At 71.0% G+C, this 55,389-nt stretch carries 54 protein-coding genes, 2 tRNA genes and 1 other RNA gene (2 of these 57 only partly in view); 26 read left to right on the forward strand and 31 right to left on the reverse strand.

Going from position 1 to position 55,389, the window contains the following annotated elements:
* The 3 genes in view from HHX40_RS24560 to HHX40_RS24570 are tightly spaced (at most 30 nt apart) and all read left to right on the forward strand, a layout consistent with a single transcriptional unit that may run on beyond the window.
* On the forward strand, nt 1-454 hold the 3' portion of the coding sequence (locus HHX40_RS24560) for an ABC transporter ATP-binding protein (RefSeq protein WP_182882488.1). 476 nt of this gene lie to the left of the window's left edge; the window shows 454 of its 930 coding nt (coding positions 477-930); the start codon falls outside the window, past its left edge; the stop codon is at nt 452-454.
* Nucleotides 451-1,233, forward strand: coding sequence for an ABC transporter permease subunit (locus HHX40_RS24565; protein ID WP_182882489.1), 783 nt, complete (start codon nt 451-453; stop codon nt 1,231-1,233). The genes HHX40_RS24560 and HHX40_RS24565 overlap by 4 nt, the downstream gene beginning before the upstream one ends.
* Before the next feature lie 30 nt (nt 1,234-1,263).
* Nucleotides 1,264-1,980, forward strand: a complete 717-nt coding sequence (locus tag HHX40_RS24570; protein ID WP_182882490.1) for a maleylpyruvate isomerase family mycothiol-dependent enzyme — start codon at nt 1,264-1,266, stop codon at nt 1,978-1,980.
* 546 nt (nt 1,981-2,526) lie between these two features.
* Here the strand turns inward: HHX40_RS24570 and HHX40_RS24575 are convergent.
* From HHX40_RS24575 to HHX40_RS24615, 9 genes are all read right to left on the reverse strand, one after another.
* A complete protein-coding gene (locus tag HHX40_RS24575) occupies nt 2,527-3,366 on the reverse strand; it encodes a CPBP family intramembrane glutamic endopeptidase (protein ID WP_111697639.1) in 840 nt (279 codons plus the stop codon).
* Nucleotides 3,367-3,426: 60 nt separating this feature from the next.
* Entirely contained in the window at nt 3,427-4,497 is a 1,071-nt protein-coding gene (locus HHX40_RS24580) for a polysaccharide deacetylase family protein (RefSeq protein ID WP_182882491.1), read from the reverse strand.
* A gap of 88 nt (nt 4,498-4,585) precedes the next feature.
* The gene (manA, locus tag HHX40_RS24585; protein WP_182882492.1) at nt 4,586-5,716 is read right to left on the reverse strand and encodes a mannose-6-phosphate isomerase, class I; all 1,131 of its coding nucleotides are present in this window, start codon (nt 5,714-5,716) and stop codon (nt 4,586-4,588) included.
* A gap of 47 nt (nt 5,717-5,763) precedes the next feature.
* The gene (locus HHX40_RS24590) at nt 5,764-8,172 is read right to left on the reverse strand and encodes a glycoside hydrolase family 2 protein (protein WP_182882493.1); all 2,409 of its coding nucleotides are present in this window, start codon (nt 8,170-8,172) and stop codon (nt 5,764-5,766) included.
* A complete protein-coding gene (locus HHX40_RS24595; protein WP_182882494.1) occupies nt 8,169-9,113 on the reverse strand; it encodes an ABC transporter ATP-binding protein in 945 nt (314 codons plus the stop codon). The genes HHX40_RS24590 and HHX40_RS24595 overlap by 4 nt, the downstream gene beginning before the upstream one ends.
* Nucleotides 9,114-10,058 (reverse strand): ABC transporter ATP-binding protein, encoded by a 945-nt coding sequence (locus HHX40_RS24600; protein WP_138459846.1) that lies wholly within the window; start codon nt 10,056-10,058, stop codon nt 9,114-9,116. It abuts the gene before it with no gap.
* Nucleotide 10,059: 1 nt separating this feature from the next.
* The gene (locus tag HHX40_RS24605; protein WP_111697633.1) at nt 10,060-10,902 is read right to left on the reverse strand and encodes an ABC transporter permease; all 843 of its coding nucleotides are present in this window, start codon (nt 10,900-10,902) and stop codon (nt 10,060-10,062) included.
* Nucleotides 10,899-11,891 (reverse strand): ABC transporter permease, encoded by a 993-nt coding sequence (locus tag HHX40_RS24610; protein ID WP_182882495.1) that lies wholly within the window; start codon nt 11,889-11,891, stop codon nt 10,899-10,901. The genes HHX40_RS24605 and HHX40_RS24610 overlap by 4 nt, the downstream gene beginning before the upstream one ends.
* Nucleotides 11,892-11,952: 61 nt before the next feature.
* On the reverse strand, nt 11,953-13,725 hold the full coding sequence (locus HHX40_RS24615; RefSeq protein WP_182882496.1) for an ABC transporter substrate-binding protein: 1,773 nt from the start codon (nt 13,723-13,725) through the stop codon (nt 11,953-11,955).
* A 198-nt stretch (nt 13,726-13,923) separates the two neighbouring features.
* On the opposite strand from HHX40_RS24615, the gene HHX40_RS24620 reads away from it, so the two are divergent.
* Nucleotides 13,924-14,937, forward strand: coding sequence for a LacI family DNA-binding transcriptional regulator (locus tag HHX40_RS24620; RefSeq protein WP_182882497.1), 1,014 nt, complete (start codon nt 13,924-13,926; stop codon nt 14,935-14,937).
* Between the two features lie 115 nt (nt 14,938-15,052).
* Nucleotides 15,053-16,468: an LCP family protein gene (locus HHX40_RS24625; protein WP_182882498.1), complete on the forward strand. Its 1,416-nt coding sequence runs from the start codon at nt 15,053-15,055 to the stop codon at nt 16,466-16,468.
* A gap of 17 nt (nt 16,469-16,485) precedes the next feature.
* Here the strand turns inward: HHX40_RS24625 and HHX40_RS24630 are convergent, their stop codons facing one another.
* Nucleotides 16,486-17,433, reverse strand: coding sequence for a hypothetical protein (locus tag HHX40_RS24630; protein ID WP_220499508.1), 948 nt, complete (start codon nt 17,431-17,433; stop codon nt 16,486-16,488).
* A gap of 230 nt (nt 17,434-17,663) precedes the next feature.
* On the opposite strand from HHX40_RS24630, the gene HHX40_RS24635 reads away from it, so the two are divergent.
* The 8 genes from HHX40_RS24635 (at nt 17,664) to HHX40_RS24670 (ending at nt 24,734) form a co-directional block, all read left to right on the forward strand.
* Entirely contained in the window at nt 17,664-18,692 is a 1,029-nt protein-coding gene (locus HHX40_RS24635; RefSeq protein WP_182873179.1) for a sulfate ABC transporter substrate-binding protein, read from the forward strand.
* Between the two features lie 10 nt (nt 18,693-18,702).
* The gene (gene cysT / locus HHX40_RS24640) at nt 18,703-19,524 is read left to right on the forward strand and encodes a sulfate ABC transporter permease subunit CysT (protein WP_111697626.1); all 822 of its coding nucleotides are present in this window, start codon (nt 18,703-18,705) and stop codon (nt 19,522-19,524) included.
* A complete protein-coding gene (locus HHX40_RS24645) occupies nt 19,517-20,314 on the forward strand; it encodes a sulfate ABC transporter permease (RefSeq protein WP_182882500.1) in 798 nt (265 codons plus the stop codon). The genes cysT and HHX40_RS24645 overlap by 8 nt, the downstream gene beginning before the upstream one ends.
* Nucleotides 20,304-21,269, forward strand: a complete 966-nt coding sequence (locus tag HHX40_RS24650) for a sulfate/molybdate ABC transporter ATP-binding protein (RefSeq protein ID WP_182873180.1) — start codon at nt 20,304-20,306, stop codon at nt 21,267-21,269. Before HHX40_RS24645 ends, HHX40_RS24650 begins: the two co-directional genes overlap by 11 nt.
* A gap of 3 nt (nt 21,270-21,272) precedes the next feature.
* On the forward strand, nt 21,273-21,665 hold the full coding sequence (locus HHX40_RS24655; RefSeq protein WP_111697623.1) for an RrF2 family transcriptional regulator: 393 nt from the start codon (nt 21,273-21,275) through the stop codon (nt 21,663-21,665).
* Between the two features lie 77 nt (nt 21,666-21,742).
* Nucleotides 21,743-23,269 (forward strand): serine/threonine-protein kinase, encoded by a 1,527-nt coding sequence (locus HHX40_RS24660; RefSeq protein ID WP_182882501.1) that lies wholly within the window; start codon nt 21,743-21,745, stop codon nt 23,267-23,269.
* 101 nt (nt 23,270-23,370) lie between these two features.
* A complete protein-coding gene (locus HHX40_RS24665) occupies nt 23,371-24,303 on the forward strand; it encodes an ATP-binding protein (protein WP_182882502.1) in 933 nt (310 codons plus the stop codon).
* A 44-nt stretch (nt 24,304-24,347) separates the two neighbouring features.
* Nucleotides 24,348-24,734, forward strand: a complete 387-nt coding sequence (locus tag HHX40_RS24670; RefSeq protein ID WP_182882503.1) for an SCO5389 family protein — start codon at nt 24,348-24,350, stop codon at nt 24,732-24,734.
* 7 nt (nt 24,735-24,741) lie between these two features.
* Here the strand turns inward: HHX40_RS24670 and fabG are convergent, their stop codons facing one another.
* The gene (gene fabG / locus HHX40_RS24675) at nt 24,742-25,500 is read right to left on the reverse strand and encodes a 3-oxoacyl-ACP reductase FabG (RefSeq protein ID WP_182882504.1); all 759 of its coding nucleotides are present in this window, start codon (nt 25,498-25,500) and stop codon (nt 24,742-24,744) included.
* Nucleotides 25,501-25,666: 166 nt separating this feature from the next.
* Nucleotides 25,667-27,115, reverse strand: a complete 1,449-nt coding sequence (locus tag HHX40_RS24680) for an HNH endonuclease signature motif containing protein (RefSeq protein ID WP_182882505.1) — start codon at nt 27,113-27,115, stop codon at nt 25,667-25,669.
* A 1,213-nt stretch (nt 27,116-28,328) separates the two neighbouring features.
* Here HHX40_RS24680 and HHX40_RS24685 point away from each other — a divergent pair.
* Complete coding sequence (locus HHX40_RS24685; protein ID WP_182882506.1) at nt 28,329-28,985, forward strand: GNAT family N-acetyltransferase; 657 nt, start codon at nt 28,329-28,331, stop codon at nt 28,983-28,985.
* 85 nt (nt 28,986-29,070) lie between these two features.
* Here HHX40_RS24685 and HHX40_RS24690 read toward each other — a convergent pair whose 3' ends face one another.
* The gene (locus HHX40_RS24690) at nt 29,071-29,607 is read right to left on the reverse strand and encodes a hypothetical protein (RefSeq protein ID WP_182882507.1); all 537 of its coding nucleotides are present in this window, start codon (nt 29,605-29,607) and stop codon (nt 29,071-29,073) included.
* A gap of 238 nt (nt 29,608-29,845) precedes the next feature.
* Between HHX40_RS24690 and HHX40_RS24695 the strand changes: the two genes are divergently transcribed.
* Nucleotides 29,846-32,869 carry an AfsR/SARP family transcriptional regulator gene (locus tag HHX40_RS24695; RefSeq protein WP_182882508.1) on the forward strand — a complete coding sequence of 1,008 codons (3,024 nt, stop codon included), beginning with the start codon at nt 29,846-29,848 and terminating at the stop codon, nt 32,867-32,869.
* 242 nt (nt 32,870-33,111) lie between these two features.
* Here HHX40_RS24695 and HHX40_RS24700 read toward each other — a convergent pair whose 3' ends face one another.
* Entirely contained in the window at nt 33,112-34,602 is a 1,491-nt protein-coding gene (locus HHX40_RS24700) for a methyltransferase (protein ID WP_396788271.1), read from the reverse strand.
* A 110-nt stretch (nt 34,603-34,712) separates the two neighbouring features.
* Here HHX40_RS24700 and HHX40_RS24705 point away from each other — a divergent pair, with 110 nt between their 5' ends.
* Entirely contained in the window at nt 34,713-35,036 is a 324-nt protein-coding gene (locus HHX40_RS24705; RefSeq protein ID WP_111697614.1) for a hypothetical protein, read from the forward strand.
* Here the strand turns inward: HHX40_RS24705 and HHX40_RS24710 are convergent.
* Entirely contained in the window at nt 35,023-35,613 is a 591-nt protein-coding gene (locus HHX40_RS24710; protein ID WP_111697613.1) for a TetR/AcrR family transcriptional regulator, read from the reverse strand. The genes HHX40_RS24705 and HHX40_RS24710 overlap by 14 nt on opposite strands.
* Before the next feature lie 100 nt (nt 35,614-35,713).
* On the opposite strand from HHX40_RS24710, the gene HHX40_RS24715 reads away from it, so the two are divergent.
* The 3 genes from HHX40_RS24715 to HHX40_RS24725 all read left to right on the forward strand — a co-directional run bounded on the left by HHX40_RS24715 (nt 35,714) and on the right by HHX40_RS24725 (nt 38,345).
* On the forward strand, nt 35,714-36,184 hold the full coding sequence (locus tag HHX40_RS24715; protein ID WP_220499510.1) for a winged helix-turn-helix transcriptional regulator: 471 nt from the start codon (nt 35,714-35,716) through the stop codon (nt 36,182-36,184).
* Between the two features lie 79 nt (nt 36,185-36,263).
* Nucleotides 36,264-37,079, forward strand: a complete 816-nt coding sequence (locus tag HHX40_RS24720) for an SURF1 family protein (RefSeq protein ID WP_182882510.1) — start codon at nt 36,264-36,266, stop codon at nt 37,077-37,079.
* A 69-nt stretch (nt 37,080-37,148) separates the two neighbouring features.
* Nucleotides 37,149-38,345, forward strand: coding sequence for an amidohydrolase family protein (locus HHX40_RS24725; RefSeq protein WP_182873198.1), 1,197 nt, complete (start codon nt 37,149-37,151; stop codon nt 38,343-38,345).
* Here the strand turns inward: HHX40_RS24725 and HHX40_RS24730 are convergent.
* The 9 genes from HHX40_RS24730 to ffs all read right to left on the reverse strand — a co-directional run bounded on the left by HHX40_RS24730 (nt 38,342) and on the right by ffs (nt 45,910).
* The gene (locus tag HHX40_RS24730; RefSeq protein ID WP_182873199.1) at nt 38,342-38,710 is read right to left on the reverse strand and encodes a YkvA family protein; all 369 of its coding nucleotides are present in this window, start codon (nt 38,708-38,710) and stop codon (nt 38,342-38,344) included. The two genes, HHX40_RS24725 and HHX40_RS24730, sit on opposite strands and share 4 nt — an antisense overlap.
* A 75-nt stretch (nt 38,711-38,785) precedes the next feature.
* Nucleotides 38,786-39,433 carry a TetR/AcrR family transcriptional regulator gene (locus HHX40_RS24735; protein ID WP_244301701.1) on the reverse strand — a complete coding sequence of 216 codons (648 nt, stop codon included), beginning with the start codon at nt 39,431-39,433 and terminating at the stop codon, nt 38,786-38,788.
* A 59-nt stretch (nt 39,434-39,492) separates the two neighbouring features.
* Nucleotides 39,493-40,560, reverse strand: a complete 1,068-nt coding sequence (locus tag HHX40_RS24740; RefSeq protein ID WP_111697607.1) for an aspartate-semialdehyde dehydrogenase — start codon at nt 40,558-40,560, stop codon at nt 39,493-39,495.
* Nucleotides 40,557-41,831, reverse strand: a complete 1,275-nt coding sequence (locus HHX40_RS24745; RefSeq protein ID WP_182882511.1) for an aspartate kinase — start codon at nt 41,829-41,831, stop codon at nt 40,557-40,559. The genes HHX40_RS24740 and HHX40_RS24745 overlap by 4 nt, the downstream gene beginning before the upstream one ends.
* A gap of 130 nt (nt 41,832-41,961) precedes the next feature.
* Nucleotides 41,962-42,492, reverse strand: coding sequence for a DUF5063 domain-containing protein (locus HHX40_RS24750; RefSeq protein ID WP_111697605.1), 531 nt, complete (start codon nt 42,490-42,492; stop codon nt 41,962-41,964).
* Nucleotides 42,485-43,084 (reverse strand): recombination mediator RecR, encoded by a 600-nt coding sequence (gene recR / locus HHX40_RS24755; protein ID WP_111697604.1) that lies wholly within the window; start codon nt 43,082-43,084, stop codon nt 42,485-42,487. The genes HHX40_RS24750 and recR overlap by 8 nt, the downstream gene beginning before the upstream one ends.
* A 3-nt stretch (nt 43,085-43,087) precedes the next feature.
* Nucleotides 43,088-43,441: a YbaB/EbfC family nucleoid-associated protein gene (locus tag HHX40_RS24760; RefSeq protein WP_111697668.1), complete on the reverse strand. Its 354-nt coding sequence runs from the start codon at nt 43,439-43,441 to the stop codon at nt 43,088-43,090.
* 177 nt (nt 43,442-43,618) lie between these two features.
* Nucleotides 43,619-45,772, reverse strand: coding sequence for a DNA polymerase III subunit gamma and tau (locus tag HHX40_RS24765; RefSeq protein ID WP_182882512.1), 2,154 nt, complete (start codon nt 45,770-45,772; stop codon nt 43,619-43,621).
* 42 nt (nt 45,773-45,814) lie between these two features.
* An RNA gene (gene ffs / locus HHX40_RS24770) (signal recognition particle sRNA small type) lies at nt 45,815-45,910 on the reverse strand.
* A 97-nt stretch (nt 45,911-46,007) separates the two neighbouring features.
* Here ffs and HHX40_RS24775 point away from each other — a divergent pair.
* Nucleotides 46,008-46,093 (forward strand) — tRNA-Ser (locus HHX40_RS24775).
* 68 nt (nt 46,094-46,161) lie between these two features.
* Here the strand turns inward: HHX40_RS24775 and HHX40_RS24780 are convergent.
* On the reverse strand, nt 46,162-46,320 hold the full coding sequence (locus HHX40_RS24780) for a hypothetical protein (RefSeq protein WP_182882513.1): 159 nt from the start codon (nt 46,318-46,320) through the stop codon (nt 46,162-46,164).
* Between the two features lie 251 nt (nt 46,321-46,571).
* Nucleotides 46,572-47,402, reverse strand: coding sequence for a PHP domain-containing protein (locus tag HHX40_RS24785; protein ID WP_182882590.1), 831 nt, complete (start codon nt 47,400-47,402; stop codon nt 46,572-46,574).
* A gap of 206 nt (nt 47,403-47,608) precedes the next feature.
* Between HHX40_RS24785 and HHX40_RS24790 the strand changes: the two genes are divergently transcribed.
* The 3 genes from HHX40_RS24790 to HHX40_RS24800 all read left to right on the forward strand — a co-directional run bounded on the left by HHX40_RS24790 (nt 47,609) and on the right by HHX40_RS24800 (nt 50,050).
* The gene (locus HHX40_RS24790) at nt 47,609-47,806 is read left to right on the forward strand and encodes a hypothetical protein (protein WP_182882514.1); all 198 of its coding nucleotides are present in this window, start codon (nt 47,609-47,611) and stop codon (nt 47,804-47,806) included.
* A 71-nt stretch (nt 47,807-47,877) separates the two neighbouring features.
* Nucleotides 47,878-48,780: an MBL fold metallo-hydrolase gene (locus tag HHX40_RS24795; protein ID WP_220499514.1), complete on the forward strand. Its 903-nt coding sequence runs from the start codon at nt 47,878-47,880 to the stop codon at nt 48,778-48,780.
* Between the two features lie 148 nt (nt 48,781-48,928).
* Nucleotides 48,929-50,050, forward strand: coding sequence for a lipase family protein (locus HHX40_RS24800; protein ID WP_182882515.1), 1,122 nt, complete (start codon nt 48,929-48,931; stop codon nt 50,048-50,050).
* A gap of 7 nt (nt 50,051-50,057) precedes the next feature.
* Here the strand turns inward: HHX40_RS24800 and HHX40_RS24805 are convergent, their stop codons facing one another.
* Nucleotides 50,058-51,596, reverse strand: coding sequence for a dolichyl-phosphate-mannose--protein mannosyltransferase (locus HHX40_RS24805; RefSeq protein WP_310738262.1), 1,539 nt, complete (start codon nt 51,594-51,596; stop codon nt 50,058-50,060).
* 120 nt (nt 51,597-51,716) lie between these two features.
* On the opposite strand from HHX40_RS24805, the gene HHX40_RS24810 reads away from it, so the two are divergent.
* Both HHX40_RS24810 and HHX40_RS24815 read left to right on the forward strand, forming a co-directional pair.
* Nucleotides 51,717-52,577, forward strand: coding sequence for a neutral zinc metallopeptidase (locus HHX40_RS24810; protein ID WP_182882516.1), 861 nt, complete (start codon nt 51,717-51,719; stop codon nt 52,575-52,577).
* 78 nt (nt 52,578-52,655) lie between these two features.
* Complete coding sequence (locus HHX40_RS24815; protein ID WP_182873208.1) at nt 52,656-52,952, forward strand: type II toxin-antitoxin system VapB family antitoxin; 297 nt, start codon at nt 52,656-52,658, stop codon at nt 52,950-52,952.
* Nucleotides 52,953-53,012: 60 nt separating this feature from the next.
* On the opposite strand, the gene HHX40_RS24820 is transcribed toward HHX40_RS24815, so the two are convergent.
* The 4 genes from HHX40_RS24820 to HHX40_RS24835 form a co-directional block, all read right to left on the reverse strand.
* Nucleotides 53,013-53,100 (reverse strand) — tRNA-Ser (locus HHX40_RS24820).
* A 63-nt stretch (nt 53,101-53,163) separates the two neighbouring features.
* A complete protein-coding gene (locus tag HHX40_RS24825) occupies nt 53,164-53,634 on the reverse strand; it encodes a nucleoside deaminase (protein ID WP_182882593.1) in 471 nt (156 codons plus the stop codon).
* A gap of 32 nt (nt 53,635-53,666) precedes the next feature.
* Nucleotides 53,667-54,149, reverse strand: coding sequence for a tRNA adenosine deaminase-associated protein (locus tag HHX40_RS24830; RefSeq protein WP_117408388.1), 483 nt, complete (start codon nt 54,147-54,149; stop codon nt 53,667-53,669).
* Between the two features lie 15 nt (nt 54,150-54,164).
* A complete protein-coding gene (locus tag HHX40_RS24835; protein WP_117408420.1) occupies nt 54,165-54,653 on the reverse strand; it encodes a tRNA adenosine deaminase-associated protein in 489 nt (162 codons plus the stop codon).
* 138 nt (nt 54,654-54,791) lie between these two features.
* Between HHX40_RS24835 and upp the strand changes: the two genes are divergently transcribed.
* Nucleotides 54,792-55,389, forward strand: the 5' portion of a protein-coding gene (gene upp / locus HHX40_RS24840) for a uracil phosphoribosyltransferase (RefSeq protein ID WP_182882517.1). 41 nt of this gene lie beyond the right edge of the window; only the first 598 of its 639 coding nucleotides appear in the window; it begins with the start codon at nt 54,792-54,794; its stop codon lies off the right edge, out of view.

Below are 55,389 nucleotides of genomic sequence, written 5' to 3' on the forward strand. Positions count from 1 at the left end.
CCCGGACGGCGTGCGCTGGATCCGCGAGCTGATGCGCGGTCTCGCCGCCGAGGGGCGCACGGTGCTGCTGTCGAGCCACCTGATGAGCGAGATGGAGCTCACCGCCGACCACCTGGTGATCATCGGCCGCGGACGGCTCCTCGCCGACACCGCCATGCGCGACCTGACGGGCGTACGGGACGTGTTCGTCCGCAGCACGCGCGCCGCGGATCTCGCCGCCGCGCTGTCGGCCGCGGTGCCGGCCGTGGGCGGGACGGTCGCCCCGGAGGGGGAGGGCCTGTCGGTGCGCGGGCTCGACCCGGTCGAGATCGGCGACCTCGCCGCCCGGCACGCGATCCCGGTGCACGAGATCACGCCGCGCGCCACCTCGCTGGAGGAGACCTACCTGCGGCTCACCGAAGCCGTGACGGACCACGTGAGCGCCAATCCCCTGAGTGAGAGGACGGACCGGTGATCGACGCGCTCGCCGCCGAGTGGCTCAAGCTCCGCACCCTAAGGTCCACCTCCGTCGTCCTCGGGGTGGTGGTGGTCGTCGTCGGCCTCACGGCCCTGCTGGCGTGGTACGCCGCGGGCCTCTGGGACGGCCTGCCACCCGACCAGCGGGACCACCTCGCCGTGTCGTCGCTGCCGGACATGACCGGCATGGTCGGCTCACTGTGCCTGGCCGTGCTGGGCGTGCTCGCCGTCTCCGGGGAGTACGCCACCGGCATGATCAGGAGCACGTTCACCGTCATGCCGTCGCGTGGGCGGGTGCTGGCCGCCAAGGCGGCCGTCCTCGCGGTCGTGGCGTTCTGCGCCGGGCTCGCGGCCATCCTCGCGACACACGCGCTGGGGCGGCTGATCATCGGGGACCGTGCCATCCGAGGGCAGTCGGCCGAGCCGCTCGCCCGGCAGCTCCCGTTCTTCCTCGCGATGAGCCTGGCCATCGTGATGTTCGCGCTGCTCGGGCTGGGCTTGGCCACGATCACGCGGTCCGCCGTCGCCGCCATCGCCGTCCTGGTGGCCGTCTGGTACGTCGTTCCCCTCGTGGCCTTCAACCTCCCGGCCCCGTGGGGCGACCGCCTCGGCTCCGTGCTCCCCGGCGCCCTGGCGGGCGAGCTGGCCGGCACCGGCAACCCCGGCTCGGTCGCCGGGTCGCTGCTCTCTCCCGCCGCCGCGCTCGTGGTCATGATCGCCTGGGTGGCCGTGCCGTACGGGGTGGCCGCCGTCCTGCTGACCCGCAGGGACGCGTGATGCCGGGCGAGCGCCGGGTACGGCTTCCCCATGACGACCTCAGCACGGGACGAACTGACGGGGCTCGACCCCTTCGACATCTTCGACACCGAGGCCGCCCGGCTCGACGGCTACTTCTCCTCGCTCGACGACGACGGCTGGAACCGCCCGTCCAGATGCGAGGGCTGGACGACCCGCGACGTGCTGGCCCACCTCGCGGGTGAGGAGCTGTACAACCACGCGTGCCTCGACGGCGACATCGACGGGTTCTTCGAGATGCTCGAACACGAGGGCGTGCGCGGCGGCTTCGACGGTTTCAACGAATGGTGCGTGCGCAGGCGCCGCGGGCTGCCGGTGGAGCAGGTGCTCGACGAGTGGCGGACGAAGAACGCGGAGACGCGCCGGCGGATGCGGGCCCTGGGCCGCGACGGCACCCTGCACACGTCGGCCGGGCCGTACCCGGTGGGCCTGCAGACCTTCCACTACGACTCGGAGTACGCCACGCACGCCGACGACGTGGGGGCGCCGGTGACGCCCGACGAGGCCGGGGACCGCCTCGGGTGGCGGGTCCCCGTCGGCCTGTTCGCGCTGGCGGAGCACGGGTCGAAGGCGCAGGTCGTACCCGTCTGCGGCCGGATCGAGGTGCAGGTGGACGGCCTCACCGCCGATCTCGCCCCCGAGGAGTTCGTGGAGGCGACGGTCGGCCGCCTCCCCGCCGACCACCTGCTCGACCCCCGCGTCCGCAGCTCACTGCGTTGCCTCGCGTAACAGCGCTGCCTGGCGTAACGGGTCCGACCGCGGCCTCGGCACCGGCGGTAATAAGACCCGCGTGGTCCGCCGGGCCGGTGTCCGCGCGGGCCGCGGTCCCGTACGCCTGAGTGCCCGGCACGGACGGCCGGCAGGGCGGACAGCGGGGCGTACAGCGGAACCCGCGGCGGGAGACCCGGCGCTGCCCGTGACAGGCCCGGACGCCCTGCCAGACGGACCGCCGCAGGGAGCGCCGTGCGCGCGGAGCCGGCGCCGCCGCGGTGGGTGGACGGGACGTACGCGGCCGGGCGGCCGGGTCAGGCCGCCCGGCCTGCGCGTAGCGCGACATGAACTAGATGTCGGATATGTGATGTCAGCCGTTGAACGTCTCAATGCGAAGTCCCCGAAAGAAGATGCGGCCAGGACTGGCCGGTTTGCCCGGGGGGATCCAGACGTGCGGCGGCGCGTCAACGATGCACCGGGATCGGGCCCAAAGCAATCAGGCGCGCCATACAGAACGCATTCGGCCCGATTAGCCACCCGATCGGACAGCGGACGAAAGGCAGGTCAGGGCAGCCAGGAGACGCGGCCGCGCAGCAGGCCGTACCCGACGAAGGCGACCACGTCGATCACCGTGTGCGCGACGATCAGCGGCATCGTGCGCCCCCAGCGCTGGTACAGCCGGCCGAAGACCACGCCCATCGCGATGTTGCCGACGAAGCCGCCGAAGCCCTGGTAGAGGTGGTAGGAGCCGCGCAGGACGGCCGACGCGCCCACCGACCGCCACGGCGACCAGCCGCGCTGCCGCAGCCGGTGCAGCAGATACCCGCTGACCAGCACCTCCTCCAGCACACCGTTCTGGGCGGCCTCGGCGATCAGGACGGGAACCCGCCACCAGGCGTCCGGCAGGCTGTCCGGGACGACGTTGAGGTTGATCCCGGACCTGAAGGCGAACAGGTAGAACACCAGCCCCGTGCCGCCGATCACGGCCGCCAGCGCGGCACCGCGCAGCGTGTCGCGGCCCGGCTCCCGCCAGTCGGCCCCGATCGTCCGCATCGACTCGCCCGACCGCGCCAGCAGGTACGCGACGAGCCCCACCGGGGCCACGTTCACCGCGATCCCCGCGAGGTGCAGCGTGAGGTCCAGCCACGGACGGCCGGGGGCCAGCGAGCCGACGAGCACGGCGTGCTGGTCGCCCAGTTCCTTCGGCGCGGTCAGCGCGCCGACCAGGCGGATGAGCGACAGCAGCGCGCTGGCGCCGAGCGACACCGCGAAGACCGCGACGATCTCCGGGCCGATCAGCCGCGGGGTGAGACCACGCAGGCCGTCCTGCTCGGCGGGCACCTGCTCAGCGGGCCCCTGCTCATCGGGCACGGCGGCGACCGGCCGTCCGGGAACGTCCTCCATGCTGGCAGGGTAGCCGCCCCCGGGACACGGCCGTCCGCCCGCGCAACCCGTTCAGCCCGCTCAGTACGGCAGCACACTGGTCTTGAAAGCCGGTGCCACGAAAGCCGCCTTGAACTTCGGGAAGGCCACGGTCTTCGCGTTGCCGTCCGAGGTGTACCGGTCGGTGGGGTTGGCCTTCAGCCAGTCGAGCCAGGCCATCGAGCAGAACTTCTTGCAGTCGCCGACCTTGTTCTCCTTCGACCTGATCCGCGGGATGCTGAGAGGGTCGAAGTCCTTGGTGAACGGCGACGGCGCGGGGGTGTACCCGGCCAGGAACACGCCCTTGTAGTCGTAGCGCACCCCGCCGGACGCCCCCTGCAGCGCCCACTTCTTCTCGTGCGGCTGGTTGCCGTACGGCAGGGCGAGCGTGACCGGCGGCGTCTTGATGAGCGACGTGATCAGCGTCTGCCCCGCCGCGATCTGCTTCTCCACCTCGTCCTTCGGCTTGCCGAGCAGGTTGAGGTGATCGCGGGTGTGGTTGCCGATGTCGAAGTTGTGGTCCTTGAGCCACTGCAGGACCTGGATCTGCTCCTCCGGACGGGCCTTGCCGAACAGGTCCTTGATCACATACATGGTCGCCACCGGCCGGAAGCCCGGGTGCTTCTTCGCGACGTCCATGAGGATGCCGATCGCGCAGTCCGGCGCCGGGTTGCCCATGCCGTCCAGTGTGAGCTGGGCGGGCGAGGAGTCGTCGAACGTCAGCACCACCGGGTGCTTGCCCGCCGGAATGTCGATCTTTCCGGTGACGTACTCGGCCGCGGTGATCGGCACGTAGTCCTCGGCCGCCAGCCGCTCCAGCTCGTCCCGGAAGTCCTTCGGGCTGCGGTCGTCGCCGGGCGGCGGGTTCTGCACGATCCGGTGATACATGATCACCGGGATCTGTCCCAGCTCGTTGGCCTTCACCTGGGCGGCGGCGGCCATCTCGGACTTGCGCAGCGCCGCCTCGTTGGCCACCTTGTTCCGCTGGTGACCGGCCTGGCCCGCCTGCGTGGCGTGTTTGCCGCCGCCGGCCGCGCAGCCGGAGAGCGTGGCGGAGGCCCCGGCCACACCCACCAGCGCCGCGACGACGCCGGCAATCCTGAAGCGCCCCATGGATCCCCCTCATCGGGCCGCGCTTGACGATGAGGGGCTCCTACCCGCCGGATGCGATCACTTCACGGCGCGTAGGACAAACATCACGCTAAGTGAGAGACATGTGCGGCTCGGCGCAGAAGGCCACGCCGTCCCCGCCGATGTGCACCCGTCCCTCGGAGGCGGGGACGAAGACGGACTCCCCGGGACGCAGCTTGACCTCGCCACCCCCAGTGGCGCCCCCGGTCGTGCCCACGTTCACGACGCCTTCGACGCACAGCACGATCCGGGGGGCCGCTTCGACGAGCGCTCCGGCCGCGCCGGGCGCGATCCTGCGGAGCAGGAACTCCGGCACCGGCGGCACGTACGCGCCGTCGTCCGGTTCCACCACCACGGGCTGCGCCACGGGGTCGGTGATCCGCAGCAGTTCCTCCACGTCGATGTGCTTGCCGGTGAGGCCCGCCCGCAGCACGTTGTCGGAGCACGCCATGACCTCCACGGCGAAGCCGTCGAGATAGCAGTGCGGCACCCCGGCCCCGAGGAACAACGCCTCCCCGGGGGCCAGCGTGTGCCGCCGCATCAGCAGCGGCGCCAGCACGGCCGGGTCCTCCGGATACCGCCGGGCCAGCCGCGTGACGAGCGCGTAGTCGGGCGCGTGGACCGACGAGGCCGCCCACACCACCGACTCGACCAGCTTCCGGCGGGAGCCCGGCCACTCCAGCAGCGTGCGCAGCGCGCCGAGCACGTCGCCGTCGCCCAGAGCCTGCACCACCGGCCGCAGCGGCTCGACGTGCAGCCGGTCGATCAGCATCGCCGACTGCTCGGCGGGCCGGAACCCGGCCAGCCCGGTGAACGGCGTGAGCGCGCAGACCAGCTCGGGCTTGTGCCACGGGTCGGTGTAGTTCGCGTCGCCCCGCGCGTGGCCGGCCGCGGCCTGCTCGGCGTCCGGATGCACCTGCAGCGACAGCGGCCGCTCCACCGCGATCAGCTTCAGCAGGTACGGCAGCCGCCCGCCGAACCGCTCCGCGACCGTCTCGCCGAGCGTCCCGGCCGGGTCCGCGGCGATCACGTCGGTGAGCGTCGTCTCGGCCCCGTCCCTGGTCAGCCGGGAGGGGGCGGCGGGGTGGGCGCCGAGCCACATCTCCGCCTCGGGTCCGGCGGCAGTGCGGCCGGTGAGGGCGGCGATGGCCGTCCTGGAACCCCAGGGGTAGTCCTTGATGGGGTTGGTGAGCAGGTCCACGTGCGTCCTCTCGCATGCGGCGGGGGAAGAGCGAGCGCGGTCCGAGACTAACGGGATTCGTTGACACACCGGAGCACCGGGTGCCGGACCAGCGCGCCGGGGTCGGGACCGCCGCCGGTGACGTGGAAGACCGCCGTCTCGCCCGGCAGCAGCGTGACGAGCTGGTCGTCCACCGTCGCCCGGGGATCGAGCCGGTCGGGGAAGATCGCGAGCTCGCGCACCAGCGTCCGCGCGGTCACGGTCACCCGCAGGCCGCCCTCGGTCTCCTCGACCACCGTGTCCATCTCGGCCGGGGGATAGTCCATCGCCGGGTCCTCGCGCGGGAACCACAGCGCGCGGGCGTCGCCGAGGGTCGCCACCAGCACCTCCCCCGCCGGGTTCCCGGCCCGCGCCACCGCCTCGGGCAGGTCCACGGACGCCGTGCCGCGCGCCGGGACCGAGACGTCGAAGCGTTCCTTGGCCAGGATCTCGCCCGCCAGGCTGAGCCGTTCGACGGCGAGCTCACCCGACCACGCCTCGCCGGCGTCGTTCACCACCGCCAGCGCGTCCCCCTGGAAGGTGAGCAGCCGGTCGGCGAAGGCCCGGCGCAGCGCGTACCACAGCGGCTTGCGCCGCCCGCCGCCGTCCACGGCGGCCCAGGAGGTGACCGGCCAGCAGTCGTTGAGCTGCCACACGATCGTGCCCATGCAGTACGGCGCGAGCGCCCGGAACCGCTCGATCCCGAAGGCCATCGCCCTGGCCTGGTTGAGCTGGGTGTAGTAGTGCCAGTCGTCGAAGCCGTCCGGCCGGGGCAGGTGCTCGCCGAGGCCGCGGAGCAGCTTGAGGCCGCCGTCGACGGCCTTCTGGTGGTGCGCGACCCCCGGGGACGACGGCGTCAGCGGGTCGTCGGAGACCGCGGCGCGCAGCGTGGCGTACGCCGGCGGGCCCTGGAAGCCGAACTCTGCCACGAACCTCGGCGTGTAGGTCGCGTAGTGGTGGTAGTCGTGGGTGTTCCAGACGGTCCAGATGTGGACGGTGCCCCGGGACGGGTCGTTGGGCGGCAGGTCGGGGGAGCCGGAGTAGGGGCTGCCCGGCCAGTACGGCCGGGCCGGGTCGAGCTCCGCGACGATCCGGGGCAGCAGGTCGTAGTAGAAGCCGCCGCCCCAGCCGCGGCCCTCCAGCTTCTCCTGCCATCCCCAGTCGGCGTGGCCCTCGATGTTCTCGTTGTTGCCGCACCACAGCACGAGGCTCGGGTGGCGGGTCAGGCGGGCGACGTGCTCCCGGGCCTCGGCCTCGACCTCCGCCGCGAACGGCCCCTCCTCGGGGTAGGCCGCGCAGGCGAACGGGAAGTCCTGCCAGACCAGCAGGCCCATCTCGTCGGCGAGGTCGTAGAAGTCGTCGCTCTCGTACATCCCGCCGCCCCACACCCGCAGGCAGTTGGCGCCCGCTCCGGCCGCCTGGGCGAACCGCTCGGCCAGGCGGTCACGGGTGATCCGGCTGGGAAAGCAGTCGTCGGGGATCCAGTTGAACCCCTTCACGAAGACCGGCACGCCGTTGACCACGACCGTGAACGCGTCGCCCGTCCGGTCCAGCTCCACCGACCGGAATCCGATCCGGCTCCTCCACTCGTGCTCCCGTTCGCCGTCCTCCAGGCATACGACCAGGTCGTACAGGGGCTGCTCGCCGTACCCGCGCGGCCACCAGAGGTCGGGGTCCGGCACGGTCAGCGTGACGACGGACCGGCGCGCCCCGGCCGCGACGGTCACACTCTCCGTCACACCCGCCACCGTGGCCGTGAGGGTGAGCGGGCGCTCGACGGCGCGCTCGACCGTCACGTGCACCTCGACGGTGCCGTTTCCGGACACCAGGGGACGCACCTCGGCCAGGCGGGCGGTGCTCCAGGTCTCGATGCCGATGGGCCGCCAGATCCCGGCGGTGACCAGCGTCGGTCCCCAGTCCCAGCCGAAGTTGCAGGCCATCTTGCGGATGAACTGGTACGGCTCGTCGTACGCGCCGGGCCGGTCGCCGAGCGCCGCCTTCTGCGCCTCCGCGTACCCGTACGGCGGGTCGAACAGGATCCGCAGCGTGTTGTCGCCCGCCTGCAGCAGGTGCCGCACCGGGAAGCGGTACGACCGGTGCATGTTGGCCGTCCGGCCGATCTCGACGCCGTTGAGCACGAGCGTGGCGACCGTGTCGAGCCCGGCGCAGACCAGGTCGGCCCGGTCGTCGCCGGTGCCGTCCTCGGCTGGCTCCCAGGTGAAGGTGGTCTCGTAGGCCCACGCCGTCCGGCCGATCCAGGTGAGCCCTTCCTCGTTGTCGTCCAGGTAGGGGTCCTCGATCAGCCCGGCGGCGAGGAGATCGGTGTGGACGCAGCCGGGAACCGACGCGGGCAGCCCCGCGACCACGGGCCGGAGCTGCCCGGTCGACGACACGGCGGTGACGGTCCACCCGTCGTGCAGGGGACGGTACGAGCTCACGCTCTCTCCTTCGTCTTCTTCTCCTCAGGCGCGGCTCCCGCGCAGCCGGAGCAGGCCACGAAGTGCCCGTCCGCCACCTCGGCCAGCCCGGGACGGGTCCGGCTCCCCTGCGCCGCCTCGTGATACGCGCACGGCAGGTCCTCCGCCGTGCCGTCTTCTGGGGCGTCCGTCCACTTGGTGTGCAGGCGCGGGACCGCGGCCAGCAGCGAGCGCGTGTACGGATGCCTCGGGTCCCCGAACACGAGGGGGGTCGGGCCCATCTCGGCGATCCTCCCGTCCCGCAGCACCACGGTCCGGTCGCTGACGTAGTTGCCTAGCGACAGGTCGTGCGTGACGAACAGGATGCCGAGGCCCCGTGCCCGCAGGTCGGCGAGCAGGTTGAGCACGTCGATCCGGGTGGACGCGTCGAGCATGCTGATGATCTCGTCGGCGACCAGCAGCCGGATGTCGAGCAGCACGGCCCGGGCGATCAGCATGCGCTGGAGCTGGCCGCCGCTGAGCTGGTGGGGATACTTGCCGAGGACGTTGCCGGGATCGAGCCGCACGCTCTCCAGCGCGTCCTCCACCCGCCCCCGCCACTCACGGGCGCCCACCCCGGGGAAGTACTGCTCCTTGATCAAGGCGAAGACCCGGTCGGCCCGGAAGATGGGGTTGAAGCAGCTGAAGGGGTCCTGGAAGACGCCCTGCACCTGCCGGTAGTACTCCTTGCGGTCCCTGATCGAGGAGATGTCCCGGCCGTCCAGGCTGATCGTGCCGTCGCTGACCTGGGTGAGGCGCAGGACCATCCGGCCGATCGTGCTCTTGCCGCTGCCGCTCTCGCCGATGAGCGAGACCACCTCTCCCTCGCCGACCTCGAAGCCGACGCCGGAGACGGCCGTCAGCGCGCGCCCGCCGAACGCGCCGACGCGGTAGACCTTGGAGACGCCATCCAGTTTCAGCATTCACTCGGCCTTCCAGCAGGCGACGAGGTGGCCGGGGGCCACCTCCGCGAACGGCGGCTGCTCGGCGCACTGCTCGAACGCCACCGGGCAGCGGTCCCGGAACCGGCATCCCCCGGGCGGGTTCAGCAGGGACGGCGGGTTGCCGGGGATCCCGGCCAGCCGCCGGTCCTCGTAGCGCACCCCCACCTCCGGCAGCGCGGAGATGAGCTGCCGGGTGTACGGATGCCTCGGCGCGGTGACGAGCACCTCGGCCGGAGCCTTCTCGGCCAGCCGCCCCGCGTACATCACGAGGATCGTGTCGGCGATCTGGTAGACGAGCGAGATGTCGTGGGTGACGACCATCATGCTGGTCACCAGCCCGTGGTCGCGGAACCCGAGCAGCGTGGTGGCCACGGCCTTCTGGCTCGACACGTCGAGCGCGGAGGTGACCTCGTCGGCGATCAGCAGCGAGGGGTTCAGCAGCGTGGAGACCACCATGACCACCCGCTGCTTCATGCCGCCGGACAGCTCGATCGGGTAGCGCCCGAGCACGTCCTTCGACAGGCCGACCAGCTCCAGCCGGCGCTCCAGCTCGGCGGTGCCGCCGGGCACGCCCCGCGCCGCCAGCAGCTCGCCGACCATCTTCCCGATCTTCCTGGTCGGGTTGAGCGCGCTCATCGAGTACTGCGGGATGAGCGACACCTCCCGGAAGCGGAACTCGTCCATCGCCCGGTCGTCGGCGATCGGCAGCGTCCTGCCGTCCAGCTCGACCGTGCCGCCGGCGTGGCGCATGCGGCCGTCCAGCCGGATCAGGCTCTTGGCGAGCGTGGACTTGCCCGAGCCCGACTCCCCGGCGAGGCCCATGATCTCGCCGTCCGCGACGGAGAACGTGACGCCGTCGAGCGCCTTCACCTCGCCGCGCAGCGTCCGGTAGTAGACCCGGAGGTCGGTGACACTCAGCGCCACGTCACATCTCCCTCAGCTTCGGGTTGAACACCTCGTCCAGCCCGACGTTCATGACGTAGAGCGCGCCGACGATCGCCGTGATGCCGGCCCCCGGCGGGACGAACCACCACCACATGCCGAGCTGGAGGGCGCTCCACCGGGCCGCGTTGTTGAGCATCAGCCCGAGGGAGACCGAGTCGGTCGGACCGAGCCCGATGAAGTCGAGCGAGGCCGCGATCAGGATCGCGCTGCCGAACAGCAGGATGAACGTCAGGAACAGGTACGAGCTCATGTTCGGCGCGATCTCCCGAAGAATGATCTTCGGGGTGCGCACCCCGCTCAGCCGGGCCAGGTCCACGAAGTCGCGTGAGCGCAGCGAGAACGTCTGCGCCCTGATCGCCCGCGCGGCCCACGGCCAGGAGGTCAGCCCGATGAAGAGCGCCTGCACGCCGACGCTGCGCACCCCGAGGTACGCGTTGACGATCAGCAGCACCACCAGCGCGGGCAGCACGAGCACGATGTTGGTGACCATGGTGAGCAGTTCGTCGACCCACCCGCCGCGGTAGCCCGCGACGAAACCCACGACCATGCCGACGACCGACGCCAGCACGCCGCCGAGCACGCCCACCAGGAACGTCGACCGCAGGCCGTACAGGAACTGGGCGAAGACGTCCTGGCCGAACGTCGTGGTGCCGAACCAGAACTCCCCCGACGGCGGCGCCATGGCGGGCCCGACGTAGTCGGCGGGCTTGTGGTCGATCGTCATCGGCCCGACCACCCCGGCCACGAGGAAGACGGCGACGACGACCGTGCCGACGACCAGCTTGCGGTTGCGCAGCGCGAAGTGCAGCGCCTCGTTTCTCACGCCGCTCCTCCCATCCCCGTGCGGGTACGCGGATCCACCAGGACGTACGCGATGTCGATGACGAAGTTGGCGATCAGCACGCCGACGACGACGAACAGGAAGGTCCCCTGCAGCAGGAAGAAGTCCTGGTTCTGGATCGCCTGGAGGATCAGGTGGCCGAGCCCGGGATAGCTGAAGACGATCTCGGTCACCAGCGCGCCCGCCACGAGCACGCCGAGTTGCAGGGCGAGGCCGGTCACCTGGGGCAGGATCGCGTTCCTGAAGGCGTAGCGCCGCACCAGCCGCATCGGCGCGCCGAGCGCCCGCAGGTAGTTGACGTAGTCCGCATCCAGCTCATAGATGATCATGTTGCGCATGCCGATCGCCCAGCCGCCGAACGCGACCAGGAACAGCGAGGCGAACGGGAGGAACCAGTGCTGGGCGAGGCTGCCCAGAAACTCCCCCGACCAGGACGGCTGGAGGTCGTAGCCGTACGCCCCGGCGACCGGGAAGATCCCCGCGATGATGCCGAACGCCCAGGCCAGCAGGATCGCCAGCCACATGTACGGCGTGGCGGTCAGCACGTAGCCGAGCGGCAGCACCGTGTTGTCCAGCCACTTGCGCCGCGCCGCGAACGCGCCGAACCGGTTGCCGGCGACCCAGCTCAGCAGGATGGACGGGATCAGCAGGCCCAGCGTGTACGGCACGGCCCGGACGATCACGTCCGTGACCGGTGTCGGGAACAGCCAGATGCTGATGCCGAGGTCACCCCGTAACAGCGAGCCCCAGAAGTTGAGGTACTGCCGCCACAGCGGCAGGTCGAAGCCGAACATCGCGGTGTAGTGGGCGCGCATGGCCTCGACGGCCGCCGGCTGCGCGACGTTGGCCCGCGAGAGCATGCTCTGCACGGGGTCGCCCGGCATGAACCGGGGGATCATCCAGTTTACGGTCACGGCCACGAAGAACGTCAGGCCGTAGACGAGAAGCTTTCTGCCGAAGTAGCGGCGCACGTCGACCTCCCGGTCGCGGAACGGCGCCCCCCTCCCAGCGGGGGAAGGGGGCGCGAAAAGATCAGCCGCCGGAGGCCGGCTGGAGTTCGGTGAGCATGAGCGTGCCGCCCATCTCCAGCCAGTTGCGCCACACCGTCGGCGGGTACTTCGGCGTGCCCTGCGCACTGGTCGGCCAGTTCTTCCAGACCGAGTTGGTGGTCTGCGACCACAGGCCGTTGTACCAGAGGGGGATGACGGGCATGTCGTCCAGCTGGATCTTCTGCAGCTCCGAGGTGATCTTCTTCATGCCCTCCAGGTCCTCGGGCTTGACCTGGTCGAGCTGCTGGGTGAGCTCCCACGCCCGCTTGTTCTCGTACCGGCCGTAGTTCGTCGTGGTCTGCAGCTTCTGCACCGGCAGGCGGAACAGGTAGTCGTAGTACAGCCAGGGGGTGTTCGCGAGCTGCTTGTCGTTGTTGATGACCATGTCGTACTTCCCGGAGTTGCGAATGTCGACGAGCGCGTTGTAGTCGGGGAAGTCGGCCTCGACGTCGATACCGGCCGCCTTGGCGCTGGAGCTGATGACCCGGGCGGCCTCCATCCAGTCGGTCCACCCGGCGGGCACGATGAGCTTCAGCGAGATCTTGGCGCCACTCGGCGACTCCACCAGCCCGTCGCCGTTGCGGTCCTTGTACCCGGCGTCGGCCAGCAGCTGCTTGGCCTTGTCGGGGTTGTAGGAGAAGCCCATCTGGGAGGTGACGTTCTTGTCGATGTACTTGTCCCACTGCGGCAGCAGGCCGGTCGGGTCGGAGGCCTTGACCAGGTTGCCGTAGACGCCCTCGACGATCTTCTTGGTGTCGATCGAGTAGGCGACCGCCCTGCGGAACTCCTTGTCGTCCATCGGCTTCTTGGTGGTGTTGAACCACAGCCACGCCGTGTTCGCCGACAGCATGTACGGCGGCTGGTCGTAGTAGGTCTTGATGCCGAAGTTGCCCTTGACCAGATTCGCGATGCCCGGCAGGAAGTTCACGCTGAGGTCGAGGCCCTTCTGCAGCAGCAGGCCCATCGCGACCTCGTTGCTGGAGTTGACGATGTCGACGACGTACTTCGGCTTGACGTCCTTGTTCAGCGCCTTGGTCGCCCACCATCCGTCGCGCTTGACCCAGACCATGCGGTCCTGGTCGTGCGACTGGTAGGCGTACGGCCCGGTGCCGATGGGCTTCTCGTTGATCCCGTTCATCACCTCGTCCTCCGACCTGCTCTCCCACAGGTGCTTGGGGACGATGGCCCGGCTGTAGAGGTGGTTGGCCCACTCCTGGTAGTTGGCCGTGGTGAAGGTGAACTTCACCGTGTAGTCGTCGACCTTGTCGGCGGACTTCATCCACGACCACAGCGGGTGGTAGGGAACGGTCTCGAACTTGCCGAGCTCGAAGGTGAAGATGACGTCGTCGGCGGTGAAGGGCTTGCCGTCCGACCAGGTGATGCCCTTACGCAGCTTGAGCGTGTACTCCAGGCCGCCGGTCCAGTCGCCGCTCTCGGCCAGCCAGGGCGAGAACTTGTCGGTGTTCGGGTCGTACATGAACAGCGTCTCGTAGACCAGGCCCTTGGTGCCGGTGGCGAAGTCCCATTCGCGCAGGGGGTTCCAGTTCGCCGGGGGGCCCCACTGGGTGCCGCTGGTGTAGAGGGTCTGGTTGCGGGGGAAGGCTCCACCACCGCTGCCGCCCGCCGCCGGGGCGGCCGCTCCTCCCGCGGCCCCTCCCGTCGCGCCGCCCGGGGCCGTCGACCCGCCGCTCGAGCAGGCCGCGCCTAATAAGCCGGTCACCAGCACCGGTACAAGAAACCGCGCTCGGTTTCGCATGGTGTCTCTCCTTCCCCCACGCGACGCCGCGCGGGGTCTGCATCCAGGCCCCGATGTTGCTACGGCTCGTTACTGCTGAACCGGATAAGTGCCGAAACCGTAAAATCCGGGCGTCGGTGGTGTCAATAGGAAGAAGATGGAGGCAAAGTAACGGTAGTAAGCTGACAGCCACTGGACCGGTTCAGCCCGAGGGGACACGTGAGAAGACCGACCATCGCGGACATCGCACGCCAGGCGGGAGTCTCCAAGGGGGCGGTGTCGTACGCCCTGAACGGCCAGCCGGGGGTGTCGGAGGCCACCAGGGCGCGCATCCTGGCCATCGCCGACGAGATCGGCTGGCGGCCGAACATCGCCGCCCGCGCGCTCAACGGCGCCCGCGCGCACGCGGTGGGCCTCGCCCTGTGCCGGCCCGCCCGCTTCCTCGGCGTCGAGCCGTTCTTCATGGAGCTGATCAGCGGCATCGAGGCCGAGCTCTCGGCCCGTTCGTACGCGTTACTGCTCCAGGTGGTCGGCGACCACGAGACGGAGATGGGCGTCTACCGCCGCTGGTGGGGAGAGGGCCGGGTGGACGGCGCGATCCTCGTCGACCTCCACCTCGACGACCCCCGGGTGCCGGAGATCGAGGAGATGGGCATGCCCGTCGTCGTGATCGGGCACCCCTCGGCCGCCGGGTCGCTCCTGCCGGTCTGGGCCGACGACGGCGCGGCCGTACGGGAGACGGTGGAGTATCTCGCCGCGCTCGGGCACCGGCGCATCGCCCGCGTCGCCGGTCTGCCGCGGCTCGTCCACACGGTCATCCGCGACCGCGCGTTCACCGACGTCTGCGCCGGCCTCGGCCTCGACGTCTGCCCCACGGTGCACACCGACTACACCGGCGAGGAGGGGGCCCGGGCGACCCGCCGGCTGCTCAGCTCGCCCGACCGCCCCACCGCGATCGTCTACGACAACGACATCATGGCCGTGGCCGGTCTGTCCGTCTCCCAGGAGATGCGGCTCGACGTGCCCGCCGACCTGTCCATCGTCGCCTGGGACGACTCCCCGCTCTGCCAGGTCGTCCGGCCGCCGCTGACCGTGGTCGCCCGCGACATCCCGGCGTACGGCGGGCACGCGGCGCAGCGGCTGCTGTCGCTGATCGACGGCGCGGACACCAGGCCGCTGGAGGACGAGCCCCCGCGCCTCACCACCCGGGGCAGCACGGCCCCGCCCGCCTGACGGTTCACGCATTTGGAAGGTGGCGTTCAGGGAAGATCGCTACACTTGGCCCCGTTTGCCGTAGCCGGCTCTAGACCAGGCGGGAAGCCCTGGTCCGACCCCCAGGAGCACGACAGTGGGTCACGTCGACGTCCGTCCCGCCCCCCCGGCGGAGGACCTCCCGGCGCCACCTCCCCGGACGCCGCCGAAGTGGCGGGCCTGGCTGTGGGTGGGCCTTTCGGGCGTGCTGGGCGTGCTGATCGGCGCCGTCACGGCCACCGCCGGTCAGTACGTCAAGCTGACCGGCAACGTCCGGCACGAGGCGGTGACCAAGCAGGACCTCGGCGACGCGCGACCCCAGAAGATCAGCAAAGCGCTCAACGTGCTGATCGTCGGCTCCGACCAGCGTGACGGCGCGAACGCCAGATACGGCCGGTTCCCGGGCGAGCGCACGGACACGATCATCCTGGCGCACATCTCCCCGAACCGGGACGGCGCGGTCCTGATCAGCTTCCCCCGCGACTCGCTCGTCCAGTTACCGGCGTGTCCCGCCAAGGGCGACCGGCTCCCGGGCCAGCGGCCACACGTCGGGATGATCAACGAGTCGTTCAACTCCGGCGGCATCGGCTGCACCTGGAGGACGATCGAACAGCTGACCCGGATCCGCATCGACCACTTCGTGAAGGTCGACTTCACCGGCTTCAAGGCGATGGTGAACGCGCTGGGCGGCGTGCCGGTCTGCCTGCCGCAGCCCGTCCACGACAAGAAGGCGCTGCTCACCCTGCCCGCCGGCAGGCAGGTGCTCAAGGGCGAGCAGGCCCTCGGGTACGTCCGCGCCCGCTACTCGCTCGGCGACGGCTCCGACATCGGCCGGATCCAGCGGCAGCAGATGTTCCTCGCCTCGATGGCCAAGAAGGCGATGAGCGGCGAGACGCTGATCGACCCCGCGACGCTGTTCGGGTTTCTCGACGCCGTGACCAAGGCGATCACCACCGACCCCGACCTCACGATCGGCGTGATGAAGGACCTCGCGGTGAGCGCGAAGGGCCTGACGGCCGGGCAGATCCGCTTCGTCACCACCCCCTGGCGCTACTCGGTCACCAGCCCCGGCCGGGTCGAGTGGGTGCAGCCCCAGGCCAGGCGCCTGTTCACCATGGTCGCCGCCGACCAGATCGCCAAGAACGTGCGCAGCGGCGAGCAGAAGATCCCCAAGTCGCAGATCCACATCCTGGTGCGCAACGGCAGCGGCAGGCAGGGCCTCGGCACCGAGGTGGCCGCAGAACTGGAGCAGCGCGGCTACCACATCGTGAAGGTCGAGCAGGCGCCCAGGCCGTACGCGAAGACCACCGTGGCCTACTCCGCCAACGGCGAGGGCCGGGCGTCGCGGTTGTACCGCGAACTCAAGAAGACGCGGTCCCACCTGGTCCGCACGTCCACCACGCAGGCCCTCGTGCTGGGGATCGGCGCCGACTGGCAGGGGATGAAGCCCCCCAAGACGCTCGACGACGTGGAGGGCTTCGACGCGACCCAGGACAGCTGCACGGCGTCCTGATCCAACGGCCTGCTGAGCTAGAACAATATGTCCAGCAGGCCTCCGCCGCGGCGGGGCGCCTCCTGGGTGGGGGCGGGTGCGGGAGCGGTGGTGGGCTCGGCCGTCGGCTCTGTCGTGGGGGCGACGGTCGTCGGCGCCTCGGTCGGCTCGTCCACCGCCACCGGAGCCTGCGACCGCACCGGGCCGCGTGACCGGGCCGGACGCGGAGAGGTGGTGGCTCGCCGCCCGGAATCCTGGTCGCGGGCCGATGTGTCACGGGACGGCGCCGCGGTGGCCGGTCCGGGGGTGGGCGCGGTGGTGGGTGCGGTCGTCGGCCCGCCGGACGAGGGACCGTCGTCACCCGCCCCGGGCTCGGCGAGCGCCGCGTCGTCGCCGGATGCACTGTCCGGAGCCTGCGTCGGGGACGTCGCGGGTGCGCCGGCCGCGCAGCCCGCGCCTCCCGCGCCTCTCGCACTACAGGGCGGTTCGGCTGGGCTGCCCACCCACAGGGCGAGGGCCCAGATCGCGGCGACGACGCCGACACCGATCAGGCCGGCCCGCAGCAGCATGCCGCCGCGCCGCGACTCCTCCTCGTTCCCATAGGCGTCCTCCTCGGAGTCCTCGGGATCGGGCGCGCTGCGCCAGCCCGAGCCCAGGAAACCCCGGGGCTCGCTGCCCGAGGACTCCAGGACGACGGTCGCGGGCCTTTCCGCGGGCTTTTCGGTCTCCGGACGCCAGTCCTCCGCCAGCACGTCGCCGTGATCGGCCTGTTCGCCCTGTGCGGTCTGTCCCTCTGTCCGCCCCCGTGTCTGCCCCTGTGTCTGCCCCTGTGTCTGCCCCTGTGCGGCGGCGAGGGCCGCTTCGTCGTGCTCCTCCGACCAGAACCGGTCTCCCTCGGCGTCGTGCCGGGCCTCGCCCGCGATGTACGGCCGTACCAGCGGGCCGGTCTGCTCGTGGGCGTCCTCGCCCTCGGCCGGGTCGTGCATGAGGGTCCTTCCGTACGTCATAGGTGAGCTGAGGGGATCAGGTCCTGTCCCCCCAGCGAACGTTCCTAGCACCTCTCGACACCGCTTGTCCGGAAATTTCACAGCAATCACTGGAATCTTTGCCGTCACTCCAACCTCAAACCCAGCAAACCCATCGGAGTTGACGGAATCTCTGGAACGGTCTTTAATATCGACTAAACCGACTGACATGGTAGGAATAGAGGCAAGGCATGAAAGTGCGCAGGCTCGGGGCCATCGCAGCCGCCGTCGTGGCGACGTCCACCCTGGTCACCGCCTGCGGGGGAGGCGACAACGCCGGCGGGGGCGACGGCGGAGGCAAGGTCCAGTTGGCGCTGGTCGCCTACTCCACCCCCCAGGCGGCGTTCAAGGACATCATCGCGGCGTTCCAGAAGACGCCCGAGGGCAAGAACATCACCTTCACCCAGTCGTTCGGCGCGTCCGGCGACCAGAGCCGGGCCGTGGCCAACGGCCTCAAGGCGGACATCGTCGAGTTCTCCCTGGAGACCGACATCACCCGGCTCGTGAAGGCCGGCATCGTCGCGGCGGACTGGAACTCCGGCCCCACCGCCGGACCCAGCAAGGGCATCCTGACCAGGTCCGTCGTCGTGATCGGCACCCGCAAGGGCAACCCGAAGGGTCTGAAGACCTGGGACGACCTGATCAAGCCGGGAGTCGAGGTCATCACCCCGAACCCCTTCACCTCCGGCGGCGCCCGCTGGAACCTGCTCGCGGGCTACGGTGCGAAGTCGGACAAGGGCGCCGACCAGGCCGCCGGGCTCACCTATCTCGACTCGCTGCTCAAGAACGTGCCGGTCCAGGACGACAGCGGCCGCAAGTCGCTGCAGACCTTCACCGGCGGCAAGGGCGACGCGATCCTCACGTACGAGAACGAGGCGATCTTCGCCCGGCAGAACGGCCAGGAGCTCGACTACACGGTTCCCGACGCCACGCTCCTCATCGAGAACCCGGTCGCCGTGACGAAGAACAGCGCGCACCCCGCGGAGGCCGCGGCCTTCCTCAAGTACCTCTACTCGGTCGAGGCCCAGACGATCTTCGCGAAGAACGGCTACCGCCCGGTCGCCGACGGGGTGACCGGCTTCGACTGGCCCACCCCGCCGCAGCTGTTCACCATCCAGGACCTCGGCGGCTGGGACAAGATCACCACCGAGTTCTTCGACTCCAAGACCGGCAAGGTCGCGGACATCGAGCGCAAGCTCGGCGTGGCCACCGAGAAGTGAGCACTGGGAAATGAGCGTCGACGCCGCTGTAGGAGTGCGGCCGTCCCGGCGTCTGGCCGGCGGCACCGCCGCCGGCCTCGGGACCGCGGTGCTCTACCTGAGCCTGATCGTGCTGATCCCGCTGGCCGCCGTGGTGTGGCGGTCGGCCGACGAGGGCCCCGGCTACTTCTGGCGCTCGGTCACCACCCCCGACGCCTGGGCGGCGCTCACGCTGACGATCGGCGCGTCCGCCCTCGTGGCCGTGGTCAACCTCGTCATGGGCACGCTCATCGCCTGGGTGCTGGTCCGTGACCGCTTCCCGGGCAGGGCGGTCCTCGACACGATCATCGACCTGCCGTTCGCGCTGCCGACGATCGTGGCCGGTCTCGTCCTGCTCGCGTTGTACGGCCCGCAGTCCCCGCTCGGGATCAACCTGGCCTACAGCAGGGCCGGCGTCGTGCTGGCGCTGATGTTCGTCACGCTGCCGTTCGTCGTCCGTACGGTGCAGCCGGTCCTGCTGGAACTGGACGGGGAGATGGAGCAGGCCGCGGCGTCCCTCGGCGCCCGGCCGTTCCAGACCTTCCGCCGGATCATCCTGCCGAACCTGCTTCCCGCGATGCTGTCGGGCACCGCGCTCGCCTTCACCCGGGCCATCGCGGAGTTCGGCTCGACCGTGCTGATCTCCGGCAACCTGCCGTTCAAGACGCAGGTCGCGGCGGTGAACCTCTTCAGTCAGATCGAGGGCGACAACATGACGGGCGCGGCGGCGATCGCGACGGTCCTGCTCGTGGTGGCCCTGGTCGCGCTGATCGCACTCGACGTCCTGCAGCGATGGGGGAGCCGCCGTGGCTAAGCACGTCCTGCGCCTGACCGCCGTCGCCTACATCCTGTTCCTGCTGGTCCTGCCGGTCGGACTGATCATCTGGCGGACCTTCGGGGACGGGCTCGGCCCGTTCGTCGAAGCCCTGACCTCGCCGTCGGCCGTACACGCCTTCAAGGTGACGATCACGGTCGCCGCCTGGGCGGTCGTGGCCAACACGGTCTTCGGCGTCGGCGCCGCGCTCCTGCTCGTGCGGCACGAGTTCCCCGGCAAGCGGCTGCTCGGAGCGTTCATCGACCTGCCGATGGCCGTCTCGCCGGTCGTCGTCGGGCTCGCGCTCATCCTCGTGTACGGCCGGTTCTCCCCCGCGGGCGGCCTGCTGGAGAGCTGGGGCATCCAAGTGATCTTCTCCACCCCCGGCATGGTGCTGGCCACGGTGTTCGTCGCGCTGCCCCTGGTCGTACGGGCCATCGTGCCGGTGCTGGAGGAGCTCGGCGACGAGCAGGAGCAGGCCGCGCACACGCTGGGCGCGAGCCGCCTCCAGTCGTTCGTCCGCATCACGCTCCCCGGCATCCGCTGGGCCCTCGGCTACGGCGTCGTGCTCTGCCTGGCCCGTTCGCTCGGCGAGTACGGCGCGGTCGCGGTGGTCTCGGGCCGCCTCGTGGACCAGACCCAGACGCTGACGCTGTTCGTGGAGGAGCGGTTCCAGAACTTCGACCAGCCGGCCGCGTTCGCCGCCGCCACGGCCCTCGCCCTGATCGCCGTGGTCACCCTGCTGCTCACCAAGTTCCTGCGCCCGAAGGATCTGTCCGATGGCAATTGAGGTACGCGACGTGAACAAGTCGTTCGGGGCCACCCCGGTCCTGCGCGACGTGTCCGTGGACGTCGAGTCGGGGTCGCTCACCGCCCTGCTCGGCCCGAGCGGCGGGGGGAAGTCGACGCTGCTGCGGGTGATCGCCGGACTCGAACGGCCCGACACCGGCACCGTCCGGATCTCCGGCGTCGACGCCACCCGCCTGTCGCCCCAGCGTCGCAACGTCGGCTTCGTGTTCCAGCACTACGCCGCCTTCAAGCACCTGTCGGTCTTCCGCAACGTGGCCTTCGGCCTGGAGATCCGCAAGCGGCCCAAGGACGAGATCCGCAAGCGGGTCATGGAACTGCTGGAGCTGGTCCACCTGGAGAAGCTGGCCGACCGTTACCCGTCGCAGCTCTCCGGCGGCCAGCGTCAGCGCATGGCCCTGGCCCGGGCGCTCGCGGTGGAACCGGAGGTGCTGCTGCTCGACGAGCCGTTCGGCGCCCTCGACGCGCAGGTGCGCAAGGAGTTGCGGGCCTGGCTGCGCCGGCTGCACGACGAGGTGCACGTCACCACCGTCTTCGTCACCCACGACCAGGAGGAGGCCATCGAGGTCGCCGACACGATCGTGGTGCTGGCCAACGGAGAGGTCGTGCAGGCCGGCAGCCCGGGCGAGGTGTACGACAACCCCGCCAACCCGTTCGTGATGCGCTTCCTCGGCCCGGTCACCGAGATCGGGGGCAGCCTGGTCCGCCCGCACGACATCGAGATCAGCTCCGGCCCGGTCGAGGGCGGGTCCCCCGCCGTGGTCTCCCGCGTCGTACGGCTCGGCTTCGAGGTACGCGTGGAGGTGAAGATCGGCACGGAGGAGGCGTGGGTCCAGGTGACGCGTGAGCAGGCCGACCGGCTCGCGCTGTCGCCCGGCGACACGGTGCACCTCAAGCCCTCTCCCGGGGCCCGGTCCCTGGTCCTCAGTGCCGTGTGAGAAATGCGGCTTTCCGTCAGGACCCAGTACGCCCTGCGCGCCGCCGCCGAACTGGCCGCGGCGGCGCCGGGGCCCGTCCCGGCCGAGCGGATCGCGTCGGCCCAGGGCATTCCCCGGCGTTTCCTCGACAACATCCTGTTGCAGATGCGGCGGGCCGGTCTCATCCACAGCCAGCGGGGACCAGAGGGCGGCTACTGGCTGGCCCGGCCCGCCACGGAGATCACGCTCGCCGACGTCGTGCTCATCGTCGAGGGAGCGCCGCAGGACAACGAGGATTTCCACGGCGTCGCCGGGCCGCTCGCCGACGTCTGGACGGCGCTGCGCGACCACGAGCAGGCGACGCTCACGGAGGTCACCCTCGCCCACATCGCGGCCGGTTCACTTCCGCCCCTCTAATCACCGCTATTCGCCCGGTTAGTTGTGCAAGACTCCGCATTCAAGGTGAAACGTGCCAGGCGTAGAGGGCGGGCGAGATGGGTGCTGCTGGGCGGCTCATCGTCAAGCGATACCGGTTGGTCCGCGCTCTCGGCCGTGGCCGCACCGGGGTCGTCTGGGAGGGGCACGACACCCTGCTCGACCGGCCCGTGGCGGTCCGGGAGGTGCTGCTGCCCCCGGGCCTGGGCGAGACCGCGCGACTGCGGCTCGTCCACAAGATCGCCCGGGAGGCCCGGCAGGCCGAAGGGCTGCGCCATCCGCACATCGCCGCCGTCCACGACGTGGCCGAGGAGGACGGCGCTCCCTACATCGTGATGGAGCTGGTCCGGTCCCGCTCGCTCGACGGGATGGTCGCGGGCGACGGCCCGCTCACGCCCGCGCAGGCCGCGCCGATCGCCCGAAAGGTCCTGTCCGCGCTGGCCCACGCCCACGCGGCCGGCGTACGGCACGGCGACGTCCGGCCGGCCAACGTCCTCGTCGGTCATGACGGCCGGGTGCTGCTCGCCGACTTCGGCGTCTCCATGTTCACCACCGACCCGGCCTTCGCCCGCACCCGCCGCGACCCCGCTGCTGTTCCCACTGCTGCGACTGCCGGCCGGGATCCGGAGGACTTCCTCGCTCCGGAACGTTCCGCGGACGACCCCCGCACGATCGCCGCCGACCTGTGGTCGCTGGGCGCCACCCTCCATCTCGCGGTCACCGGCCGGCCGCCGTCGCATCCGCTGGGAGAGGTCCCCGAGGAGCTTCGCACCGTACTGACCGGGCTCCTCGCCCGGGACCCGCGGCGGCGGATCGACGCGGAGACCGCCGACCGGCTGCTCGCCGAGGCCGAGCCACCGGCTCCCGCTCCCCCCGTACGGCGGAGCCTCGGCCGGGCCCGGCTGGTCGCGGGCGTCACGGCGGCCGTGCTGGTCGCCTGTGCGGTGGGCGGCTGGGCGGTGCTGCGCCCCGGTGCCGAAGGCCGGGCCGCCGCCCCTCCGGCCGCCCCTGTCACGACGCCTGCCGCCCCTGCCACCGTCCCGGCCACTGTCCCGGCCTCTGTCACCGGACCGGACGCCGTGCCCGTCTCCGGCTCGGCCTCCGCTGCTCCCGCGCCGCGGCTCAAGTTGAAGTGGTACCGCTCGGACGCCGGCTGGCGGGCCGGCGTGCCCCGCGACTGGACCCGCGAGGACCAGCCGTACACCATCGCCTGGCGTGCCCCGGACGACGCGGCGGCGCTCGTCATCGAGGTGACCGCGCAGAGCGGCACCGATCCCCTCGCGGCGCTCGGCGAGGCCGAGGCCATCTTCCTGCCGACCGCCAAGAGCTACCGCAAACTCCGGCTCAAGCCCGTGACCAGCCCGTACGGGCCCACCGCCGACTGGGAGTTCACCTGGAAGCCGCGGAAGGCGCCGGCGGGTGACCATCTGGTCAAGGGAGTCGGATATCACCAGTACCGACGGGTGATCTCGACGGGCACGACGACCAGCGTGCTGACCTGGACCACCCGGGCCTCCGACTGGGACACCCTGCGCCCGACCCTGGTCAAAGTGCTCTCGCTCTTCCAGCCGCCCGCCGCGAGCTGAAAATCCCCTCCCCGCCCTGGCGGATGTGCCATGATGAGCCACGACCGAAAGTGACAACGGTTTTCATTTCCTAGTGTGGTTACCGAGCGGGGGGTGACGCCATGAGAGTGGCGTTCGTGGGCAAGGGCGGAAGCGGGAAGACGACCCTGTCGTCGCTGTTCGCGAGGTATGCGACGCGGCGGGGACCGGTCGTCGCGATCGACGCGGACATCAACCAGCATCTCGGCCTGGCCCTGGGCGCTCCCGGGCAGCCTCACCCGCTGGGCGGGATGCTGACCGAGATCAAGGACTACCTGCGGGGCGACAATCCCCGCATCCGTGACGCGGCGTCCATGGTGAAGACGACTCCCCCCGGGCGCGGCTCCCGCCTGGTCCGGCTGGACGACCCGTTCTTCCCGTACAGCCACGTCGACGGCGTCTCGCTCATGGTCACCGGCCCGTTCGGCGAGGACGACCTCGGGGTCGCCTGCTACCACTCCAAAGTCGGCGCGGTGGAGCTCTACCTCAATCACCTGGTCGACGGGCCCGGCGAGTACGTCGTGGTGGACATGACCGCCGGGGCCGACTCCTTCGCCTCCGGGCTCTTCACCCGGTTCGACCTCACCTTCCTGGTCGCCGAACCCACCCGGCAGGGCGTCGGCGTCTACCGGCAGTACCGCGACCACGCCGCCGGATTCGACGTCCCGCTGGCCGTCGTGGGCAACAAGATCCACTCTCCGGAGGACGCCGACTTCCTCCGCGAGCAGGTGGGCGACGACCTGCTGACCTGGTTCGGTCACTCCCCCGCCGTCCGCGCGATGGAGCAGGGCCGGCCGTTCACTCTCGGCGACCTGGAGCCCACCGGCCACCATGCACTCGCCACCATGCTCGACCGGCTCGACGCGCAGCCCAAGGACTGGGCGAAGTTCGGCAGGCAGGCGGCCGAGTTCCACACCCGCAACGCCCGCGCGTGGGCGAACCGCGCCACCGGCGAAGACCTGGTCGCGCAGATCGACCCCGAATTCGTGTACGGCCCCGCCGTCACCACCCCCTGAACCTGACCCTGAACTCGTCGAAAGACATCGAGAGGAGAACAGCCATGTCGCTGTCCGTGCCCGACAACCTGCTCGCCCAGGCCCGTGCCGGCGAGGTGGACGACGAGGCCTTCGTGGCCTGCGTCCGCGACTCGCTGCCGTACGCCTGGACGACCATCACCGCGCTGATCGAACAACGGGACCGATCCGGAGCCGACTTCGCCGACAACCAGGTGCCGCCGCCCGACGAGGCCTCCCGCGGACAGTTGCTCCGCTGCCTGGCCAGCGACGCGATGCGTGGCGCCCTCGAAAGGCACTTCGGCGTACGGCTCGCCTTCCAGAACTGCCACCGGGTCGCGGTCTTCGATCCGGCGGCGACCGAGGCCTACGGGGAGTTCGTCACCCCCCGCGCGCAGATCCTGAACCAGAGCCCCGGCCTGGTCGACTGCTGAACACGCCCTACTGCGATCCGCCGTTGACATAGAGGGTCTGCCCCGTGACGTACGACGCGTCGTCGGAGGCGAAGAACGCCACCACCGACGCGATCTCGGTCGGCTGGGCGACCCGCCGCAACGGCACGAACTGCGAGGCGACGGCCTGGTGCTCCTCCGGCGACATGCCGAGCCGCACCGCCGTCGCCTCGGTCATCGGGGTCGCCACGTAACCGGGCGCGACCGCGTTCACGCGGACCCCGAACTGGCCGAGCTCGATCGCGAGGGTCGCGGTCAGCCCCTGGATCCCCGCTTTCGCCGCCGAGTAGTTGGCCTGCCCACGGTTGCCCAGCGCCGACCGGCTCGACAGGTTGACGATGGCCCCCGATCTCCGGTCCACCATGTGTTTCTGCACCGCCCGGCTCATCAGGAACGCGCCCTTCAGATTCACGTCGAGCACCTTGTCCCAGTCGTCCTCCGACATGCGGAACACCAGGTTGTCCCGCGTCAGACCGGCGTTGTTGACCAGCACATCGATACGCCCGAACTCGGCCATCACCCCCGACACGAGGCTCTCCACCTGGGCGCCGTCGGAGACGTCGCCGCCGAAGGCGACCGCTCTGCCCCCGGTGACCGCGATCTCGTCCACGATCGTGGCGCAGCGATCCGCCGTGAGGTCCACGCACGCCACCACCGCGCCCTCCGCCGCGAGGCGGCGGGCCGTGGCCGCACCGATCCCCCGCGCCGCACCGGTGACCACGGCGTACTTCCCAACGAACCGCTCCATCGCCAACCTCCGCGCCCGTGCCCGATCACAGCAACTTACTTAGCGCTCCCCCACAGGCGCGCTTCAACACAGGCGCGCTTCAACACAGACGCGCCGCCGCTCATCCGCGTGGCTCACCTTCGCCGGGCGCACCTGTCCGCGTCCAGCCCCACGCGCCTACCCGCCTCTATATCCGCAGTCGGGTGGTGCGGGGGTTGCGGTAGGTGAAGGCCCAGCGGTCGTCTCCGATCTTGCGGCGGGTGTAGCGGCTGGGTTGGCGGTAGCGGTCGCGGTTGTGGAACTGGCAGGCCGGTCCCAGCAGCTTGAGGTCGGTCAGCCCGCCGCTGCACCAGTCCTCGGCGTGGTCGATCTGGCACATCGTGGACGGCAGCGGGCAGCCGTCCACCCAGCAGGTGGCATACCGCGCGAAGACCGCCCGCCGCTGCGCCGGAGTGGCCAACCTCACCTTGCGGCCCATATCCAGCACCTGCCCACCGGCGTCCATCACGATCCGCACCAACGTGCTGGTACGGGCCAACCGGTGCACACTGGCAACAGGCAGCAGATGCCCGGTCGCCAGAATCAACCCCGGCAACCCCCGCAACCACACCCCCGGCGGACCGTTCGCCCCCACCCCCGCCCAGGCACCGCCCCCTGGCCAAGACTCGCGTCCCACCCGGGCATCTCCCCCCGGCCACGCGCTGCCTCCCCGCCAGGCACCGCCTTCCGCAGCGGCGCAGGCGTCAGGGCCGGGAACGGGGTCGTCGCCTAAGCCGGGCTCAGGGCCAGGGCCGTCGCTCGGGTCGGCGTCTGAGGGGTCGCTGGTGAGGCAGTCGGCAGGTGGGTCGCTGTCTGAGGGGTCGCTGGTGGGGTGGTCGGCTGTGGGGTCGCCTGAGGGGGTAGTGCCTGCTGGCTCGCGTGAGGGTTCGTCGGCTGGGGGGTCGTCGGGGAGGGATTCGGCGGTGACCAGCACCAGAAGCTCGGCCGCGATCTTGTTCTCCAGGAGCGCGATGAACGCATCGGCGTTCCGCACGCTCGGGGTGCGGTCGTCGCCCTCGGCCTTCGGCTTTGCGTAGACGTCCAGCAGGTGCTGCAACCGCGCGGCCGCCTCGACCGGGAGGTAGAACTCTCCCTCCAGCCCGCCGTTCCGGCGCCGCCGCACCCGGAAGAACCGGCGGTCGAAATCGGCCTGCTCGTCCTGCTCGTGGCCGTCGGGGTCCAGCACCGCCCGCAGATACCGCCCCGCCTTGGCCACCTCCGCCGCACCCGCCGAACCCGCCAACTCCAGCAAAATCCGCTCAGCGGTGGTCGCCTGCTCGTCGGTCAACCCGGAGGTGGCGGTGCAGATCGCCTCCACGATCCCCTCCGCCAGGCCGCCCTCCGCGAACCGCTCACGCACCCGCGACAGGCGACCCAACTCCACGCCCATCGTCACCAACCGGCCCGCACCCGGGACGGTCATCCCCCCGACAGAGCGCAGCCACAACCTGGTGGAGGCATGCCCATGGTTCCTCGCCTCCCCAGCCTGGTGAACGCGCCCGACCCGGGCAGCCAGCGCGCTGGTGATGCGGTCGCGGGCCGCCAGCAACTCCTCGGCCTCGGCCAGACACACCTCCGCCGATTCGGGCGCCGACACGAGCGCCACCACCCGGGCTGCCTCACCAACAGCCGCCACCGCCACCCACGACGACCCCACACCACGATCACCCTCGAAGACACCGTCGAAGGCACCATCCGGCGCACCACTCTGCGCACCGTCCGTCGCGCCATTGGGTGCACCCTCGGCATCCCGATCACGGCCCGCATTCCGACCCCGGCCCGCGTCATCAAAGCCAGCGCCAGAGCAACCACCAGGAGCACCATCAGGAGCGCCATCAGACACACCGTCGGGGGCATCGCCGGGTACATCGCCACAAGCGCTACCCGGAGCACCGTCGGGAGCGCCCACCTTCGCCTGGCTGTCGTTACGACTCGCGCGCTCTCGCGCCCCAGGAACGACGATCGGGATGAATTCACGGGCGGCTGAACCCTCGGAAGACCACAGCGGCGAACCGGCCGTCAACTGGTCCCACCAGTCGGCGTCCTCACCAATCGAACGATGAGGGTGGTCAGAACCATCGTCGAACAGGTCCATCACACCCCCTCGATGCATTCGAAAATCTGTCTGTATTCTTTCATGTGCCGTTACGGACAGCAACCAGCCGAATACGTTAGTTGGAGCCACTGGCCAGGTGGTGATTTCGGCACAACTCGGATACCCGAGCCATAAGACGCATTCGCATTCCATATCTCCGTCGTCATCACGGCTTCAGCGGAAAGGAACCTCGGAAACCGGCCGGGAGCCGTGTTTGCGGGTGCAGGTAAGTAGGAGGCCTAGGACGGGCTCGCCCCTACGACCGACAAACTCTCCGCACCATCGGCAGGCCCCCGGAAACCCTGCGACGGGACCGGGGGCACAGCCCAGTGGGGCGAACCCGGCGCAATTCGGTGGCGGGACGGGGGCGCAACGTGCTGACACGACCCGGCGTAACCCGGGTGACGGCCCGGCGTAACCCGGGTGACGACCGGGCGCAACCCCGAGGACGAGACTCCAGGAAAAGGGCGTCGCGGGTGCTGTCGGCGGGGGTCTTGACACCCCGCAGAAGGCGTCCTCCCGATCGTGCCGAACGCTCCTCGGCGGACCGGCGGATCTTTGGCTGAAACTTTACCCTGGGCACCCGCGAACAGGAACGACGATCAGCCGTCTGACCTGCGGATTCTCTACCGGGCTCGGTCCTTAACCCACGCCCCGCCAAGATGTCTTGTGCCATTTAGCATCAGGCGTGCCCAGCAGCCCCCATCATGTGCTCATGCCCGCTTTTGTCACCCTGTCCGGGCGCTCCGTGCGCCTGGAACCGCTCAGCTTCGCGGTGCTCGACGATCTTGTCGCCGCGGCGAGTGAAGACCGTTCTACGTACGCCTTCACTCGCGTTCCCGTTGGACGGGACGAGATGGCCTCCTACGTGGAGGCCGCCTTGGCTGAGCAGGCGGAGGGCCGCACGATGCCCTTCGCCATCCGGTGGCTGCACACCGACCGCGTGGTCGGTGCCACCCGTCTGATGAACCTGGAGTACTGGCAGGGCCCGATGCCCTGGCCTCCGGGTGCCAAGGGCGCGGTGGGCGAGGTCCCGTCCGTCGCGGACATCGGGTACACCTGGCTCGCCGCGTCGGCCCAGGGCACCGGTGTCAACCGGGAGAGCAAGTACCTGTTGCTCTCCCTGGCCTTCGAGACCTGGCAGGTTCACCGGATCACCCTCAAGGCAGACGTACGCAACACCCGATCCCGGGCCGCCATCGAGGCCCTCGGCGCACACCTGGACGGTGTGCGACGGGCGGACAGCCGAGGCGCCGACGACACGGTCCGAGATACCGCGTACTACTCGATCCTGAGTCCCGAATGGCCCGCCGTACGCGAGCGTCTCCGCGCGAGGCTGGGCCTTCTGGAACCGGCGTCGGAAGCAGCCTGACAAGCCCCTATAGACAGATCCAAAGCCCATAAAAAGGGAGCGGCCCGTCCCGGGAAGGGACGGGCCGCGTCATGCCGGCGGACGATCAGACGTCGTAGCCGTACTCGTCGTCGTAGGCGTTGTAGATCTCGTGCCAGCCACCGCACTTGACCGGGAACTTGCTGTACAGACCGATCTGGCAGACCTGCGCCTGGACCTGCGCGACGTCGTAGCGCCAGAAGTTGATCTGCTTGTAGCCGCCGGCGCCGCAGTACTTGTACGACTTGAAGCTGGAGGACCAGTCGTCCTCGCTGTCGTCCCAGTCCTGGACGCGGAACCGGATGTAGGCGCACTTGCCGCCGTGCCGGTAGGTGCGGTTGTCCTGGTCGTACAGCTTGCCGGTGACGTGGACCCGGTTCGACTCCTCGTCGTCGTAGTTCACGTCGATGTGGCCCTTGGCCTTGGCGAGGTGGTTGGAGGACCAGTAGGTGCCCCACCACTCGGAGTAGTCCCAGTCGTCGTCGTGGTGGGAGGCGGAGGCCGCGGACGCCGGGGCGGCGCTGGCGGCGGTCGTGAGGGCCGGCAGCCCGAGGGCGGTGACGGCGGTGGCAGCGGCGAGGCCGAGGATGATGGAGCGACGCATTTCGGTTCTCCTGTTCGAGGACGATCCCCCGATGCGGGGTGCTGTCGGGGTTGCGTCTCAGTGATAAGCCGCTCCGCCTGCAAATCGCTTTCACCGCCCGGACGGCGGTTTGCAGGCCGCTTTCAAGCACCTGAACGCACGCTGAACCCTGGTAAATCGGCGGGAGCGTTATACGGGCGCCTCGCCGCACGATCTATCATTTGCTCACGAATCTTGCCGTTCAGGAGACAGGTTCCACATGCCTGACCACGCCACCTCGGACGACCTGCGCTTCGCCGTACTGGGACCCGTCCTGGCGTGGCGCGACGGTGTCGAACTCGATCTCGGCACGCCCCTGCAACGCTCCATTCTGGCGATGTTGCTGCTGCGGGAGGGGCACGCGGTCTCGCCGACCGAGATGATCGACGGCGTCTGGGGGGAGGACGCGCCACCGCGTGCGCTAGGCGCGCTGCGCACCTACGTCTCCCGCCTGCGCACCGTCCTTGAGCCCGGCCGCTCGCCCAGGACACCGCCGCAACTGCTGACCTCGGTGGGCCGGGGGTACGCGCTGCGGCTCGGCCCCGCCCGGTTCGACCTCGCCGTATTCGACCGGGAGTGCGCCGCCGCCGAGTCGGACCGCCGTGCGGGCCGGGTGGAGCAGGCCGCCCGGCGGCTCCGCGGCGCCCTGGGGCTGTGGTCGGGCGAGCCGCTCGCCGGCGCGGTCGGGCCGTACGCCGAGCACCAGCGCGACCGGCTGGCCGAGCGCCGCATCGGGGCCGTCGAGGCCCTCATGGAGGTCGACCTGGAGCTCGGCCGGCACGCGGAGATCATCTCTGAGCTGGTCGCGCTCGCAGCCGAGCACCCGCTGCGCGAGCGGATCCGCGTCCAGCTCATGCTGGCCTACTACCGGTGCGGCAGGCAGGCCGAGGCGTTGGCGGTGTTCACCGAGACCCGGCAGGCGCTGGTGGACGAGCTCGGCATCGAGCCGGGCGCCGAGCTGAGCGAGATGCACCGGCGCATCCTCGCCGCCGATCCCTCGCTCGCCCCCGCGTCCCCTCCCGTACGGCTGTCGCAGCACGACGACGCCTGGGACGAGAACGGGGACGGGGAGACCGGCCCGGGTCACGGCCCGATGGTCGAGATGCCGAGACCGGCGCAGCTTCCCGCGGCGATCACCGACTTCACCGGGCGCACGCGCCTGGTGCACCGGCTGCTCGCGCTGCTGCGCGGCGAGGGCCTGGCCGGCGGCACGGCCGAGGGGGTGCCGATCGCGGCGATGTCGGGCATCGGCGGCGTCGGCAAGACGACCCTGGCCGTCCACGTGGCCCATCTCGCGGAGGACCTGTTCCCCGACGGCCAGCTCTACGCCGACCTGCGCGGGTACGGCGTCGAGCCCACCGCGCCGGAGACCGCTCTGGTCGCGTTCCTGCGGGCGCTCGGCATCCCGATGGACGTGATCCCCGACGGCCTGGCCGAGCGCTCGGCGTTGTTCCGGTCGCTGCTCGCCGACCGCAGGATGCTGGTGCTGCTCGACAACGCCCGCGACGCCGACCAGGTGGAGCACCTGCTGCCCGGCTCGGCCGGCTGCGCCGCGATCATCACCAGCCGGGGCAAGCTCGCCGACCTGCCCGCGGCGCGGCTCGTCGACCTCGACGTGCTGGAGCCCGACGAGGCGCTGTCGCTGCTGGCCGCGGTCGCGGGGCCGGAGCGGGTGGCGGCCGAGCGCGCGGCCGCGATGGACGTGGTGGCCGCCTGCGGCTTCCTGCCGCTGGCCGTGCGGATCGTCGCCGCCAGGCTCGCCTCCCGCCCGTCGTGGACGGTGGCCTCGCTCGTCCCCCGGCTCGCCGACGAACGCCGCCGCCTGGACGAGATGAAGATCGGGAACCTGGCGGTCTCGGCCACGTTCGCCCTCGGGTACGGCCAGCTCGACGCCCGGCAGGCCCGGGCGTTCCGGCTGCTGTCGCTGCCGGAGGGCTCGGACATCTCGCTCTCCGCGGCGGCGGCCCTGCTCGACCTCACCCTCTCCGAGACCGAGGACGTGCTGGAGTCGCTGGTGGACGCCAGCCTGCTGGAGGCGCCCGCGCAGGGCCGCTACCGGTTCCACGACCTGCTCAAGCTGTTCGCCCGGCGGCAGGCGGAGGCGGCCGAGGAGCCCGGGGCGCGGGCCCTCGCGCTGCGCCGACTGCTGGGCTTCTCACTGGCGTCGGCGGGCGCGGCGCACCGGCTCGCGTACGAGGGCAGCGCGGTCGCCGACAACCTGGTCGACCTGGGCATGCGCGGCCACTCCTTCGGCTCCGCCGACGAGGCGGTGGCGTGGCTGTCGGCGGAGGCCGAGAACCTGTTCGCCGCGGTGGCCAGGGCGTACGGGTCGGGAGAGGACCTGCTCCCGGCGGCCGACCTGCTGCTGGCGCTGGAGCCGCTGCTGGAGTCGGGCACCAGCCAGCGCGAGTTCGAGCAGCGGGTGTCCGCGCTGCTGACGGCCGCGCGGAACGCGGGCGAGCAGCGCGCGGAGATGCGCTGCCGGTACATGCTCGGCCGGGTGCTGTTCGGCGCGAACCGGCTGGCCGAGGCGGAGTCGCACTTCCTGTCCGCCCGGGCCCTGGGCGAGGAGACCGGCGACCACGTCGTGCTCGGCGAGACGTGCAACGCGCTCGCGGTGGTCGCGGGACGGCAGCGCCGTCACACCGAGGCGCTCGACTGGTTCGACCGGGCCACGGCGATCTACCGCGAGGTCGGCAACCCCGCGGGCGAGGCGCTGGCGTCGTGCTACTCGGCCCGCGACCATCTCGGTCTCGGCCGGCCCGACGACGCCATCGCCGCGGCCGAGCGGGGGCTGGCGGTCTTCTCCGAGATCGGCAGCGGCGCCGGGACGGCCCGGGCGCGCTATCACCTCGGCAACGTGTTGTCGCACGTCGGGCGGCTCAACGAGGCCGTCGTCCATCACGCCGAGTGCCTGGCCTTCTTCCGCGCGAGCAACCAGCGGGTCTGGGAGCAGCGGGTGTGCTACCGGCTCGCCGCTACCTTCATCGCCGCCGGTCGTTACGCCGAGGCCGCCCGGCACGCCGAGGAGGCCCTCACGGTCAGCCGTGAGATCACCCACCCGTACGGCGAGGCGCAGTCACTGGCCGCGCTCGGCAAGGCCCTCATGGGCGTCGGAGAGGCCGCGCGGGGCGGGGACGCCCTGGACAAGGCGCTGGAGATCTTCACCCGGCTCGGCTCGCCCGAGGCCGCCGACATCGCCGCGCTCCTGGCCGAACAGACCCAGACCCAGGTCGACTCGTAGGTCGTCGTCCAACCGGCTCATCCGGACGTGGTTGATCACGCGCTCGCCCCTTCTAGTATCCCGGAGAGATCGGCCCGGCCGGCCGCCCGCCGCCTCGGGGCGCGCAGGGGGCCCGGTCCTTACCGGTGCGCCCCGTGGCGGCTCGCCGCCTCACATGAACGACCGGCCAGGCTTCGGTGCGGGCTCCGAACCCCCCCGGAGCCCGCACATGACCAGAGTCGCCCCGGGCGTTCAACTTTCGATCAACGCGGGCTTGCAGCCGGGCTCGCGACCGACAGAAAGCCCTCGGCGACCAGCGGGCGGAGCGCCGCGGGGGCCCGGCCGAGCACGGCGTCCGGGTCCTCCCCGGTGAGTTCCGCGATCGCGGCGAGCAGCGGCCGCGTGGGCAGATCTCCGTCGCACACCCCTGCCAGCGCCGCCTCCACCGTCCCCACGGTGGCCGTACGGCGTGCGCCCCGGGTCTGCCGGAGCACGATGCGGGAGGGGTCGTCGGCGCCGGGCGGGCCGACGCGCTCCTCCACGACTCCGTCGGCCACCCGGAGGCGCGCGTCGAGCAGGTCCTCGTCGGACAGTTCGTGCGCGGCGCGGGCCGCCCGCAGGACCTCCTCGACCAGCGCGCCGGCCGGCGGCTCCACCGGTTGCGTCAGCTCCTCCACCCGCACCAGCGGGTTGAGCGAGCCGGAGTCGTGCAGGGCGATCCAGCCGAAGCCGACGCCGGTCACGTCCATCGACTCGAACCACGCGAGCCACTCGTCGTAGCGCTCCCGGTAGGCCGAGGTGCCGTGCTCGGCGGAGTCGCGCAGCCACAGTTCGACGTACTCGGCGGGGTCCTGCACGTCGCGTTGCACGGCCCAGCCGTCGCAGCCGGTCTCGGTGAGCCAGCCGCCCACCCTGTCCTGCCAGTCCTCGCCCTTGACGTGCAGCCAGTTGGCGAGGAAGCGGGCGTGCCCGCCCTGGGCGAGATGGCGGGGCGTGCGCCGGACGAGTTCGCGGCAGAAGTCGTCGCCGTGCCGCCCGGTCTCCCGGTAGGTGTACCTGGCCTCCGGCGCGATGACGAACGGCGGGTTGGACACCACGAGGTCGAACCGCTCGCCGTCCACCGGGTCGTACATCGACCCCTCGCGCGCCTCGACGCCGTGCACGCCGGACAGCTCCCAGCTGAGGCGGGCGAGCCGCAGCGCGCGGCGGTTCACGTCGGTCGCGACGACCTGGCCGGCCCGGGGAGCGAGGTGCAGCACCTGCACCCCGCAGCCGGTGCCGAGGTCGAGCGCCCGGCCGGCCGGGGCGGCCCAGCCGAGCTGGGCGAGGTTCGCCGACGCGCCGCCGGCCCCCACGACGTGGTCGGGGCGCAGGGAGGGGTCCCCGGGCCGCACCTTGCGGTCGGAGACCACGTACGCCGGACCGGCCGCCCCCGCGTCCCACGGCTGGAGATGCACGGTGGCCTGGACGGTGTCGCCCAGCCGCACCAGCAGGCCGGTCTCGATGAGGTCCTGGAGGGGCAGGTCGGCGGCGGCCATGCTGACCGGCACACCCAGCCACCAGAGGCGGATCAGCGCGGCGAGGGGGTCGGCGTCCCTGGTGGCGCGCAGCGCGGGCACGATCTCCTCGCGGGCCAGGGCCGAGGCCGCCATGTCGCCCAGCCGCTCACGTACGCCGTCGATCGAGTAGCCGGTCTCCACGAATCTGTCGCGAAGCCGTCGGACCAGGTCAGAAGGGGCGTCCACAGATCGAATGTATCGCGGCGCCGCCGGACGGCACGCGGACTTCGGCGGTAAGCCGTTGATAAGTGAAACTCAAGCAGCAGGCCTTATTCATATGGGGAACCCCCCGACCGAGGACCCCGATGCTGCTGCCCTGTCTGGCGTGCGACTGCCGCCTGCGCCCCGACGAGTACTTCGACGCCTGCCACGACTACAACCGGGCCAGGGACGTCGTCATGTGGACCTGTCCCCGCTGCGGCAACCGGGACGAGATCCGCGTCTTCCCGGGAGAGCTGGGCTTCGGGTACGCCCGCGGCAGGCGGTTCGACGTACAGGACCGCGTCCCGGTGCCGGGACTGCGGCGCCACCGCTACGAGCTGCGGCTGGAGATCTGTCTCGACGGCCGGGTGTGGCGGGTGCTCAGCCGGGAGCTGCCGTCCCCCGGCGTGGGCGCTACGGCGTCTTGAGGCTGTGCCAGGCGGCCTCGCCCAGCCCGCGGATCTCCTCCGCGGTGGGCTGGTGGGCGCCGCTGAACCACAGGCGGCACATCTCCTGCGCCGGGCCGAGCCACAGCACGTAGCACATGGTGGCGGGGACCGCCCGGAGCTCGCCGTTCTTCACGTGCGGCCGCCACCAGTCGGCGACCTGGCGGAAGAAGTCGCGCCGCGACTCGGCGACCTCCGGGCCGCCGGGCTCGTTGCGGCGGGGCGGGCGCTCGCTGATCAGCAGGCGGGCGCGTTCCGGGTGCTCGCCGCACCACGCCATGTGCAGGGCGACGATGGCCTCGATCCCGCCGCGGGCGTCCTCGTGGCGGATGAGCTCGTCGACGAAGGCGTCCTGGTACGCCTCCAGGATCTCGGCGTAGAGCACCCCGTAGACGTGTTCCTTGCTGGTGAAGTGGTGATAGAAGCTGCCGACGCTGACGCCGCTCTCCTGACGGAGACTGGCGAGCGTGGTGGCGGACACGCCGCTCTGGCTGAACCTGCGCAGGGCCCCCTCGATGATCCTGGCCCTGCCGTCCCGCCCGCTTCTCACGTTGTTCACAAAGTCAATGGTGAACCAACAGAACCTTGTTCTGCAAACGCGGGGGTGGCTTCGTTCAATTGTGACAGAGCGGAAGGGGTTTGTGCATACGATGCGTGACATGCGGCGTTATCGGGTGGACAACTGCTCCATCGAGCGAACCCTCGCCGTGCTCGGCGAGAAGTGGACGCTCCTGGTGCTGCGCGAGGCGTTCAACGGCGTCCGGCGGTTCGCCGATCTCCAGGCGCGTACGGGTGCGCCGCGGCAGGTGCTCAGCGCCCGGCTGTCCCGCCTCGTGGACGAGGGGCTGCTCCGCAAGGTGCCCTACCGGGAGCCCGGCCAGCGCCAGCGCGACGAGTACCGGCTCACCCAGAAGGGGCTCGACCTCTACCCGATCATGATGGCCCTGATGCACTGGGGCGACCGCTACCTCGCCGACTCCGCGGGGCCGCCCGTCGTGGTGACCCACCGCGACTGCGGCGCGGCGGTCGCGCTGCGCCTGCTGTGCGCCGACGGCCACGAGGTCGGCGGCCCACGGGAGGCGACCCCCCGCCCCGGTCCCGGCGCCCGGCTCGGCCTGACCCGTGCCTGATATGGCGTGCCTGATATCCCGTGCCTGATATCCCGTGCCTGAAATACGGACCACCCGTGGGGCTGCCTAGGCTGGTCACGTGTACCGGTTCCTCCTCTCACGCCGCTGGGTCGGCCTGCACCTGCTCGTGCTCGCGCTGATCCCCGCCTTCTTCTTCCTGGGGAAGTGGCAGTGGGGGCGGTTCGAGGAGAACTCGGCCAGAAGCACCAGGATCACCGCCAACCTCGCCGCCGCGCCCGTGCCGATCGACCGGCTCGACCGGCCCGGTGGGGCCGTACCCGAGAAGGACGGGCATCGCCTCGTCACCGCGACCGGGCGGTACGACCCCACGCACGAACTCGTGGTGCGCCGGCGCACCCTCCACTCCCGCGTCGGGTTCTACGTGGTCACCCCGCTCGTCACCCCAGGTGGCGCCGTGCTGGTGAACCGGGGGTGGGTCCCGGCGGGCGCGACCGCGGACGCGCCGCCACGGGTGCCCGCGCCGCCCGCCGGAGAGGTGACGGTCACCGGGCGGCTGCGCCCGGCCGAGACGCGGGAGAACAGCGGGATCAGGGTCCGGGCCGGGCTGCCGCCCGGGCAGATCCTGCTGATCGACACGCCCGCGGTCGCCGGAGGCCTGCCGTACCCGGTCTACGGCGGCTTCGTCGAGCTGACCGATCAGCGGCCGCCGGCCGGCGCCTCCCCCGAACTCCTGCCGCCGCCGGACGTGGGCGCCGGCGGCGGGCTCAACCTGGCGTACGCCGTGCAGTGGTGGTTGTTCATCGGCATCGCGGTGGGCGGCTGGGTTCTGCTCGTCCGCCGGGAGGCCCGCGATCTGCGGGAGGCCGGGGACGCCGTCCCCGAGGACGCGCCACGCGTCGTGATCACACCCAGTGACCGGGACACCGCAAGGTGAGCGAACGGATACCAACCGGAGACCTTGCAGCTTGTACCGTGTTATCCCTTGGCTTTACCGTTTACTCTCGTGACGACGCCGCTGCATCCCGACCCAGAGCCGAGGCGGCGGGACTACGTGATCATTTCGGTCGACGATCATCTGATCGAGCCGGCCGACCTCTTCGAGGGCCGTCTCCCGGAGAAGTACAAGGACCTGGCGCCCAAGGTCGTGGAGACCGACGCGGGTCACCAGGTGTGGCGGTACGGCGGCGCCACCTATCCCTGTGCCGGGGTCGACGTGGGCGCGGGCCTGCCCAAGGAGCAGTGGACCCTCGACCCCGTACGCTTCGACGACATGCGGCCGGGCTGCCACGACATCGAGGCCCGCATCGGCGACATGGACCGTGCCGGGATCTGGGCGGCCCTCTGCTTCCCCGGGATGCTGGCGAGCCAGGCGGGCGTGGCCTTCGGCCGCACCCGTGACCGGGACCTCGGGCTCGCACTGGTGCGGGCGTGGAACGACTGGCACGTCGACGTGTGGGCGGGCAGCTACCCCGAGCGCATGATCGCGCTCCAGCTCCCCTGGCTGCCCGACCCCGAGGTCGCGGCCAAGGAGATCAGGGAGAACGCCGCCCGCGGCTTCAAGGCCGTCGTGTTCCCCGAGTTCCCCACCCGGCTGCGGCTGCCGTCCATCCACAGCCGCCACTGGGACCCGTTCTTCGCCGCGTGCGAGGAGACCGGGACGGTCGTCTGCCTGCACACCGGGGCGTCCTCCTGGGCGCCGGTGCCCTCGCCCGACACCCCGGTGGAGGCGATCACCACGCTGATCCCGGCCAGCGCGATGTTCGCCTGCGCCGACTGGCTCTGGTCCGGGGTCGCGCTGCGCTACCCCAAGCTGCGCGTCCTCATCGTGGAGGGCGGCGTGGGCTGGCTGCCCATGCTGGCCGAGCGGGCCGACTACGCGCTCGACCACCCGGTCGCGGGCGAGCCGGCGTGGGAGGGCGGCCTGAAGCCCAGCGAGGTGCTCAGGCGCAACTTCTTCTTCGGCACCCTCGACGACAGCGCGCTCAGTTCGGTGCGGCTGGCCGTCGGCATGGAGCACGTCCTGCTGGAGACCGGCTATCCACGCGCCGAGTCGACCTGGCCGGACACCCAGCGCACGGTGGCCCGCAACCTCGGCAGCCTGCCCCCGGCAGACATCGCCCGGGTCTCGTACGGCAACGCCGCCCGGCTGTTCGGCCACCCCCTGCCGTCACGGGCCTGGCTGCGGATGGAACAGCTCTAACGCCGCGTCCGCCCTGTGTGCGTGTGCGCCTGCGCGTGCGCGGGCCGGGCGCCGTTCTCCCACTCGACGAACTGGCCGCTCTCGCCGAGCAGCGCGGTCGCCAGCCACAGCAGGACGCCGAAGTCGTCGACGATCCCGATGCCCAGGAGGAAGTCGGGAACCACGTCGATGGGGGACACGATGTACGCCACGGCCATGCCGAGCATGGCCAGCTTGCCCTTCGTCAGGCCGTGATACTCGCCCTTGACGGCGGCGCGGATCATCCGGGGCACGGCCTTGAGGCGCGAGCCCACGCCGGGCGAGCCCGGCCGGGACACCTCGCGGTAGGCCCGCCAGGTAGCCGCCGCACGTCCTGCCTTCACCATGAGGACACCTCCCGGGGGACAACACTGCCCGCCCTGTCCTCCCGTTAACGTACGGCCGCGCCCGCCCGGTTCCTGTCACGCCCGCAGCTCGTGCACCACCTCGATGACCTCCCTGGCCACACCCTTGATGCCGGGCAGGTGCGACAGGGCGACCAGCCGGTCGACGAGCGGGACGACCCGGTCGATCAGACGGTGGGTGCGCGCGCAGCCGGGCGAGGCGTCGTGCACCCAGAACAGCACGACGCCCATCCACAGCATCCACAGCAGCTCGGGCAGTTCCTCGCGCAGCTCGTCGTCCATCCGCCCGGCCGACCCGTCGACGACCTCCCGGTAGAGCGCGATGGCCGACTCCCGCGCGGGCGCCGACTCCGCGCTGAACGGGCTGAGCGGATTGCTGGGCTCGGCGGCGTGCTTGAAGAACTTCACCGCGAACTCGTGGTACGGCTCGGAGATCCGCACCCACTCCCGCAGCACGCCGCCGAGCCGTCCGGCGAAGGACCTCTCTGCGGCGAACACCTCACGGCAGGCCGCCTCGTGCGACGCCTGCGCCCGGTCGTAGTACGCCTGGACCAGCTGTTCCTTGGACGTGAAGTAGTAATAGGCGTTGCCCACCGACACGCCCGCCTCCGCGGCGATGGCACGCATCGTGGTCGCCTCGTACCCCCGCTCCCGGAACAGCCGGAGGGCCGTCTCGACGATGAGCTCCCGTGTCTTCTCGGCCACGATCGTCACTGTACGGCGCGGCCGGGCAGGGAGCGGGGGTCAGGAGAACTCAGCAGGACTCAGGCGAACTCGGTGGCGACGAGCGCGGCGATCTCGGCGGTGTTCAGCGCGGCGCCCTTTCGGAGGTTGTCGCCGCACACGAACAGGTCGAGCGTGTTGGGGAAGTCGAGCGCCTGGCGGATCCGCCCGACGTAGGTCGGGTCGGTGCCCACGACGTCCGCCGGCGTGGGGAACACGCCGTTGGCCGGGTCGTCGAGCACCACGACGGTCGGCGCCGCGTCCAGGATCTCCCGGGCGCCCTCGACGGTCACCTCCCGCTCGAACGTCGCGTGGACGGCGAGCGAGTGGGTGGTCACCACGGGGACGCGCACGCAGGTCGCGGAGACCCGCAGGTCCGGGATGCCGAGGATCTTGCGGGACTCGTTGCGGACCTTCAACTCCTCCGACGTCCAGCCGCCGCCCCTGATCGAGCCCGCCAGCGGCACCACGTTGAGCGCCAGCGGAGCGGGGAACGGCGAGTCGGCCAGGTCGGGCACGGTCTTGCGCACGTCACCGGCGGCCGTGCCCATCGTCCGGTCGCCCGCGACGGCCTCGATCTCGGCGTACAACCGCTCGGGGCCGGCCACCCCGGCGCCGGAGACGGCCTGGTAGGAGGCGACGACCAGCTCACGCAGGCGGTACTCGCGGTGCAGCGCGCCCATCGCGGCCATCATCGACAGCGTCGTGCAGTTGGGGTTGGAGATGATCCCCTTGGGCCGGTTGCGGGCCTGCTCGGGGTTGCACTCGGGCACCACGAGCGGCACATCCGGGTCCATCCGGAAGGCGCCGGAGTTGTCCACGGCCACCGCGCCGCGCTCGGCGGCGATCGGCGCCCACTCGGCGGACACCTCGTCCGGCACGTCGAACATCGCGATGTCGACGCCGTCGAAGGCCTCCGGCGACAACGCCTGGACCACGACGTCCTCGCCGCGCACGCTCAGCACCTTGCCCGCCGAACGCGGGGAGGCGATGAGCCGGATCTCGCCGTACGCGTCGGACAGGTCGCGGCGGTTGGTCAGGATGTCGAGCATGACCGTGCCGACGGCGCCGGTCGCGCCGACTACGGCCAAAACGGGCTTGCGGCTCATCGTCCGGTACCTCCATACACAACGGCCTCGACCTGGTCGGAGTCGAGGTCGAACGCGCGGTGGGCGGCGGCGACCGCGGTGTCCACCTCGTTCTGCCCCACGACGACGGAGATTCGGATCTCCGAGGTCGAGATCATCTCGATGTTCACTCCGGCGTCGGCCAGCGCGCCGAAGAACGTGGCGGTGACGCCGGGGTGCGAGCGCATGCCCGCGCCGACGAGCGACACCTTGCCGATCTGGTCGTCGTACAGCAGCGACTCGAACGCGACCTGGCTCTGGATCTTCTTCAGCGCGGTGAGGGCCGTCTGGCTGTCGTTCACCGGCAGCGTGAAGGAGATGTCCGTACGCCCGGTCGCGGCGGCCGACACGTTCTGCACGATCATGTCGATGTTGATCTCCGCGTCCGCCAGCGTGCGGAAGATGGCGGCGGCCTCGCCGACCTTGTCGGGCACCCCGACCACAGTGATCTTGGCCTCGCTCCGGTCGTGCGCGACCCCGGAGATGATGGGCTGCTCCACTTCGGTCCCTTCGCTGTTGGGGTCGGAGACGACCCAGGTGCCTTCCCTCGTGCTGAACGAGCTTCTGACGTGGATGGGCAGGCCGAACCTGCGGGCGTACTCCACGCAGCGCAGGTGCAGGATCTTCGCCCCGCACGCCGCCATCTCCATGGCCTCGTCGTAGGAGATCCGCGGAATCTGCCGTGCCGAGCGGACGATGCGGGGATCGGCGGTGTAGATGCCGTCCACGTCGGTGTAGATCTCGCAGACGTCCGCGCCGAGCGCCGCCGCGAGAGCGACGGCCGTGGTGTCGGAGCCGCCCCGGCCCAGCGTCGTGATGTCCTTGCTGTCCTGGGAGACGCCCTGGAACCCGGCCACGATCGCGATCTGACCGGCGTCGACCGCCTCCCTGATTCGGCTCGGCGTGACGTCGATGATGCGCGCCTTGCCGTGCGTCGAGTCGGTGATCACGCCCGCCTGCGAGCCGGTGAAGCTGCGCGCCTCGTGGCCGAGGTTGGCGATCGCCATCGCGAGCAGCGCCATCGAGATCCGCTCACCCGAGGTGAGCAGCATGTCGAGCTCGCGGCCGGGCGGCAGCGGCGACACCTGCCGGGCCAGGTCGAGCAGCTCGTCGGTGGTGTCGCCCATCGCGGAGACCACCACCACGACGTCGTTGCCCGCTTTTTTCGTCGCCACGATCCGCTGGGCGACCCGCTTGATGCAGGACGCGTCGGCTACGGAGGAACCACCGTACTTTTGCACAACGAGCGCCACTGGAATCTCCAACGAATCAGGACGTGGAGCTCACAGTGTACTTGTGCGTCCCAAACGCCCACCGTACGCGACCAGTATGTGGACGGTCAGCCCACGCTCAGACGGCGATCAGACCGCGATCAGACCGCGATCAGACGGTGGTGCCCTCTTCGACCACGTCGAGGCGGGCGTGCGCGACGAGCGACTGCAGGGCCCGCAGCGCCGCGCCGGCGTGGTTGCCCCAGGTGTTGAAGTAGGAGAACTGCCACCACCACAGCGCCTCCAGGGGACGGCCCGCGCCGTAGTGCCGCAGCCCGTGGATGAGGTCGGCCGCCACCGCCGCGAGGTCGTCGGACAGCCGGTACGGCGTGACCGCGTCGTCCTTGTAGGGGTCGAAGACCTCGGCGTAGTCGTCCACCGGCCCGAGCCGGGCGGCCAGCGCCGTGCGGAGGGGGTCGATGTCGGGGTCCTCGCTCAGCACGGGCTCGACGTTCCCCTGCAGGATCACGTCCTGCGCGGCCCCCAGCTGGGTGCCCGCGAGGCTGACCTGGGCCACCTCCACCAGAAGCAGCGGCAGCGTCGCGTCGCCGCCCTCGCCGCCGGCCAGGCGGGTCAGGCCGTCGATGTAGTTCTGCGCGTGTCCGGCGACGCGTGCGGCCAGGTCGTTCCACTCGTCAGACATCCAGCAGCCTCCGTCCTTCGAAAGCGCGGCCCAAGGTGACCTCGTCGGCGTACTCGAGATCACCGCCCACAGGCAGGCCGCTGGCAAGTCGGGTCACCTTCAGCCCCAGAGGCTTGACGAGCCGGGCCAGATAGGTGGCCGTCGCCTCACCTTCGAGGTTCGGGTCGGTAGCGAGGATCAGCTCGGTGATCTGGCCGTCGGCCAGCCGGACCATCAACTCGCGAATCTTCAGGTCGTCCGGCCCGACACCGTCGATCGGGCTGATCGCTCCTCCGAGCACGTGGTAGCGGCCGCGGAACTCGCGGGTCCTCTCGATCGCCACCACGTCCTTCGGTTCCTCGACCACGCAGATCACCTGCGGGTCACGCCGCTGGTCGCGGCAGATGCGGCATTCCTCTTCCGCTGCGACGTTGCCGCAAACCCGGCAGAAACGCACCTTCTCCTTGACCTCCAGCAGCGCGTGCGCCAGCCGCTTTACGTCGGCCGGGTCGGCGGCGAGGAGGTGGAACGCGATCCGCTGCGCGCTCTTGGGACCGACGCCGGGCAGCAGCCCGAGCTCGTCGATCAGATTCTGGACGACCCCTTCGTACATGCTCTAGAACCCCGGCAGCTGACCGCCGCCGAAACCGCCCCCCAGACCCTGCGCGAGCGGGCCCAGCTTCTCCTGCTGCAGCTCGGCCGCGGCGCGCACGGCGTCCCGCACGGCGGCGAGGACCAGGTCCGCGATCGTCTGCGCGGTCTCCTCCGGGTCGCTCGTGTCGATGGCGACCGGGCTGATCTCGAGTTCCAGCAGCTCGCCGCTGCCGTTCACGGTGGCGCGGACGAGCCCGCCGCCGGCGGTCCCGTCGACCTCGGCGTCGCTGAGCTCCTGCTGCGCGGTGACGAGCTGCTGCTGCATCAGCTGAGCCTGCTCCAGCAACTGCTGGAGATTGACATCTCCTGGATTCACGATGGTGCGCTCCTCAGCGTCCAGCGACGTGTTCGTCGCGACGAGCCTACGGCGTCCGTCCCCGTTTCCGCACCGGAGCCGGTACGCGTGTTCCACCCGGGGCCGTCGGCGGACGGACACCGGTTACCCCACCAGTCTCCGTCCATGCGGCGTCCGTCTCCCGCGCGGGTGAGGCGTTCAGGAGTGGTCGATCTCCTCGATGATCCGGCCGCCGAGCTCGCGCTGGATCAGGGCCATGCCGGTCAGCTCGCTCACGTCCGCGCCCGCGTCTCCACGGCCCGGAACCGTCTCCGGCCAGGCCTGGCGTGATCCCGCCGGCGCGGCGGGCCGCCCGGCCGGCCGCGCGGTGGCGAACGCGGACGACGCTCCCGACGGCGGGCCGGGCGACGGGCTGTCGAAGTCGTCCGACGGCGCGTCCGGCCAGGTCTCGTCGGTCGTCCCGCTGGGACCCGCCCCACCGCTTCCCGCCCCGTTGCTCACGGCGGGCGGAGCGGCCGGTGCGGCGGACGCCGGCGGTGACGGCGTGGACGCGGCAGGCGCGCCGGGTGAAGTGGGCACCGTGGCCGGTGACGACCCTGTCGGCGCGACCGGCGCGGGCGGCGCCGCGGGTGCGGGGGGGCCGGACGGGCCGCGCGCGGCGGAGCCGGACGGGCCCGGGCCCGAGCCGCCGACGACCACCTCGACGCGCCAGACGCCGCCGAGCACCTCGCCGAGGGCGGCGGCCACCAGCTCGTCGCGCTTGCCCTTGAGGAAGCCCTGCACGTCGCCCGGCTTCTCGAAGCCGATGGTCACCACGTTGCCCTCGACGCCGAGCAGCCTGCCCTGGGCGTTGAGGATGATCCAGGCCACCTTCTGCCGGTTCCTGATCGCCTCCAGCACCCGCGGCCAGGCCTGGTGCACCGGCCCGCCGCCCTGGACCACTCCCTGGCCGACGCCCGTCGCGGGCGCCTGGGCCTGCGCGGGCGGCGGGGCGGCCCCGGAGCCGGGCCGTACGGGCGTGGGCCAGTCGTCGGCGTCGCCGGTCCTCGCCGGGGGCCGCGCGGCCGGAGCCGGCGCGCTCTCCGCCGGCGGCGCCGCAGGAGGCGCGGCTGGCGGCGCGGCTGATGGGGCCGCCGACGGTGCCGTAGGAGGCGCGGCCGGTGGCGGGGCGGCGGCGACGGCGTGTGTCCCGGCCACGACGCCGCGCTCCAGCCGTTCGAGCCGGGTCAGCAGCGCCGCCTCGCCCTGGTCGGCCCCCGGGAGCAGCACGCGGGCGCACACGAGTTCCAGCAGCAGGCGGGGAGAGGTGGCGCCGCGCATCTCGGTCAGCCCGGCGTTGAAGACCTCCGCCGCCCGGGTCAGCTCGGCGGGACCCATGGACGCCGCCTGCGCCTGGAGGCGCTCCAGCTCGTCGGCCGGCCGGTCGAGCAGGCCGCTGCCCGCGGCCTCGGGGACGTTCGAGAGGATCACCAGGTCGCGGAAGCGTTCGAGCAGGTCGGTGGCGAAGCGGCGGGGGTCGTGGCCGCCCTCGATCACCCGGTGCACCGCGTGGAACACGGCCGCGCCGTCCCTCTTGGCGAACGCGTCGACCACCTCGTCCAGCAGGTCGCCGTCCGTGTAGCCGAGCAGGGACACGGCCCGCGGGTAGGTGATGCCGGCCTCGTCCGCGCCCGCGAGAAGCTGGTCGAGGATCGACAGCGTGTCGCGGGCCGACCCGGCGCCCGCCCGGACGACGAGCGGTAACGCGGCCGGCTCGTACGGCACCGACTCGGATTCGAGGATCTCCTCCATGAGCCGGCGCAGCGTCGCGGGCGGCATCAGCCGGAACGGGTAGTGGTGGGTGCGGGACTTGATCGTCCCGATGACCTTCTCCGGCTCCGTGGTGGCGAAGACGAACTTGAGGTGCGGCGGCGGCTCCTCCACCAGCTTCAGCAGCGCGTTGAAGCCCTCACGGGTGACCATGTGGGCCTCGTCGATGATGTAGATCTTGTATCTAGCCGAGACGGGGGCGAAGAACGCCCGCTCGCGCAGGTCACGCGCGTCGTCCACACCGCCGTGGGAGGCCGCGTCGATCTCGATCACGTCGAGGTGGCCGGGCCCGGTGGGCGCCAGCGCCACGCAGGACTCGCACTCCCCGCAGGGGTCCGGCGTCGGGCCCTTCTCGCAGTTCAGGGAGCGGGCGAGGATGCGGGCGCTGGAGGTCTTGCCGCAGCCGCGCGGGCCGCTGAAGAGATAGGCGTGGTGGATCCGGCCGCTGCGCAACGCCTGGCGCAGCGGGTCGGTGACGTGTTCCTGCCCCTTGACCTCGGCGAACGTCCCGGGCCTGTACTTGCGGTACAGCGCAAGACTCATGCCGCCTCCTCGGGGGGTCGACCCGGCCGGCGTACCCGCTAACTGAGAGACCCCTCGCACACCCGCCAGAGCCCGCTTATCCTTGCTGCCTTCCGGCCCTGGGGAGGTTCACAGGATGACGCCGCGCGAGGGGTCCGCTGGACAGTCTAGCCACTAGGCGGGGGTGCGCGGGACGCTTGACCACACCTCGCCATCACCGTCGAAACCACACCCGAAGTGAGCTAAGCTGTCCGACGGAGGATTCGCCTAGTTGGCCTAGGGCGCACGCTTGGAAAGCGTGTTGGGGGCAACCCCTCAGGAGTTCGAATCTCCTATCCTCCGCGCTTGGTTGAGCAGCAGCACGCGAAAGGCCCGGTCCATCCAGCCGGGCCTTTCGCGCGTCCAGGGTCTCAGTTGCCCTCTGGAGAGGCCTCCTCTGGGCCGTCTGCGGACTCCCACAGCAGCCCGTCAACCTGGTTCGCCACGGTGTGCCGGATGGTGTCGGTGACGTGCAGGTAGCGGCGGGCCATGCCCGTACTCGACCACCCGATGACGGCCATCATGATCAACCCAAAAGTGTTACAGCAGCCTTTGACTCACTGATCACTCGGTTTCGTCCGCGCATCTTCCGCATGGTGTCGGGTGCAGATGAAGCTGTCGGTGTCCGCGTGTTGTTGTCGGTGCTCGTGTCGGTGTTCAGCTTGAGTTGTCGGCCGGCGCGATCTGGCAAAGCCAACGCACCCCAGCCGGTTCACCGACAACAAGACCTGACGACGCCACGCGGCGGCCGAGACTGTGCCTAGGTTCCAGGAACTTACCGTCAGTCCACACGCGCCCAGAGATCGTACGGGTCCTGCCTGGGGCGGAATCCATGCGCCTCTGCCATGTCTGCCGCCTCCCGGAACCTGTGACCGACGAGCGATGGGTCGTGGGCGTCGCTGCCGAAGCTGACCGCCGACCCACCCTCCTGGTGCCACCACCGCAGGATCACCGGTGACAGCGGCAACCTCGTGTTGATCTCCAGGGCCCGCCCAGAGGAGGCGGTCGCCCGCAGCGCATGCCGGAACTCCTCCTCGAAGGTCAGCGGATCGAAAGGCCCAGCCTCCGTAGGCCAGGACCGCACTGGGTAGTCGATGTGGGCAAGCACGGAGAACACATCGCTCCCCGACACCAGTCCGGCAACCTCGGCCAGGTACTCCCGAATGACCTCGGCCGCAACCCGGTGGTCGTATAGCCCCCACGGTTCCGCGAACCCGTCGCCGTCGGGCAGGCAGTGCAGAGAGCCCAGGATCCTGTCAAACCGCCCGGCCGCGAGTACCTTCGCCACGGCCTCGGCGTGCCAGTGCGGCTCCCCGACCTCCAGCCCACTCAGGATCCGTAGCCCGGGGAAGCGCTCGCGGCACCGCTCGATCGAGTCCAGATACCCGTCCACGTCGAACGCCGGAGGGCTCAACACCCCCTCCGGCGAGCTCAGCGACAGCAGATGGGCATCATCCGCGGAACCGATGTTCAACGACGTGTGGTCGAGGTGTTCGGTGAAGGCGATCGCCGGGAGCCCGAGCTCCACCGCCCGTGCGCAGGCGCGCTCCATCGAGGCATTCGGGGCGTCCCAGGACCACTCGCTGTGCACGTGACTGTCTACAGGCACCATCACAAAAGCACCGTAGTGGACGATCAGCGGAAGTGGCTTGAAGGGGAAGAGACGCCGATCATCAGTTCACCGACAACACGACCTGAACGACTCCACCCGAACCTGTCCGCATCAACATGTCGGACTACAGGTCATACGTGTCCGCTCCGACAACATCACTTGGAAGGAACGCATGGAGTCTGGGCGTCCTCGCAGAAACCCAAGGCATGGATCCGCACACCCGCCTGATCGCCGAATACGGCGTGGAGGGGTACAACGTGTCCTACGCCATCGAGGCCTGGCGGGTGAGGCGTACCGGCAGCGGGACGCCCTCACCCGGCGACCGGTGCGAGGAGTGGGGCTGGTACCCGCAGAACACCATCGCTCCGACCAACCTCGAAGGGTGGCGGCTGAGGACGGCGTGACTCCTGCGGGGCCGGGCCGCCTTCGGGCCGCCCGGCCCCGCTTCGCGATCTGCCACTCCCACGGAACTGCCATGGCGTGGACGACCTCCGCCGGCGGGTGGTTGGTTGACGGGATGGACCTCATCGACTTCTCCGGCTCTCCCCGTCCGGGAGACCTCGGCGTCCGCTGGATCCACGGGTCCGAGTCGGCCAAGCACAACACCGATCCGGACATCCAGGTCCACCGGTACGACGAGCACACCGTCATCCTGCGGCAGAACAAGGCGATCAACTACGAGGCGCCGTTCATGTTCCTGCTGTTCGGGAACGACCGGGCCCTCCTGCTCGACACCGGCGCGACCGCGTCGCCCGCGTACTTCCCGCTACGCCGGACGGTGGACGCCCTCGTACGGGACTGGCTGGGCGAGCACCCGCGCGAGCGCTACGGGCTTCTCGTCGCCCACACCCACGGCCACGGCGACCACATCGCCGGGGACGGCCAGTTCGCCGGCCGCCCGGGCACGGTGGTCGTGGACCCCGCGCCGGAGCGCGTGCGCGAGTTCTTCGGGCTCGGCGACGACCTGGACGTGCCCGCTCCCCTCGATCTCGGCGGCCGCGTCCTGGACGTGCTGGCGAGCCCCGGGCACCACAGGGCGGCGGTGACCTTCTACGACCGGTCCACGGGCCTGCTACTGACGGGCGACACGGTCTACCGCGGACGACTGTACGTCGAGGACTGGCCGGAGTTCGGGCGGACCATCGACCGCCTGGTGAGGTTCGCCGCGGACCGGCCCGTCACCCATGTGCTCGGCTGCCACATCGAGATGACCGGCGTGCCGGGCGAGGACTACCCGATCCGCACCACCTATCAGCCGGACGAACCGCCGCTGCAGATGACGGCCGGGCACCTGCGGGAGATCCGCCACGCGGTGACCGAGATCGGGGGCCGGCCCGGCGTCCACGTCTATCCCGATTTCATCGTCCACGTCCGCTGAGCCGCGAAAATTTCAGCCCCGGTGTGACGTCTCGGCAGGCCGCCGCCGGAGGGCGGGCGCGGCGGTTGACACGGCCTGGCCCCTCGGGAGATTCCGGATTCGCGGACACCGCAGCCCGCAACGGCCGGCCGACGAGTCAGGAAAACGCATGGTGATCTCCCGTACGACGGCGGCACTCGCCGCGGTGTTCGCCCTCGCCCTGCCCGCACCCGCGCCCGCGGCCGCCGCTCCACCGGCGGACGGGCGGGTGGGCACTCCGGTGCGGACCGAGCCGCTGGCGCAGGAGCTGCGGCTCGCCGGAGCGGGGACCTCGCTGCTGCTCTGGTACCGCTCCACCGGCCACGACGGACGTCCTGCCGTGGTCAGCGGGACGCTGGCGGTCCCGTCCGGACGTCCTCCGGCGGGCGGCTGGCCGGTGGTGAGCTTCGGGCACGGCTTCGGCGGCATCGCCGACGCCTGCGCCCCCTCTCACACCGGTCCGAGCCCCTGGGAGCGCGCGGTGCAGGAGACGCTGCTCGCCGCGGGCTACGCCGTGGCCGTCACCGACTACGAAGGGCTCGGCACCCCCGGGGACAGCCCGGGCATCGACGGGAGGTCCGAGGCGTACAACGTGATCGACATCGTCCGCGCCGCCCGGCGCGTGGCTCCCGTCGGGCGGGACTGGGCGTCGGTCGGCTACTCGATGGGCGGGCACGCGGCCCTGTTCGCCGCCGCCCTCACCTCCTCGTACGCGCCTTCGCTGCGGCACAGGGGCACGATCGCGATGGCCCCGGTCACCCAGTGGGGGCTGTGGACGAAGGACCCCGCCTTCTACGACCCCGCGCTTCCCGTCAACCACACGGTCCCCTACAACGGCCGGACGATGCCGCTGACGACGCCCGGCTTCCGGGCGGCGGACTGGTTCACCCCGAAGGGGCTGGAGCTGGTCGACCTGGCCGGGCGGGCCTGCATCGGCGACATGGTCGCGGCGGTCGCCGGGCTCACCAACGGCGACGTGCTCAAGGACCCGGCCGGAGCCAACGCGGTGTTCGCCCGGTCGCTGGCCGACGACGAGATCCCGGTGTCGCGCTATCCGCGGCCGGTCTACGTCGTCCACGGCACCGACGACGTCGTCCCGATCGCGCTCAGCCGTCTCACGGCCGGACAGCTCCTCGGGGCGGGCACCGACGTCACGTTCGTTCCTGTGGAGGGCGCCGACCACATCACACTGCTGCCGGCGATCGCCACGCGGGTGCGGGAGTGGACCGACCGGCTCTTCCGCCGCCGGTAGGAGCCGCCTAGACCCACCCGGGCAGCAGCATGCGGCTCAGCCAGGCGTCGTACGGCACGGGGACCGCGGTGAGGACCGGGGACAGCCACCAGAAGTCGGCCAGGGCCAGCAGGGCGAACGCGCCCACCAGCGCCGCGCCCGTGGAGCGCCGCATGGCCGAGGCGCCCGGCGGCCCGAGGACGAGCCCGCAGGCGAGCACGATCGCGAGGACCAGGAACGGCAGCGCGGGCAGCAGGTAGAACAGGAACGTCGTGCGCTGGTCGGCCAGCGCGAAGTAGCACCACGGCAGCCAGCCCGCGGCGTAGCCGAGCACGGCGGCCCCCGCCCGCCAGTCGCGCGTCGTCAGATGCCACACGACCATCGCGAGCAGCGCGAGCAGTCCGGCGTACCAGACGACCGGGGTGCCGGTCCCGAGGATCGCCTGGCTGCAGGAGCGCGCCCCGCAGGCGCCGGCGGACGAGCGGTAGTAGAAGAGGACCGGGCGTGCCAGCAGCGGCCAGCCCCAGGGGTCCGACTGGTAGTCGTGGTGGGCGCGCAGGCCCTGGTGGAAGCCCAGCACCTGGCTCTGGTAGTCGATCAGGGACCGCAGCGAGTCGACGGCGAAGTAGGCCCAGCCGTTCGCGCTCGCGCGGTCCCAGTTGCGGCCGTAGCCGCCGGCCGAGGCCAGCCACCCCGCGAACGACGCGACGTACGCGACGGCGGGGACGGCGCAGAGCCACGCGAGGACGAGCGGCAGGTCGAGGCGGACCGCCTGCCGTCCGGGGCGGCGCAGGCCGACCGCCCGCCTCGCGCCGCGGTCCCAGGCGAACGCCATGACCGCGAACGCCACGACGAAGAGCACGCCGGTCCACTTCGTGGCCGTCGCCGCCCCGAGGCACAGCCCGGCGGCCAGCCGCCAGGGCCGGGGGCCGAGCCGGGGTCCGGGTTCCTCCAGGGCGGAGGCGCAGTGCCACTCCGTCAGGCGGGCGCGGGCGGCGTCTCGGTCGGCGACCAGGCAGGCGAAGCCCGCGAGCACCCAGAACATGAGGAAGATGTCGAGCAGCGCGGACCGCGACAGCACGAGGTGCAGGCCGTCCAGCGCCAGCAGCAGGCCCGCGAGACAGCCGAGCAGCGTCGAACGGGTCATCCGGCGGGCGACCCGCGCCAGGACCAGCACGCTCAGGGTCCCGGCGAGCGCGGCGGCGAAGCGCCATCCGAAGGGCGTCAGGCCGAACAGCCACTCCCCCGCGCCGATGAGCCACTTGCCCAGTGGGGGATGCGCGACGTAGGCGGCGCAGTCCTCCGGCCGCGCGCAGGCGCGGAAGACGTCCCGGCCGCCGCGCAGGATCGTCTGCTCCGCGCCTTCGGCGAACTGCCGCTCGACCCCGTACGTGATCAGCGAGTAGGCGTCCTTGGCGTAGTACAGCTCGTCGAAGACGAAGGCGTGCGGGACGTCGAGACGATCGAACCGGAGGAACCCCCCGAACGCGCCCACGGCCAGCGGGCCGAGCCAGCCGAGCCCGCCCGGCATCGGCGGCACCAGCCGGTGTGCGGCGCTCCGAGGCACGCGCGCATCCTAACCCGCCCCGGGGTAAGGCATGATCACTCACATGCGGGGCAGTAGGCCCGGCAAGCAACGCGGCAATGAGTGACGGCAATGACGGCAACGCCATCGGGAGCGTCGCAGATGGATTTCGATGATCGAGCGCAACTCGACACCTCGCAGGTCGAGGACGTCGGCGGAGGTGGCGGATTCCGGGGCGGCGGCCTGGCCGTCGGCGGCGGCGCCGCCGGCATCATCGCCCTCATCGTGGCCCTGATCTTCGGCATCAACCCCGGGAACATCACGGGCGGCGGAGACGAGCCCACCGGGGTGCAGCCGAGCAGCGACCTGAGCGCCCAGTGCAAGAGCGGCGCCGACGCCGACCAGTCGGAGAAGTGCCGCGTCGTGGGCGTGGTCAACAGCATCCAGAAGTACTGGGGCGACCAGGTCCAGGGCTACACCAAAGCGAAGACCACGCTGTTCTCGGGCGGGGTGCAGACCGGGTGCGGCGCGGCCGACTCCTCCGTCGGCCCCTTCTACTGCCCGAAGGACAAGCACGTCTATCTGGACCTGTCGTTCTTCGACGAACTGCAGTCGCGGTTCGGGGCCAAGGGCGGCCCGTTCGCGCAGGCGTACGTGATCGCCCACGAGTACGGCCACCACGTGCAGGACCTGCTCGGCACGATGAACAAGGTCGGCCAGGAGCAGGGCGCGGAGAGCGGCTCCGTACGGCTCGAACTGCAGGCGGACTGCTACGCGGGCGTCTGGGCGAAGAACGCGGTGAGCACGGGCTTCTACGAATCGGAGTTCACCGACGCCGACATCAAGGAGGCGATCGACGCCGCCGCGGCGGTCGGCGACGACCACATCCAGGAGCAGGCGCAGGGCCGGGTCAACCCGGACGCGTTCACCCACGGCACGTCGGCCCAGCGGACCAAGTGGTTCAAGAACGGCTACGGCTCGGGCGACCCCGGACGCTGCGACACCTTCTCCGGAAGCATCTGAGGCCGATGTGAGGGCCGCCGAACGGCGTGCGGCGGCTCCGGACACCGACCGTTTGCCACGTCTCCTAAACTACATAGCGTGATCTTTAAGTTGGTCGGCGACGGACGGCCCTACCCGGAACACGGACTGTCCTCCCGAGAGTGGGCCCGGATCCCGCCCCGGCAGGTCCGGCTCGACACGCTGATCACCACGAAGGCGGTGCTGGACCTGCACTCGTTGCTCAGCAAGGACTCGACCTTCTACGGCGACCTGTTCCCGCACGTGGTGCAGTGGCAGGGCGAGCTGTACCTGGAGGACGGCCTGCACCGCGCGCTGCGCTCCGCGCTGCACCAGCGCTCCGTGCTGCACGCCCGCGTGCTGGAGCTGCAGGACTGACGCCGGACCGGCATACGAGAAGAGCCGCTGACCTTATCGCAGGTCAGCGGCTCTTTCTGGTGGCGGTGGAGGTGGGATTTGAACCCACGGTAGGTTGCCCTACACACGCTTTCGAGGCGTGCGCCCTCGGCCACTAGGCGACTCCACCGCGCAGCAGCTTACCGGACGAACACCACTGCCCGCGCACCCGTTTCCGGCGCGCACCCCGCGATCAGGCGCGGCGGCCGGAGAAGAACCCGCTCAGCACGGCCGCGCACTCGTCGGCCAGCACGCCCATGACGACCTCGGGCCGGTGGTTGAGCCTCCGGTCCCGCAGGACGTCCCACAGGGAGCCGGCGGCGCCCGCCTTCTCGTCCACCGCGCCGTAGACGACCCGGTCGACCCGGGCGAGGACGGCGGCGCCGGCGCACATCGTGCAGGGCTCCAGCGTGACGACCAGGGTGCAGCCGGTCAGCCGCCAGTCGCCCCGGGCCGCCGCGGCGGCCCGGAGGGCGAGCACCTCGGCGTGCGCGGTCGGGTCCCCGCTCGCCTCGCGGTCGTTGCCCGCCACCGCGACCACGCGACCGAGTTCCGGATCACCGGCCTCCGAACCACCGGCCGCCGCGGGACCGAGCAGCACGGCGCCGACCGGCACCTCCCCGCGCTCACCCGCCCGTACGGCCTCCGCCAGCGCCAGCCGCATGGCGGCCTCGTACGGCCCCGGCGGCGAGCCGGTCACCGCAGGCGTTCGAGCTCGTCGGCGAACCCGAGCCGTTCGGCGATGAGCGAGAGGATGTCGGCGGGCAGCACGCCCTCCTCCATGCTGAGCTCCAGCAGTTCCTCCGCGCTCAGCGAGAAGTCGGCGAGCAGTTCGAGGTCGCCCACCGGGCGGATGCCGAGATCGGGGGTGTCCTTGTCCACCACCACGCCGGCGAGCTCGGCGAAGATCTCCCCGAGCGGGTCGTGCTGCGCCGCGTGCGCGTCCGAGATGAACACGCGCGGATCGAGATCGTCCTCATAGCGGATGATCGCGAACCACTCGTCCTCGACCTCCACGCAGAGCAGGGCCAGCTCGTCGCCGTTGAGCCCGAGCGCCTCCTGCAGGGCGTCGCCCAGGTCGTCGGCGATCTCGGCCTCGCCGAGGTCGACCTCGGCGCCGGCCCAGCGGCCGTCGATGCGGGCGAAACCGGCGGAGAAGAGGTTGGATCTGGAGGGCATTGCCGTCTCCCCAGGTCAGCCGATGGCGGCGTCGACGGCGCGTTCGAAGGGCTGGGAGAAGCCCAGCCGCGCGGCGATGCTCGACAGCACCTCGTCGGGCAGCAGGTCGAGGTCGCCGGACAGGGCGCCCAGCTCCATCTCGTCGAGCCCGAGGTCGGCGAAGATGGACAGGTCGCCGGCCGGAAGGACGCTGTCGAGCTCCTCCTCCTCGGGCACCGGCACCTCGAGGTACTCGAGGGCCTGCTGAGCCAGCGGCCACTCCCAGGCGGCCGTGACATCCGAGAGGAAGACGTCGACCTGCTCGCCGAAGACCCGCAACGCCACGAAGAAGTCATCCCCTACGGCGACCATGCCAATCGTGGTCCCCATGCTCGGCGTCTGCCGCAGCGCGTGAATGAGCCCGTCCAGGTCGGAGGTGAGGGCCACCGGAAGCATCTCGGCCTCCCAGCGGTCCTCTTCCCGATACACAACGATGGCGAAGTCAAGAGTGTCCACGTCTGTCATCGTCTTCCCCACCGCACGGTCCTCACGCACGGAATCGTCGCAGAATCGGGCTCCCGCCGTACGGTGCTCACGCCAAATCGTGATCAAAGAGTCAGGCGGCGCCGAGGCACGAGGCCGGAGACGGTAACTTTTGTTCCCATGCAGACCCTCGTCGTCGACCACCCGCTCGTCGCCCACAAGCTCACGACGCTGCGCGACGTGCGGACCGACTCGCCGACGTTCCGCCGCCTGGCCGACGAACTGGTCACGCTCCTCGCCTACGAGGCGACCCGCGACGTGCGGGTGACCGACGTCACCGTCGCCACGCCGCTCGCCCCCGCCCATGGCGTACGGCTCGCCCGTCCCGTGCCGCTCGTCGTGCCCATCCTGCGGGCCGGGCTGGGGATGCTCGACGGGATGACCCGGCTGCTGCCGACCGCCGAGGTCGGCTTCCTCGGGATGATCCGCGACGAGTCCACGCTCAAGGCCCAGACGTACGCCACCCGGTTGCCCGAGGACCTCTCCGGGCGCCAGTGCTACGTGCTGGACCCGATGCTGGCGACCGGCGGCACGCTCGCCGCGGCGATCGAGTTCCTGTTCGCCCGCGGCGCGCGGGATGTCACCGCGATCTGCCTGCTCGCCGCCCCCGAGGGCATCGCGTACCTGGACGAGGCGTTCCAGGGCGACGACCGGCCCATCAGGGTGGTGACCGCCGCGCTCGACGAGCGGCTCAACGAGAACGGCTACATCGTGCCCG

Source organism: Microbispora sp. H10949, from assembly GCF_014161435.1.
GTDB classification, from domain to species: Bacteria; Actinomycetota; Actinomycetes; order Streptosporangiales; family Streptosporangiaceae; genus Microbispora; species Microbispora triticiradicis.

What these genes read in the sequence shown, in the direction of transcription:
- HHX40_RS24570 (WP_182882490.1), top strand. Translation starts at nt 1,264, where the DNA reads ATGACGACCTCAGCACGGGACGAACTGACGGGGCTCGACCCCTTCGAC.
- HHX40_RS24575 (WP_111697639.1), bottom strand. Translation starts at nt 3,366, where the DNA reads ATGGAGGACGTTCCCGGACGGCCGGTCGCCGCCGTGCCCGATGAGCAG.
- HHX40_RS24580 (WP_182882491.1), bottom strand. Translation starts at nt 4,497, where the DNA reads ATGGGGCGCTTCAGGATTGCCGGCGTCGTCGCGGCGCTGGTGGGTGTG.
- HHX40_RS24595 (WP_182882494.1), bottom strand. Translation starts at nt 9,113, where the DNA reads ATGCTGAAACTGGATGGCGTCTCCAAGGTCTACCGCGTCGGCGCGTTC.
- HHX40_RS24615 (WP_182882496.1), bottom strand. Translation starts at nt 13,725, where the DNA reads ATGCGAAACCGAGCGCGGTTTCTTGTACCGGTGCTGGTGACCGGCTTA.
- HHX40_RS24630 (WP_220499508.1), bottom strand. Translation starts at nt 17,433, where the DNA reads ATGCACGACCCGGCCGAGGGCGAGGACGCCCACGAGCAGACCGGCCCG.
- HHX40_RS24635 (WP_182873179.1), top strand. Translation starts at nt 17,664, where the DNA reads ATGAAAGTGCGCAGGCTCGGGGCCATCGCAGCCGCCGTCGTGGCGACG.
- cysT (WP_111697626.1), top strand. Translation starts at nt 18,703, where the DNA reads ATGAGCGTCGACGCCGCTGTAGGAGTGCGGCCGTCCCGGCGTCTGGCC.
- HHX40_RS24650 (WP_182873180.1), top strand. Translation starts at nt 20,304, where the DNA reads ATGGCAATTGAGGTACGCGACGTGAACAAGTCGTTCGGGGCCACCCCG.
- HHX40_RS24655 (WP_111697623.1), top strand. Translation starts at nt 21,273, where the DNA reads ATGCGGCTTTCCGTCAGGACCCAGTACGCCCTGCGCGCCGCCGCCGAA.
- HHX40_RS24660 (WP_182882501.1), top strand. Translation starts at nt 21,743, where the DNA reads ATGGGTGCTGCTGGGCGGCTCATCGTCAAGCGATACCGGTTGGTCCGC.
- HHX40_RS24665 (WP_182882502.1), top strand. Translation starts at nt 23,371, where the DNA reads ATGAGAGTGGCGTTCGTGGGCAAGGGCGGAAGCGGGAAGACGACCCTG.
- HHX40_RS24670 (WP_182882503.1), top strand. Translation starts at nt 24,348, where the DNA reads ATGTCGCTGTCCGTGCCCGACAACCTGCTCGCCCAGGCCCGTGCCGGC.
- fabG (WP_182882504.1), bottom strand. Translation starts at nt 25,500, where the DNA reads ATGGAGCGGTTCGTTGGGAAGTACGCCGTGGTCACCGGTGCGGCGCGG.
- HHX40_RS24685 (WP_182882506.1), top strand. Translation starts at nt 28,329, where the DNA reads ATGCCCGCTTTTGTCACCCTGTCCGGGCGCTCCGTGCGCCTGGAACCG.
- HHX40_RS24690 (WP_182882507.1), bottom strand. Translation starts at nt 29,607, where the DNA reads ATGCGTCGCTCCATCATCCTCGGCCTCGCCGCTGCCACCGCCGTCACC.
- HHX40_RS24695 (WP_182882508.1), top strand. Translation starts at nt 29,846, where the DNA reads ATGCCTGACCACGCCACCTCGGACGACCTGCGCTTCGCCGTACTGGGA.
- HHX40_RS24705 (WP_111697614.1), top strand. Translation starts at nt 34,713, where the DNA reads ATGCTGCTGCCCTGTCTGGCGTGCGACTGCCGCCTGCGCCCCGACGAG.
- HHX40_RS24715 (WP_220499510.1), top strand. Translation starts at nt 35,714, where the DNA reads ATGCGGCGTTATCGGGTGGACAACTGCTCCATCGAGCGAACCCTCGCC.
- HHX40_RS24730 (WP_182873199.1), bottom strand. Translation starts at nt 38,710, where the DNA reads ATGGTGAAGGCAGGACGTGCGGCGGCTACCTGGCGGGCCTACCGCGAG.
- HHX40_RS24740 (WP_111697607.1), bottom strand. Translation starts at nt 40,560, where the DNA reads ATGAGCCGCAAGCCCGTTTTGGCCGTAGTCGGCGCGACCGGCGCCGTC.
- HHX40_RS24750 (WP_111697605.1), bottom strand. Translation starts at nt 42,492, where the DNA reads ATGTCTGACGAGTGGAACGACCTGGCCGCACGCGTCGCCGGACACGCG.
- recR (WP_111697604.1), bottom strand. Translation starts at nt 43,084, where the DNA reads ATGTACGAAGGGGTCGTCCAGAATCTGATCGACGAGCTCGGGCTGCTG.
- HHX40_RS24765 (WP_182882512.1), bottom strand. Translation starts at nt 45,772, where the DNA reads ATGAGTCTTGCGCTGTACCGCAAGTACAGGCCCGGGACGTTCGCCGAG.
- HHX40_RS24785 (WP_182882590.1), bottom strand. Translation starts at nt 47,402, where the DNA reads ATGGTGCCTGTAGACAGTCACGTGCACAGCGAGTGGTCCTGGGACGCC.
- HHX40_RS24790 (WP_182882514.1), top strand. Translation starts at nt 47,609, where the DNA reads ATGGATCCGCACACCCGCCTGATCGCCGAATACGGCGTGGAGGGGTAC.
- HHX40_RS24795 (WP_220499514.1), top strand. Translation starts at nt 47,878, where the DNA reads ATGGCGTGGACGACCTCCGCCGGCGGGTGGTTGGTTGACGGGATGGAC.
- HHX40_RS24800 (WP_182882515.1), top strand. Translation starts at nt 48,929, where the DNA reads ATGGTGATCTCCCGTACGACGGCGGCACTCGCCGCGGTGTTCGCCCTC.
- HHX40_RS24810 (WP_182882516.1), top strand. Translation starts at nt 51,717, where the DNA reads ATGGATTTCGATGATCGAGCGCAACTCGACACCTCGCAGGTCGAGGAC.
- HHX40_RS24825 (WP_182882593.1), bottom strand. Translation starts at nt 53,634, where the DNA reads ATGCGGCTGGCGCTGGCGGAGGCCGTACGGGCGGGTGAGCGCGGGGAG.
- HHX40_RS24830 (WP_117408388.1), bottom strand. Translation starts at nt 54,149, where the DNA reads ATGCCCTCCAGATCCAACCTCTTCTCCGCCGGTTTCGCCCGCATCGAC.
- HHX40_RS24835 (WP_117408420.1), bottom strand. Translation starts at nt 54,653, where the DNA reads ATGACAGACGTGGACACTCTTGACTTCGCCATCGTTGTGTATCGGGAA.